Source organism: Rheinheimera sp. A13L (assembly GCF_000217935.1).
Classification (GTDB): Bacteria; Pseudomonadota; Gammaproteobacteria; order Enterobacterales; family Alteromonadaceae; genus Pararheinheimera.
This window is the reverse complement of the sequence record NZ_AFHI01000034.1, coordinates 167,762-221,108: the sequence shown is the minus strand read 5'-3', so window position 1 is coordinate 221,108 and position 53,347 is coordinate 167,762. Positions and strand designations below refer to the sequence as shown.

The 53,347-nt window shown below is 45.1% G+C and carries 46 protein-coding genes and 1 riboswitch (1 of these 47 only partly in view); of the genes, 30 read left to right on the top strand and 16 right to left on the bottom strand.

From position 1 onward, the window contains the following. The 3 genes from RHEIN_RS21070 to RHEIN_RS15940 all read left to right on the top strand — a co-directional run. The coding region (locus RHEIN_RS21070) for a hypothetical protein (protein WP_008900012.1) at positions 1–738 on the top strand (738 nt) is incomplete at its 5' end. Between the two features lie 213 nt (positions 739–951). Further along, a complete protein-coding gene (locus RHEIN_RS15945; RefSeq protein WP_008900011.1) occupies positions 952–1,617 on the top strand; it encodes an inovirus Gp2 family protein in 666 nt (221 codons plus the stop codon). 268 nt (positions 1,618–1,885) lie between these two features. Continuing rightward, a complete protein-coding gene (locus RHEIN_RS15940) occupies positions 1,886–2,962 on the top strand; it encodes a hypothetical protein (RefSeq protein WP_008900010.1) in 1,077 nt (358 codons plus the stop codon). A 57-nt stretch (positions 2,963–3,019) separates the two neighbouring features. On the opposite strand, the gene RHEIN_RS15935 is transcribed toward RHEIN_RS15940, so the two are convergent. Together RHEIN_RS15935 and radC (RHEIN_RS15930) are read right to left on the bottom strand one after the other, a co-directional pair. Next, on the bottom strand, positions 3,020–3,580 hold the full coding sequence (locus RHEIN_RS15935; protein WP_008900009.1) for a tyrosine-type recombinase/integrase: 561 nt from the start codon (positions 3,578–3,580) through the stop codon (positions 3,020–3,022). Between the two features lie 161 nt (positions 3,581–3,741). Next, positions 3,742–4,218 (bottom strand): RadC family protein, encoded by a 477-nt coding sequence (gene radC, locus RHEIN_RS15930; protein WP_008900008.1) that lies wholly within the window; start codon positions 4,216–4,218, stop codon positions 3,742–3,744. A gap of 155 nt (positions 4,219–4,373) precedes the next feature. On the opposite strand from radC (RHEIN_RS15930), the gene RHEIN_RS15925 reads away from it, so the two are divergent. Next, positions 4,374–4,559, top strand: a complete 186-nt coding sequence (locus RHEIN_RS15925; RefSeq protein ID WP_008900007.1) for a helix-turn-helix transcriptional regulator — start codon at positions 4,374–4,376, stop codon at positions 4,557–4,559. An 18-nt stretch (positions 4,560–4,577) separates the two neighbouring features. Here RHEIN_RS15925 and RHEIN_RS15920 read toward each other — a convergent pair whose 3' ends face one another. Beyond that, positions 4,578–6,653, bottom strand: coding sequence for an ATP-dependent helicase (locus RHEIN_RS15920; RefSeq protein ID WP_008900006.1), 2,076 nt, complete (start codon positions 6,651–6,653; stop codon positions 4,578–4,580). Beyond that, positions 6,650–7,624, bottom strand: coding sequence for a competence protein CoiA family protein (locus RHEIN_RS15915; RefSeq protein WP_008900005.1), 975 nt, complete (start codon positions 7,622–7,624; stop codon positions 6,650–6,652). The genes RHEIN_RS15920 and RHEIN_RS15915 overlap by 4 nt, the downstream gene beginning before the upstream one ends. 261 nt (positions 7,625–7,885) lie before the next feature. Between RHEIN_RS15915 and RHEIN_RS15910 the strand changes: the two genes are divergently transcribed. The 8 genes from RHEIN_RS15910 to RHEIN_RS21120 all read left to right on the top strand — a co-directional run bounded on the left by RHEIN_RS15910 (position 7,886) and on the right by RHEIN_RS21120 (position 23,954). Beyond that, positions 7,886–10,651 carry a type I restriction endonuclease subunit R gene (locus tag RHEIN_RS15910; protein WP_008900004.1) on the top strand — a complete coding sequence of 922 codons (2,766 nt, stop codon included), beginning with the start codon at positions 7,886–7,888 and terminating at the stop codon, positions 10,649–10,651. 10 nt (positions 10,652–10,661) lie between these two features. Next, positions 10,662–12,461: a restriction endonuclease subunit S gene (locus RHEIN_RS15905; protein ID WP_008900003.1), complete on the top strand. Its 1,800-nt coding sequence runs from the start codon at positions 10,662–10,664 to the stop codon at positions 12,459–12,461. After that, positions 12,462–14,096: an AAA family ATPase gene (locus tag RHEIN_RS15900; protein WP_008900002.1), complete on the top strand. Its 1,635-nt coding sequence runs from the start codon at positions 12,462–12,464 to the stop codon at positions 14,094–14,096. It abuts the gene before it with no gap. Next, a complete protein-coding gene (locus RHEIN_RS20495; RefSeq protein ID WP_008900001.1) occupies positions 14,096–15,019 on the top strand; it encodes a hypothetical protein in 924 nt (307 codons plus the stop codon). Before RHEIN_RS15900 ends, RHEIN_RS20495 begins: the two co-directional genes overlap by 1 nt. Then, a complete protein-coding gene (locus RHEIN_RS15890; RefSeq protein WP_008900000.1) occupies positions 15,016–16,539 on the top strand; it encodes a class I SAM-dependent DNA methyltransferase in 1,524 nt (507 codons plus the stop codon). Before RHEIN_RS20495 ends, RHEIN_RS15890 begins: the two co-directional genes overlap by 4 nt. Before the next feature lie 102 nt (positions 16,540–16,641). Then, positions 16,642–20,877: a DUF3883 domain-containing protein gene (locus tag RHEIN_RS15885; RefSeq protein ID WP_008899999.1), complete on the top strand. Its 4,236-nt coding sequence runs from the start codon at positions 16,642–16,644 to the stop codon at positions 20,875–20,877. 129 nt (positions 20,878–21,006) lie between these two features. Further along, on the top strand, positions 21,007–23,730 hold the full coding sequence (locus tag RHEIN_RS15880; RefSeq protein WP_008899998.1) for an ankyrin repeat domain-containing protein: 2,724 nt from the start codon (positions 21,007–21,009) through the stop codon (positions 23,728–23,730). An 83-nt stretch (positions 23,731–23,813) separates the two neighbouring features. Further along, positions 23,814–23,954 (top strand): hypothetical protein, encoded by a 141-nt coding sequence (locus tag RHEIN_RS21120; protein WP_008899997.1) that lies wholly within the window; start codon positions 23,814–23,816, stop codon positions 23,952–23,954. Positions 23,955–24,023: 69 nt separating this feature from the next. Here the strand turns inward: RHEIN_RS21120 and RHEIN_RS15875 are convergent, their stop codons facing one another. Next, positions 24,024–25,241: a tyrosine-type recombinase/integrase gene (locus RHEIN_RS15875; RefSeq protein ID WP_008899996.1), complete on the bottom strand. Its 1,218-nt coding sequence runs from the start codon at positions 25,239–25,241 to the stop codon at positions 24,024–24,026. A 199-nt stretch (positions 25,242–25,440) separates the two neighbouring features. After that, positions 25,441–26,301, bottom strand: a complete 861-nt coding sequence (locus RHEIN_RS15870) for a YicC/YloC family endoribonuclease (RefSeq protein WP_008899995.1) — start codon at positions 26,299–26,301, stop codon at positions 25,441–25,443. Positions 26,302–26,486: 185 nt separating this feature from the next. On the opposite strand from RHEIN_RS15870, the gene rph reads away from it, so the two are divergent. From rph to RHEIN_RS15855, 3 genes are read left to right on the top strand one after another with little or no spacing between them, the layout of a single operon-like run. Continuing rightward, positions 26,487–27,200, top strand: coding sequence for a ribonuclease PH (gene rph / locus RHEIN_RS15865; RefSeq protein WP_008899994.1), 714 nt, complete (start codon positions 26,487–26,489; stop codon positions 27,198–27,200). Between the two features lie 9 nt (positions 27,201–27,209). Next, entirely contained in the window at positions 27,210–27,854 is a 645-nt protein-coding gene (gene pyrE / locus RHEIN_RS15860; RefSeq protein ID WP_008899993.1) for an orotate phosphoribosyltransferase, read from the top strand. Positions 27,855–27,893: 39 nt separating this feature from the next. Then, positions 27,894–28,265, top strand: a complete 372-nt coding sequence (locus tag RHEIN_RS15855; protein ID WP_008899992.1) for a diacylglycerol kinase — start codon at positions 27,894–27,896, stop codon at positions 28,263–28,265. Here RHEIN_RS15855 and RHEIN_RS15850 read toward each other — a convergent pair. Both RHEIN_RS15850 and RHEIN_RS15845 read right to left on the bottom strand, forming a co-directional pair. Beyond that, positions 28,262–29,878 carry an ATP-binding protein gene (locus RHEIN_RS15850; protein WP_008899991.1) on the bottom strand — a complete coding sequence of 539 codons (1,617 nt, stop codon included), beginning with the start codon at positions 29,876–29,878 and terminating at the stop codon, positions 28,262–28,264. The genes RHEIN_RS15855 and RHEIN_RS15850 overlap by 4 nt on opposite strands. 3 nt (positions 29,879–29,881) lie before the next feature. Beyond that, positions 29,882–30,475, bottom strand: coding sequence for a YfiR family protein (locus tag RHEIN_RS15845; RefSeq protein ID WP_008899990.1), 594 nt, complete (start codon positions 30,473–30,475; stop codon positions 29,882–29,884). A gap of 148 nt (positions 30,476–30,623) precedes the next feature. On the opposite strand from RHEIN_RS15845, the gene RHEIN_RS15840 reads away from it, so the two are divergent. Continuing rightward, positions 30,624–32,495: a TonB-dependent receptor plug domain-containing protein gene (locus tag RHEIN_RS15840; protein ID WP_158005490.1), complete on the top strand. Its 1,872-nt coding sequence runs from the start codon at positions 30,624–30,626 to the stop codon at positions 32,493–32,495. A gap of 49 nt (positions 32,496–32,544) precedes the next feature. Here the strand turns inward: RHEIN_RS15840 and slmA are convergent, their stop codons facing one another. The 3 genes from slmA to coaBC form a co-directional block, all read right to left on the bottom strand. Continuing rightward, on the bottom strand, positions 32,545–33,135 hold the full coding sequence (slmA, locus tag RHEIN_RS15835; RefSeq protein WP_008899988.1) for a nucleoid occlusion factor SlmA: 591 nt from the start codon (positions 33,133–33,135) through the stop codon (positions 32,545–32,547). Between the two features lie 248 nt (positions 33,136–33,383). Next, positions 33,384–33,842, bottom strand: coding sequence for a dUTP diphosphatase (gene dut / locus RHEIN_RS15830; protein WP_008899987.1), 459 nt, complete (start codon positions 33,840–33,842; stop codon positions 33,384–33,386). After that, the gene (coaBC, locus tag RHEIN_RS15825) at positions 33,826–35,049 is read right to left on the bottom strand and encodes a bifunctional phosphopantothenoylcysteine decarboxylase/phosphopantothenate--cysteine ligase CoaBC (protein ID WP_008899986.1); all 1,224 of its coding nucleotides are present in this window, start codon (positions 35,047–35,049) and stop codon (positions 33,826–33,828) included. The genes dut and coaBC overlap by 17 nt, the downstream gene beginning before the upstream one ends. An 82-nt stretch (positions 35,050–35,131) precedes the next feature. Between coaBC and radC (RHEIN_RS15820) the strand changes: the two genes are divergently transcribed. The 5 genes from radC (RHEIN_RS15820) (at position 35,132) to mutM (ending at position 37,966) form a co-directional block, all read left to right on the top strand. Beyond that, complete coding sequence (gene radC, locus RHEIN_RS15820) at positions 35,132–35,806, top strand: RadC family protein (protein WP_008899985.1); 675 nt, start codon at positions 35,132–35,134, stop codon at positions 35,804–35,806. A 166-nt stretch (positions 35,807–35,972) separates the two neighbouring features. Beyond that, entirely contained in the window at positions 35,973–36,209 is a 237-nt protein-coding gene (rpmB, locus tag RHEIN_RS15815; protein WP_008899984.1) for a 50S ribosomal protein L28, read from the top strand. 11 nt (positions 36,210–36,220) lie between these two features. Beyond that, on the top strand, positions 36,221–36,376 hold the full coding sequence (rpmG, locus tag RHEIN_RS15810) for a 50S ribosomal protein L33 (protein ID WP_008219722.1): 156 nt from the start codon (positions 36,221–36,223) through the stop codon (positions 36,374–36,376). Positions 36,377–36,672: 296 nt separating this feature from the next. After that, a complete protein-coding gene (locus tag RHEIN_RS15805; RefSeq protein ID WP_008899983.1) occupies positions 36,673–37,143 on the top strand; it encodes a hypothetical protein in 471 nt (156 codons plus the stop codon). Between the two features lie 7 nt (positions 37,144–37,150). Continuing rightward, entirely contained in the window at positions 37,151–37,966 is an 816-nt protein-coding gene (gene mutM / locus RHEIN_RS15800) for a bifunctional DNA-formamidopyrimidine glycosylase/DNA-(apurinic or apyrimidinic site) lyase (protein WP_008899982.1), read from the top strand. On the opposite strand, the gene RHEIN_RS15795 is transcribed toward mutM, so the two are convergent. The 4 genes from RHEIN_RS15795 to RHEIN_RS15780 all read right to left on the bottom strand — a co-directional run bounded on the left by RHEIN_RS15795 (position 37,963) and on the right by RHEIN_RS15780 (position 41,791). Next, positions 37,963–39,639, bottom strand: a complete 1,677-nt coding sequence (locus RHEIN_RS15795) for a BamA/TamA family outer membrane protein (protein ID WP_139056485.1) — start codon at positions 39,637–39,639, stop codon at positions 37,963–37,965. The two genes, mutM and RHEIN_RS15795, sit on opposite strands and share 4 nt — an antisense overlap. Before the next feature lie 98 nt (positions 39,640–39,737). Further along, the gene (locus RHEIN_RS15790) at positions 39,738–40,055 is read right to left on the bottom strand and encodes a hypothetical protein (RefSeq protein ID WP_008899980.1); all 318 of its coding nucleotides are present in this window, start codon (positions 40,053–40,055) and stop codon (positions 39,738–39,740) included. A gap of 87 nt (positions 40,056–40,142) precedes the next feature. After that, complete coding sequence (locus tag RHEIN_RS15785; RefSeq protein ID WP_008899979.1) at positions 40,143–40,979, bottom strand: mechanosensitive ion channel family protein; 837 nt, start codon at positions 40,977–40,979, stop codon at positions 40,143–40,145. Then, complete coding sequence (locus tag RHEIN_RS15780; RefSeq protein WP_008899978.1) at positions 40,976–41,791, bottom strand: DUF432 domain-containing protein; 816 nt, start codon at positions 41,789–41,791, stop codon at positions 40,976–40,978. Before RHEIN_RS15780 ends, RHEIN_RS15785 begins: the two co-directional genes overlap by 4 nt. 292 nt (positions 41,792–42,083) lie before the next feature. Between RHEIN_RS15780 and mgtE the strand changes: the two genes are divergently transcribed. The 5 genes from mgtE (at position 42,084) to RHEIN_RS15750 (ending at position 47,484) form a co-directional block, all read left to right on the top strand. Then, the gene (gene mgtE, locus RHEIN_RS15775; protein ID WP_008899977.1) at positions 42,084–43,433 is read left to right on the top strand and encodes a magnesium transporter; all 1,350 of its coding nucleotides are present in this window, start codon (positions 42,084–42,086) and stop codon (positions 43,431–43,433) included. A 71-nt stretch (positions 43,434–43,504) separates the two neighbouring features. Beyond that, positions 43,505–43,604: riboswitch (TPP riboswitch) on the top strand. A gap of 50 nt (positions 43,605–43,654) precedes the next feature. Next, positions 43,655–45,754 carry a TonB-dependent receptor gene (locus RHEIN_RS15765; RefSeq protein WP_008899976.1) on the top strand — a complete coding sequence of 700 codons (2,100 nt, stop codon included), beginning with the start codon at positions 43,655–43,657 and terminating at the stop codon, positions 45,752–45,754. A 10-nt stretch (positions 45,755–45,764) separates the two neighbouring features. Further along, complete coding sequence (locus RHEIN_RS15760) at positions 45,765–46,016, top strand: YkoF family thiamine/hydroxymethylpyrimidine-binding protein (RefSeq protein WP_008899975.1); 252 nt, start codon at positions 45,765–45,767, stop codon at positions 46,014–46,016. Then, positions 46,010–46,636, top strand: a complete 627-nt coding sequence (gene pnuC / locus RHEIN_RS15755) for a nicotinamide riboside transporter PnuC (RefSeq protein WP_008899974.1) — start codon at positions 46,010–46,012, stop codon at positions 46,634–46,636. The genes RHEIN_RS15760 and pnuC overlap by 7 nt, the downstream gene beginning before the upstream one ends. After that, complete coding sequence (locus RHEIN_RS15750; protein ID WP_008899973.1) at positions 46,591–47,484, top strand: phosphotransferase; 894 nt, start codon at positions 46,591–46,593, stop codon at positions 47,482–47,484. Before pnuC ends, RHEIN_RS15750 begins: the two co-directional genes overlap by 46 nt. A gap of 3 nt (positions 47,485–47,487) precedes the next feature. On the opposite strand, the gene RHEIN_RS15745 is transcribed toward RHEIN_RS15750, so the two are convergent. After that, positions 47,488–47,670: a hypothetical protein gene (locus RHEIN_RS15745; protein WP_008899972.1), complete on the bottom strand. Its 183-nt coding sequence runs from the start codon at positions 47,668–47,670 to the stop codon at positions 47,488–47,490. Positions 47,671–48,459: 789 nt separating this feature from the next. On the opposite strand from RHEIN_RS15745, the gene RHEIN_RS15740 reads away from it, so the two are divergent. The 4 genes in view from RHEIN_RS15740 to RHEIN_RS15725 are tightly spaced (each overlapping or abutting the next) and all read left to right on the top strand, a layout consistent with a single transcriptional unit that may run on beyond the window. Further along, positions 48,460–51,258 (top strand): monovalent cation/H+ antiporter subunit A, encoded by a 2,799-nt coding sequence (locus RHEIN_RS15740; protein ID WP_008899971.1) that lies wholly within the window; start codon positions 48,460–48,462, stop codon positions 51,256–51,258. Further along, positions 51,258–51,614, top strand: a complete 357-nt coding sequence (locus tag RHEIN_RS15735; RefSeq protein ID WP_008899970.1) for a Na+/H+ antiporter subunit C — start codon at positions 51,258–51,260, stop codon at positions 51,612–51,614. Before RHEIN_RS15740 ends, RHEIN_RS15735 begins: the two co-directional genes overlap by 1 nt. After that, positions 51,611–53,101, top strand: coding sequence for a monovalent cation/H+ antiporter subunit D (locus RHEIN_RS15730; RefSeq protein WP_008899969.1), 1,491 nt, complete (start codon positions 51,611–51,613; stop codon positions 53,099–53,101). The genes RHEIN_RS15735 and RHEIN_RS15730 overlap by 4 nt, the downstream gene beginning before the upstream one ends. Then, positions 53,101–53,347, top strand: partial view of a Na+/H+ antiporter subunit E gene (locus tag RHEIN_RS15725; protein WP_008899968.1) — the beginning only. 263 nt of this gene lie beyond the right edge of the window; only the first 247 of its 510 coding nucleotides appear in the window; it begins with the start codon at positions 53,101–53,103; its stop codon lies off the right edge, out of view. The genes RHEIN_RS15730 and RHEIN_RS15725 overlap by 1 nt, the downstream gene beginning before the upstream one ends.

Here is a 53,347-nt window from a genome sequence, read left to right as displayed (position 1 = left end):
TTTAGCGGCAACTTTACACCATTTAGGTTTATCAGCTCACTACATAGATTTTATAATTCTGCTCGTGCGTCCAAGAAACACAAGCTTCCTTCAGGTGATATACCTCTGTCAGTAGAGCAATATTACGAGTTATCAAAAATCTTTAGCCACAAGAAACTCGCAGCTGCTGTCCACCATCTTTGCGTATCGACAATTTGTTCTTTGGTTCCGAAATTTGCTTATGTTTGCAGTGATCTCAGAAAAACAAGTGATACAGCACGACTTCCTAGCGCAGTGAAAGCAGACTTAAGAAAATGGGTGCATGAGGCGTTGGTTACACATCTAGTGAGTGAACAGCAAGATATAAAAGATTTTTATAACTTAGACAATTATCATTCTATAGCTTCAAGGAATACCGATTTTGAGTTATTGAAGCGATATACTCTGTTAGCACTTAATAACGAGCTGGCAGAAGTTATAACTACTCTTTCAAAGCGATGGATAACTTGGGCACTTAGATGCGGAGTAACCGACGCTCAACTTATTGGCCATGTGCCCAGCTTTCTAATGATCTCGAATCCAAGCGCCACCGAAGTATCTGATACTTCAGAGAGTGAAGAACAGAACTCTAACAATATTTGGCTAACCGTTTATTGCGTTTTAGAGGTATATGTCCCGAATGATAAAAAAATTGGCGATTGTATGGTGTACAGTGGTGTTTTATATCGCTCTAATATTTCTCTATTTAAGTCATCATAATGTGCAATTAATTCAAAACTTCACTAATTCCAGCTCACCTCTAGTTAGTAATCCTTTAAAGCTAAACGTTAGCAGGAGTGGCTGCTGAATGTCGGTATATGGTTAATATTTATAAGAGTATTAACCCGGTGAGTATTTCGATCTTTTAATGGGATACGTAAATTAATACATAGCTTGCTCATGTGTTGAACAAACAACACAGGAGTAGCACACATGTACGTATCAACTTTTCAAACCCCAGGTTGTCCTGGCAATGGTTATTGGTATGAACCAACCTATAACGGGCTTTCAGTTAACTTAAGTCGTGGTCCACTGATTGAAAACAATCTTGCAGCGATCAGTAGAACAATCGTAAACGCATTGGCTGATACGCCACGAGCATATGCAGTTAGATTCGATCTCAGGCTCCCACCTGAATTTGATGTTACTGACTCTGAAGTGATTACCCGTTTCTTTAATGCTTTGAAGCGACTGCTTGAGGCTGCTGATCAGCAAAAATTAAAGGAAGGTAAGCGTGTGCATCCTCACCGTTTGCGTTACTGCTGGACCAGAGAATGGGGTGTCGAAGGACGACCGCACTATCATGTGTTAATTATTCTGAACCATGATAGATATCGAACTCTGGGTTTGTTTAAAAACTCTGAAGGTAACTTGTCGGCTCGTATTAAGACAGCTTGGGCAATCGCAATAAATCGACACGTTGAATCTGCATCCAGATTGGTGCACTTTCCTGTAAATGCGGAATACAGGCTCAATCGCAACTTGCCTGAATACCAATCTCAAATACAGAGTTTATTCTATCGAGTGAGCTACTTTGCAAAAGCGGAGACCAAGATGTTTGGTATAGGACAAAGATCCTTTGGCACATCGATAGGCTAAAACGATTTTTTACAGGCAATGTAGAATTAAAATTTAGACGGTATTACCGGCTGGAAAATTTACCTTGCAAGCTTCTAAATTGCGGGTTAGCCTTCTAAAAAGGCGCCCGCCTCACTTACATGCGAGTGAAAACAGGCAGCAATCGCTTAAGCGTATCTATGTTATGTGTAAACAAAGCCTATTAATTTAATTCCAGGTTGAGCGACCTGGCCTTAAACGCATGCGGTCATGGTTAATTGCTCACGGCACTCAGCCTCCGGAGTTAATTATGTATAACTTATCCGCTATTTCCCATGCAGTTCTGCAACAACTTAAACAGCACCACACTGTTACGCCAACCCGCTCTCAGATATTGGAGTTAATGGCCGCGTATTTGGGTTATAAGACATACGCATCATTCAAAGCAGATAAAGTCATCGGTAAAGAAAAGCTTAACTCTGCGATTGCAGATCAAGCAGCTGCCTTTGCTCGGTTTGATGCGAGATTGGCCGATTTAAACATCCCTGCATCTTTAGCCAGCCAACTTAAGCAAAGTGTTATACAACATTTTGATGTCGATGAGCTGGAGCCAAAAATCAGTCTTATCAGAATTGCTCAACATTTGGGTATCGCAGCTGGGCAAGCCAAACTCCTGCCTTCAGAGGTCAAAGCTTGTTACGAAAATATACTTACTAGCCATGATGCTGAGATCTCGCTGCTGAGGTATGTTTGGCATTGCCACGAGCAAGAGCAACATTCAGGGGATGAACACTATTCTGATGGCAGTTCCTATTGGTACGAGCAACGTCAAGCCGGCGTAAAATTATCTGCTGTAGCAGAGGAGTGGGCTAATACTTACGAACGACAATTAGCTGCAGATGAGCGTAGACGCACTTTATTTAGTGCGGAATCATGCGCCCAACTAGCAAGTCCTTTTGTCACAGACGTGATCCATGATCAGCGCGCGCCCAACTTGTGCTGGCAGCTTGATGCTTCCTATCTGCTAGAGCTATTCGAAGACAATATGTGTGATGGTATTACCGATGAGTTTTTGGATGATTGGAATCGTTTGGCTGTGCTTCAAAATCCAACACATCAGAATTTAGTGCGATTAGCTGAGGGCCTGATGGACGAAGTTGAACTATGGGCTTGGTATCTGTTCGGCCTCAGCCAGCAAATAGATATAACGACTGACAACTATAGTTTAATAAACTCCGATACAGGCGATGCATGGGATGAATACGGTCCTGCAACACCTGTCGGATACGATGGTATTTCTTTACCAGTTATTTCAGAAAGCCAGAGGTGTGAATCTCAGTTATTAGCTGAACGTATGCAAATCTTAGTGAGTTCAGTGAGGAAATAAGAAAAAAATAAGATAACAGCATAAGGCTACCGCATCCGCGGTAGCCTTATGCTTGAATCAGATTTCCAGTTCAACAAAGTCTTTATCAATATCCTCCTGGGTAATACCGATATAGCGCAAAGTCACACCTTCAGAGCTATGTCGTAGCATTTTCATCACTCTAGCAATGTCCTTGGTACTTTTATACAAGTGGTAACCGCGAGTTTTGCGCATTGAGTGTGTGCCAAGGTCGATCCCTACATCTTCACCTATCAGGGCAAAAGCCCGGCTGACATAGCGGCGTGAAAGTGGTGCAGGTGGAACATTGCCAGCACGTTGATTTCTGTATGACTGAAATAGATAGAAATGAGTGGGATGCTCCGTTCTAATCCGATGGATAATCTCAATAGTTTTCTGGTTTAGTTTGATATTGGCAAGTTTGCCTGTTTTACCCTCCTTTAAAAGCAGCCGCTCAGCCTGAATGTCTGAAAAACGGATTGACAGTAAATCTGTGATCCGCAGAGCCAGGTTTAACCCTACATTCCAAATATCCGCCATTTGTTGGCCGTAGTGCCTGTCCAGTAAGTGACTAATCAGTTTCACCGTATCCAGGCTTTTGACCGCTTGTACCTCAGCCATAGTCAACTTCCTCTTTTCGATTAAAACGCGTTTTTGAGAACTTCAGCACCTTTCAAAAGTAAAAGTGCTGATTTATAAGGCTTTGCAAGTTCCCAAAAGGACAATTTGGGAACTTGGTTTTTATGCCGTTTTGTACATATTCGCTAACCTAGAGTTTGAGCCTAAAGCAGCCCACGTTCAGCAAAAGACACAGCTGTTTCTCCAACAACGATATGGTCCAGCACTTTTACATCAATTAGTGCCAGTGCGTCGGTTAGTCGTTTGGTGATCCGTTTATCTGCCTCGGATGGCTCTGCTACGCCAGATGGATGGTTGTGAGCGAAGATCACAGCACCAGCATTATGCTCCAGCACCAGCTTTACCACTTCACGTGGGTAAATCGGTGCTGCGTCGATAGTGCCGTAGAACAACTCACAGAAGTGTATTAATCGGTGTTGGTTGTCTAGCAGCATTACGCCAAATACCTCTCGCTCATGATGAGCCATGCGGTACTTCAAATAATCCTTCGTTGCTTCTGGATTGGTAAAAGCGTTTTTGCGGGCATATTTTTTGGCGATCAGGGTTGCAGCTTTATCTAGTACTTCTAAGGCGGCGACTGACCATTTTACAACGTCAGCAGTAGAGGGTTTTGGTGCCATAGGTATATCTCCTTAATTAACATTTAGTTGCTTATGCATTGAGGTGATATAGGTCTGAATTTTTTTCGATTCGTTAGCTGTAGGTGCTTGGTGGCCGCTTAAAGTTAAAAAATACACAACGCGCTCATGGTCTGGATAAATAAGAGGACCTAACCATGAAACTGATTAAATTAAAGTCTGTGATGGATTGCACCGGCCTGGCACGCTCTACCGTTTATAAGTTTATTGCAGAAGGACGTTTTCCAAAGCCAGTAAAGCTTGGCGTAAGGATGGTAGCTTGGGTGGAAAGCGAGATACAAGACTGGATCCAAGAGAAGATTGAGCAGCGCCAACTTAGCTAAATAAAGTGACGAGAAATATCATCTAAGCCTGCGAAGCTCATCTAAATACTGCCTAGACAACTTATTAGTAAAGCTGTTGATCTCATCAGCAGTCTCGGTATAGATAGCCTGGCTAACTCTTTTACAATCCGTTAAGCCAAGTTCATAAACAAATCGCGAGGCAATAGGGTTTTGCTTCGGAGTGGTATTCCAGCCTTTATCAATCCATTGTGCTAATCGCTCATCGTGCGGTACCAGTAAATACAATCTTTGCTTAGCTCGGGTGATGCCGACATAAAAAAGCCGTCGCTCTTCTTCCTCTGAGTCTTCACTGGTAATCTCTTCTGCTTCAGAGTGTGAGGTTACTTCCTGCGGTGAACTTGATGGAAATTCTGCATCGTTTAATCCGGTAATAATAACGGTTTCATACTCCAGCCCTTTGGCAGCATGGAAGGTTGCCAATGTAACATGGCTAAAGCCACTGTTTGCTGTCTGCGGATTCAGCACGGCAGATAAAAGTTCTCCAGCGGTTATTCTGCTTGATTGCAAAAACTCTTTGATTCTAAACATACCCCTGCGCTGATCGTTTGATTCTCGCCGTATAGATGATTCAAAGCCAATATTTTCGGTAAGGCCGGCCATCGCGATTTTTTGATACACTTCAGCTGCCAAATCTGTTTCGCGTGCTGAGTCTTTTAAAGAAAGTAAGTCATTTAATCGTAAGCGATGCTTACGGCCATTTTGCAAAGCAGAGGTTAGCAGCTGCCAAATGTCAGCACTCTGGTTAAGTAGCTTTGTTTGCACATCTTTCATTTGGCCTGTTGTCCAACTGATGCCAGCATCCCATAGGAAGCCGGCAAGAATCGCCTTTTTGCCTGGATGTCGGCTTAGCCGCTTAAGGTCACCATCAATACAAAGTAAAAATGCAGCAACTAGCACGCAAATTTCCTTGCGCCTGAATAGAGTGGTTTTTTCTGCGCTGTTACTGCCATCAGCTTTTTCATCGGGGTAAGCATAAGGGATCTGGCATAAGCGCAACGCTAGTTCCGTTTCTGCCAAGTGAGCATTGGTTCTGGCAAGTATGGCTGTTGAATTAGCGCCTGGCGTTAACAGAGATGAAACTCTCGACAGACAAAACCCTGGGTGAATGGATACATCAGTGTGGGGTGTTTGTGTTGGCTGACTGATACACAACTTTGCAGTTTTATGCGTATTTTTACTGATAAGAGAATTGGCAATAAGTGATAATTGATGACCGAAGCGAAAGGTGCAGGATAAATGAAACACCTTTATAGGCTTAAACTGCTGTTCAAAAATGCCGTCGATAAAGTCAGGCCGGCTCCCACGCCATTTATAAATACTCTGATTGATATCCCCGACAGCCATTACACTGGCTTTATCACCTGCTAACAATCGAATCAGTTCATGTTGGACCAAATTAACGTCCTGATATTCGTCTACGATTATATTACTAAGCTGAATGAAAAGTTGTGGTTGCTTTGTAATGACCTGTTTTGCTTCAGCGAGCATGCTATCGAAGGTTCGAAAACGGTATTCCTGCAACAATTCATAAAACCGCTGGTAAGCCTTAATGTGTCCATTCGGATATCTCGCAAATACGGGATCGGAAGCTACTTCTTCAGGCAAAGCACCGTCTGCATGGCAGCGATCAATAAACAGTTCTAACTCTTCTATTTCGTTCTGCTCAATAAAGCTGTCTTCAGCAGCATAACCATACCGATATGCCTCTCTAATGATACTTCTGTACTCGGGCATATCAGTCGTTAGCAGTTTTTTGTGGCCCAATTCACCTCTTCGCACCGCTTGTTGAACAATCTCAAGAGCAAGGCTATGAAAGGTGCGAACATCGGGTGATCGATACTGGTTTTTTAATGTGATGTTCAATTTTTCGGTAAAACTTACCTGAGCCGCTTTGTTGTACATCAGCACCAGTATCTGTTCCGGCATTGCTCCGTTTTGCAGTAAGCGCTGCACATGCTTTACTAAAGTAGTGGTTTTGCCACTGCCAGGTACTGCTTTAACTAATGCATGTGAGCCGTTATGCTCGATAATAAGACGCTGCTCTTGTGTAACGGTCTTACTCTTCCTTGTCATTTCACTGACCTATATTGCGCGCACAACTTTGCTTCTGTGTAAGGTGCTTTTATGTGCTTTTTACTGCAGTGAAGGAATCCATTCTCCCAGTTAGATGCATGAATGCAATTAACGCAGTTGGCATGAACGTTCAGGGCGTCAGCTCTGTGTATCAAGTTTCGTAATCTTGTAAGTTGTTCTTGCGGGGCCAAATTTTTCGGCCATGCGATGCTAGGGCTTGTTGCAGTATGATCAATGTCCTGATATCTGAAAGTTTGTTTTTGTAGTCTCCCATTAGGGCTTAACTTCCACTCATCTATTACAACTTTTGCGTGGTGACATTGCTCCAGACAGTGGTCAGTGACACGGCTTGTAAGTTTGAAGTTGTAATACGTCAATATGGTATCTTCAGCGCTAAAGTCACTGCTGATCAGTGCCGTAATATCCGACTCTGATTTCACATGAAATTCCAGTATTGGCACGCCAGTGTCTATTTTGTCTTTAGAGCATGGGTTAGTGACGTGAATTTCGATATAGCACTTTGCGCTCGAGTTGGCATCAGTTAGCAAGACATCCGGTTTAAACCCAGTTTCTGCGTCGTATTGCTCAAGCGCAACCTGATCAAAAAGCGCCTTTAAGTTATAAATTGCGGGGATAAGCATCTTACAAGGCTGAAACTGGCCGGCTAGTAACTCTGCTTTAGCAGAACGACACTCAGCCTCCCGAAGAAGTTTAAGCGGCACGACATTTTCATTTAGAAGGCGATGATAGATCGCTATTTTTGCTGTCTGGTGCAGGTAACTCTCATAAGAGCAAACAGCTTTATGGTGACGAAAATGCTTGGCATTATTTTCACCTAGCACCGGTATCATTGATTCATGGCAACTCGGGCAAATGTATCGCTCAGCCCGCGAAGCTTTTCGGATGTGTACTAACTCATTTTCATCGGTTTTGGCATATGCAAACTGTACCGACTGCTCATTCCCTTGCATTGAATATCCTGGTGACCTATCTCAATAATTTGATTTAGTGAGGGTATTGTTGACGGCAGAGAGGTTGCTTTTCAAGGAAAATATTTTAAAAATTGGGAACTTGAAGGTATAGTAAATTTAACATCAATCACATGCAGCGTTGGGCATTGTAAGTTTTCGCAAACAGCTGTTTTAACGCGTATAAAGTAAGTCTCTCTATAGATAGGCGGACTGAGCGGTTGCTGATTAGCTTAAATATGATTCTTTAATTTAAGGGCAGGTATGGATGGCCAATTAAGACCTGAAGATCAGGCGCGTGTCATTATAGATAGGAAGCTGGCTGATGCTGGCTGGGTTGTCCAAGACAAAAAGCGTATGAATCTTATCGCCGGTAAAGAGGGGGTGTACGGCGTAGCTATCCGGGAAATGGATACTACAACCGGTCCAGTTGACTACATGTTATTTGTAGCAGGCAAAGCTTGTGGCGTGATCGAAGCTAAGAAAGATGGCGTTTCGCTGGGCGGTGTTGCTGAGCAAAGTGGTCGTTACAGCATCTCTAAATCTGCGTTTACTCAGCGTTGGATGGACGCTCTCCCTTTTACATACGAAGCAACCAGCACAGAAATTCGTTTTTGCGATTATCGCGACCCGAAAGCGCGCAGCCGCAATGTATTTCATTTTCATAAACCCGAAACCTTAAAGAAATGGCTGGAGGAAGAAAAGACGCTTCGCGACCGATTCCTCGACCTACCTGTGCTTGAAACGAATGGCCTGCGCGACTGCCAGATTGAAGCCATTTCCGGTATAGAAAAATCGTTAAAGCGAAATGAACCTCGTGCTTTACTACAAATGGCCACTGGTTCAGGTAAAACCTTTACCGCCGTTACCCAGATCTTCCGCCTTGCTCACTACGCTAAAGCAAAGCGAGTGTTGTTTTTAGTCGACCGGGGTAATTTAGGCCGTCAGGCCAAAAAGGAATTTGAACAGTACGATACCCCTGTTGATGGCCGAAAATTCACATCGCATTACAACGTGAATATTCTTGGTACCACCGGCGTGGCCGACACAACTAAAGTGACTATATCGACTATTCAGCGCTTGTATTCCCAGTTAAGTGGTGTAGAGCTGGATGATGATGCTGATGAACGCTCGGGGTATGAGATCGAAGAAGAAACACTCTCTACAGCACCAAGAGCAGTCAGCTATAACTCTGAAATCCCAATTGAAGCTTTTGATTTAGTCATAATCGACGAGTGCCACCGCTCAATTTACAACTTATGGCGGCAGGTCATCGAGTACTTCGATGCTTTTATCATTGGCCTTACTGCCACACCAACCAAAAAGACCATTGGCTTTTTTAATCAGAATCTGGTGGCTGAATACACTCACGAAAAAGCTGTTATCGATAAAGTAAATGTGGGTTATGACATCTATCGAATTAAAACCAAAAAAACAGAGCAAGGTGATGTAATCGAAGCGGGCACCGCCGTTCAGGTTCGTGACCGCTTGACTAAAAAGCAGCGTCAGGAAGTGCTGGACCAGGATCAGGCTTACAGCAAAACCCAACTAGACCGCAGCGTAATAGCGCCGAATCAAATCCGAACTGTATTAACGGCATTTAAGGAACGCTGCTTGCCGGAGTGTTTTGCCGATCGCAGCTGGGTACCCAAAACACTAATCTTCGCTAAAGATGATGATCATGCTGATCGTATCGTCGATAAAGTACGCGAGGTATTTAACGAGGGAAACAGCTTCTGTAAAAAAATCACCTATCGCGTGGGTAAAAAAGCTGCAGAAGACACTATCGCCGAGTTTCGCACCAGCCCAAGGCTGCGTATAGCCGTTACGGTAGATATGATTGCGACCGGTACTGACATTAAACCGCTAGAGTGTCTGATTTTTATGCGCGATGTGCGCAGCCAGGCCTACTACGAGCAGATGAAAGGCCGTGGTACCCGCGTTATCGATATCGATTCGCTACACCAGGTAACGCCAGACGCCAAAGCTAAAACCCGGTTTGTCCTCGTGGATGCTGTTGGTGTGACCGAGAGTGATAAAACCGAAAGTAAATCGATGGAAAAGAAGCCATCCGTCTCAACTGAAAAGCTGATGGAGCAAATAGCCAGGGGCGATCGCTCGGCTGAAACGCTCCAAACCCTGGGTAACAGGCTGGTGCGTTTAGACCTTACCATGGATGCAAAACAGCGTGCTATGTTAAGTGAGCCAATAGGTAAACCCCTGGCGTTAGTGGCAGGCGAGCTTATCAGGGCGACTAATGAAGAGTACCTAGAGCAGCAGGCAAAAATTCAGTTTGGTACCGATGCACCTACACAAGAGCAACGCGATGAAGTCTACAAACCCATTGCCGAAGCTGCTGTGAAACCGTTTCATAACCCGGATGTACGGGAAACCATTGAAAAAGTAAGACGGCAAACCGACCAAATTATCGACGATACTGCTGACGAGTTGCAGAGTGCCGGCTTTGATGCCGAAAAGGCTCAGCACATTATCAAAAGTTTTAAGCAGTTTATTGCCGATAACAAAGCAGAACTAAGCGCAATTGAGCTAATTTACAGCAAACCCTACCAACAGCGGCATTTAAGTTACGAACAAATCGAAGCATTAGCTGAAAATATTCAGGCACCACCGTACAATATCGCCCCTATCGAAGTGTGGAAGGCGTATCAGCAGTTGGAAACGGCGAAGGTAAAAGGTCTGCCACCGGCAACGCTTTTAACCAATATCGTCAGCTTAGTTTCCTACGCGACAGGGCTAAAAGATGTGTTAGAGCCATTTCCCGAGTTAGTAGAGCGCAGGTTTAATGCCTGGGTGCAGCAGCAACAGTATTCGGGCACTGAATTTACACCAGCGCAGCTGGAGTGGCTTAACTTAATTAAGCAGCAAATTGCGCAAAATGCAGAAATGATGATCGATGACTTTGACTATGCCCCATTTAACCAGAAAGGTGGCGTGCTCAAGGCTAAGCAGTTATTCGGTGAAAAGCTGAATAACGTAGTTGACGAATTAAATGGCTATCTTATAGCTTAGGTATAAATTGATGGCACTTGCTAGAAGCCCTGCAGAGATCGTGCAGGAATCCTCAAAAGAAGTATTAGGTAAACACCCCTCGTGGGAGAGGGTTGAGCTTGACCATATTGCTAATATTCTCAATGGGTACGCATTTAAGTCTGCATTGTTTTCCAGTGACTCAGGCAAAGGTAAAGCTTTAATCCGAATTCGAGATGTTGGAAAAGACAGGACAAATACATATTACTCGGGTGAATTTGACGAGCAATATATCGTAAAGAAGGGTGATTTATTAGTTGGAATGGATGGCGATTTTAATGCCGCAATTTGGCAAGGCGAGGATGCGCTCTTAAATCAGCGAGTATGTAAGATTGATGTAAACACGGAACTTTATAATAAAAAATTTCTATTCTACGTTATCCAACCATATCTTAATGCGATACATGCTGAAACATCTTCAGTAACTGTTAAGCATCTGTCTTCGGGGTCTATTGGGCAGATTCCCCTACCACTGCCCCCTCTTAACGCACAAACAGTCATAGTCGATAAAATAGAAGAGTTATTTTCCCATATCGACGCTGGCGTGGAGGGCTTAAAACAAACAAAAGCAAAGTTACAGCAATATCGACAGTCGGTATTAAAAGATGCCGTAACGGGTAAACTTACCGAAAAATGGCGTGTACAAAATGCTGAAAAGCTTGAGCCTGCGGATAAATTACTGGAGCGAATTCTCACTGAGCGGCGTAAAAACTGGGAGCAGGAACAGCTAAAAATCTATGCTAGAAAAGGTAGTTTGCCAAAAGGCGGCAATTGGAAAGATAAGTATAAAGAGCCGAATAGCTCTTTTGATAGTAATCCCCCCTTCGAATTACCTGAAGGTTGGCAGTGGTGTTATTTTGAATCTATTGGTTTCGTTAGCGGTGGTCTTACCAAGAGCATTAAAAAAAATACTAATCAACGAAAGATCCCGTACTTAAGGGTTGCTAATGTCTACGCAAATGAACTTCGCTTAGACGAAATCCATGAAATTAGCGTTTCTGAGACGGAACTAGATAGAGTACTTCTTCAAGATAAAGATTTGCTTATAGTTGAAGGGAATGGCAGCCCTGAACAAATCGGTCGTATTGCAATTTGGGATAATTCTGTTAGTCCATGTGTTCACCAGAATCATTTAATTAAGGTCAGATTGATTGAAAAAACACTCAGCGAATTTATCGTTTTTTGGTTAATGTCGCTGTACGGTCGAGATCAAATCAAAGCGGTCGCAAGCTCTACATCCGGTCTTTATACCTTAAGCATTTCAAAAATTTCCAGCCTACCTATTCCATTGCCTCCTTTGGAGGAAGCTAGAGAAATATCGTCTTTAGTCACAGAAAAACTTGCTGCAGCATTTAAGACCGAAGAGGAGTTAGACCACAAGATTAAGCTTAGTGCACGATTAAAAGCTGCGATTTTAAGCAAAGCATTCACTGGTAGATTGGTCTGTAATGAACAGACGGAAGAAACGGCTGAAGAGCTATTGGAAAGAATTCTAGATGAAAAACTAAAGTCATTTACGAACGAAAAAGTTACTCAGCGGAAAATGAAAAAAAAGGCAAAGATCATGAACAAGAGGCCTATTTTTGAAGTAATTAAAGAATCTAAAAAAGCGTTAAAGGTTGAAGAAATATTTGAGCTTGCTGGTTTTCAAAGTGATGTTTCGCCTGAAAGTATTGAAGTATTTTATCAAGAGTTAAAGGAAGTATCTTCCCGCGCAGGGATCGAAGTAACTCCGTATTTTTTAGATAAAAAGAAACAAGGCGATAAGTTCGAATACAAGGAAGTAAACTGAATGAAGCTAGATAAGCTGTGGATCAGTGAGTTTAAAAACTTAAAGAACATTGAAATAGACTTTGATGAAGATGAGCTGGTCACCGTTGTCATCGGATGGAACGGGGCAGGTAAGTCTAATGTCATTGAGGCTCTGGTAATTATATTTCGTGAACTCGATCTACACAAATCTCCCACATTCTCATACCGTCTAGAATACCTTTGTCGTGGTAACAGAATTACAGTGGAGGCGCTCGCTACTGAAATCAAAAAAGAGCAGTACAACATTAAAGTTGTATCAAAAGAGGGAAAACTCGTAACAGATAAAGCCGGAGAATTTTTCGATGATGAGCAAAGACGCTTTTTGCCATCGAATGTCTTTGGTTATTACTCTGGACCAAGTGATCGGCTTGCAACTCACTTTTATGATCATCAAAGAATCTTCAGAGACCAGTTGCTTTATCCCAATAAATATGGTTTGGATGAAAAAACTTTACCTTTGAGGCCATTGTTCTATGCACAGAAAGTACATAGTAACTTTGTATTGTTAGCTTTCTTTTTAAGCTCAGATGAGAAGGTAACCAAATTCCTGAAAGAAAAACTCTTTATTGAGGGGATCGAGTCAGTCTTATTTGTCTTGAATAAGCCTGATTGGACGAGTAAAGAGGGGGACTCAAGGTTCTGGAACGCGAATGGAGTGGTTATGCCATTCCTGGATAGGCTGTTTTCAGCCTCTCTAGCTCCAATGCGAAAGACAATTAAAGTCCCGCATCCAATGAAAAAGAGTCCAGAAAATGTTGATGCACTCTTTTTATATCTGAAGGATCTGTCTGCTTTAAAGCAGGTTGGCAAAGATACCTCGGACAAAGACTTCTTCAAGTTGTTAGAAAGTATCTACTTTTCAAATTTGATTTTTGAAGTTCGTATCAGGGTAAAAATTAAGAATAAAAATGGTTCTGACGACTCATTAACGTTCAGAGAGCTTAGCGAGGGTGAGCAACAACTATTAACTGTCCTCGGTTTATTACGATTCACCAGAGATGATGAGTCGTTGTTCTTACTTGACGAGCCTGATACCCATTTAAATCCTGCTTGGAGCATGGAGTACATCAACTTCCTGCAAGAAGTGGCGGGTTTTAATCTCAACACGGAAAAAGGTAACAAAGAGGGGGTTGATAATAGCCATATTGTTTTAGCTACGCATGATCCCATCGTTATTTCTACTCTGAAAAAGGGGCAGATCCAGATCATGAAGCGAGATGAGAATGACTTAAAGGTATTTGCCACACCACCACTGTACGAGCCCAAAGGTATGGGCTTTTCCGGTATTTTGATGAGCGATATGTTTGGGCTTCGCTCTGATCTAGACCCGCAAACGCTCGAAAGCTTAGATGAGCACGCCATTTTGCTTGCTAAAATTGAACGGTCTCCCGCCGAAGAAACTCGGTATAAAGAACTCCAAACCGAACTAGATAAAGCTGGCTTTTTAGAGGCGTATTCGGACCCGTATTTCTCAGCCTTTGTAAAAGCGTGGGGCAGGAAGCATAGTGATAAACTATTCACGCAGACTTTTTTAAGCGATGGCGATCGGCAAGAGCTGAGTGTTATGACGGATGAAATACTTGCTGAATTGGATGCTGAAGAGGCTGGTGAGTAATGCGTTACATCGATATTGATGAGGTTGAACTCGAACTCCCTGATGATTGGGACGATAAAGTAGCTAGCGCTTGGGCATTCGTTAATCGAAAGGTTGCTGAAGCCGAGGTTGCTACGAGTGCAAAAGGAGTTCAGGAAGGTTGGGATGCTCAAAGGCTTGCCACGGAGCTATTAAATGCCGCTGGTACTGCCCTGAAAACTGCTATTGCGAGCAAAAGTGACGTTTGGGGGAGCCTAAGTGAGGTGTTGGCAAAGCAGTCTAATGGAAAATGTTGGTATTGCGAAACCAATGAGTTGAGATCTGACAACCCAATAGATCACTTTAGACCGAAAGGTAGAGTAGCTGAGTGCAGTGATCATCCCGGCTATTGGTGGTTGGCATTTGATTGGCGCAACTTCCGTTTCGCTTGTACTTACTGCAACTCGCGCCGTGTCGAAGTTGATACGGCCGGAGGTAAGCAAGACCACTTCCCTGTGTTTACGCCACCAGATTGGAATAAGACGCCGCAAGATAATAATCAGGAGCGCCCTAAATTATTAGACCCTACGGATCCTGATGATTGTGAACTGTTAGCTTTCAACATAAATGGACTTGCTACGCCTAATTGTAGTGATCAAACATCTGATAATTATAAAAAAGCTATTGAATCTATTGAAAGATTTCATCTTAATCACGGCCCAACAAAGAAAGCAAGGATGGCTATTAGACAAAAGATAAATCAGCTAGTAGCAAACACAAATGATCTATTGCAGCAAGGTGTTGCCGCGCATTCTCAGCAGATTAAATCTAATAAAAAAGAGCTAATGAAGCTTATACGTCCCTCATGCACCCAGACAAAATTTAATACTGCAGCGAGACTTTACTTGAATGAATTTGCTGCCCTTCCATGGGTTAAATCTATGCTTGATCGAGAACCACAATGAATAACGTCAGTACAACAGAAATTGTAAACCGCGTTTGGAACTATGCTCACGTGCTGCGTGATGAAGGCGTCGGCTATGGCGATTATGTAGAACAGCTAACTTACCTGATTTTCCTCAAAATGGCAGCAGAGCGTGCTGCTGGTGGTCAAGAAGCAGAGAACTTAGCAACCGAGCGCTGGAAGCTGCTTATTAAGCTTGATGGCGCAGAGCTTGAAACCGAATATCGCAAAACACTTGAAATGTTAGGTGGCCAGAAAGGCACGCTTGGTACCATTTTCCGCAAGGCTCAAAATAAAATCCAGGATCCAGCCAAGCTTGAACGATTGATTGACATGATCAATAAAGAATCATGGTCAACTCTCAGTATTGATGTCAAAGGTGCCATTTACGAAGGATTGCTGCAAAAGGGCGCTGAAAGTGAGAAAAAGGGCGCTGGCCAGTATTTTACCCCTCGCCCAATCATTGAAGCTATTGTTGATGTGATGCAGCCACAGCCCATGCAGATTATTGCTGACCCTGCCTGCGGAACCGGCGGTTTTTTAACCGTTGCACATGACTACATTGTCAAAAACACAGCGCGCCCGTTATCTAAAAAAGAAGCACGTTTTTTAAAAGAAGAGGCGTTTCGTGGCAACGATATCTCTGACTCGGTTGCCCGCCTTTGTGCCATGAACTTGTACCTGCATGGTATTGGTACTGATGAGTGCCCTATTTCAACTTCTGACGCACTGGCGAAAGAGGTTGGCGATAATAAAGTTGATATGGTGTTGGCTAACCCACCATTTGGCAGGAAAAGCTCTATCACGATAATCAGCGAGAAATCAGGCAAGTTAGAAAAAGAAAAGCTCACTTACGAGCGTTCCGATTTCTGGGCTGATACCTCAAACAAGCAACTTAACTTTGTGCAGCACATCGGCAATATGCTGCGCGTAGGCACCGGCAAAGCGGCAGTTGTGCTGCCAGATAACGTGTTGTTCGAAGGTGGGGCTGGCGAAACCATTCGTAAAGTACTGCTAAACCAGTTTAATTTACACACCATTTTACGTTTACCAACCGGCATTTTTTATGCCCAGGGTGTAAAAGCGAATGTACTGTTTTTTGACGCTATGCCTGCTTCAAAAGAGCCATGGACCAAGAGCGTCTGGGTGTATGACTGCCGCACTAACGTGCACAAAACGTTGAAAGAGAACAAATTAACCCGTTCTGATTTTGATGAATTTGTAGCGTTATTTTGCGCGGAAGATAAGAAAAAGCGCGTATCAAACTGGCAAGATAGCCCGCGCGAAGAGGATGGTGGCCCAAGCCCCGATAGTCGCTGGCGCGAGTTTAGTTACAATGAAATTATCGCCAGAGATAAAACCAATCTGGATATTTCCTGGTTAAAAGATGAGTCGTTAGAAGACAGTGACAACCTGCAACCACCAGCCGTTATCGCCATTGAAATTGTTGAATTGTTGACTGCTGCACTGGAAGAGTTTAAGAGTGTTGAAGAGGCTCTGGTTGAAGAGGATGATGTTTAAGCTGCGCTTAAACCTTTCCTTTTAGTTTGCATAATTAAGCTCTGTAATGGCGGCATTTGCCGCCATTATGCCCTTAAAAAACCAGCAGGAAAAAGTGTGTACATGGACGATTCGATTATCCCAACTACCAGCGAACAGTGGTTTGAGGTCTTAAAGGCAGAAGAGCAAAAAACTAAGAAATCATATTTGGCAAAACCGTCAAATTTGATCAGCAATTATCGTGGAGAACTTGCAACCAGCCGCGATTATGAAGGGCGCGAGATATTAGAACTACTGCAAAATGCTGCTGATCAGGCTAAAGCCGAAAATGTCAGCGGTAAAGTGATTATTGAGCTAACTGAAGTCGGTTTGTTAATAGCAAATAACGGCAAAGCTTTTTCGGTTGGTGGCGTGAAGTCTCTTCAGAATGCTCATTTAAGTCCTAAACGACTAAACCAGCGGCAGTTTATTGGCTGTAAAGGGCTTGGCTTTCGCTCGATTCTGAACTGGACGCGCAACCCGATTATTTTAAGCGGTGAGCTAGCAATCTATTACAGTGATGAGGTTAGCGCGAATAAACTGCAAGAGCTCATGGATGAGTCTTCCGAGCTTGCTGATTTAGTCCAAAGAGAGCGGGACAAAAACAATAACGATATTATCCTGCCGAAGCTTCCGTTTCCGGGTTTTCCTATTCCAACTGCTATGTCAGGCTCTGTTAGCCAGACTACTAGTTTTCTTTTCGAGCGTTGCCAATACTGGAAAAGCCTTGGCTATACCACTGTAATCGGTATCCCCTTCGAAAAAGCTGAGTCATTTAGTAAAGCAATGCAACAAATAGAATCTCTACGCCCTGAGATGCTGTTGTTTGTGCCTTATCTTGACGAGGTCCGGTTTTTACTGCCGGAAAATAAGTTGTCTGTCTGGTCGAAAGAGGGGGACGATGATGCCTCACTGGTTATGCAAGATGGCGAACCAATAGGTATTTGGCAGCTTTTTCGAACTCAAGGGAATGTGGACAAGTTATATCTTGAAGATTCAACGGCTGCAGTGCTTTATGAGATAGTCATCGCGGTGCCAGAAGTTAAGTCTAGAAGTGAGTTAAAACCGTCACCGCTGTTTACTTATTTCCCTACAGAAATCAATTTACCTTTGTCTGTTGTTTGCCATGCAACCTTTGAACTGGACCAAAGCCGTAACCAAATCAGCAAACTGAAAAGCAACGACTATGTGTTTACTCAGCTGGCTAGTTTTCTTGCGGAAGTAGCTGAAAGAAGAGCTGCAAAATATCCGGTTGGAGCCAATGCCGGTTTTCGCGTAGCAATGCCGTTGGGGGAATACCCAGAAAGCCTCAAAAAAATTGGCTTCCCCAAATTACTCAACGAAGCATGTAAAACAAGAACTATAGTGCCAACGATAGCAGGCAATGTGTCCAAAGTTGCAGATGTTTTTTCACTGAAGGGCGCAAACTCAGATTGGTTACCAATTTCGGGCTTTAAAAATATCGTGCCAAACGATGATGCTGAGCTTTATTGGTTTAGAGAATTAGGTATATCAGAACTTTCGCATGAAGCGCTATATGAAGCGCTTGATAGCCTTGTGGGCATAGATTTAGCGCAGAGGGTTAAGTTAATAATTGGGTTAAAGAAGCTTCCTGTTAACAGTAAAAATTACCCTTCATCTCTTTTACTTAGTAGTGACGGAGAAAGAATTTCCGGAACTGCTGATGTTTACATTTCGCCAAAAGGTGGAGTACCTGAATTATTGCCGGGATGGACCAAGCTGTGGTTTCTAGATGTGGAGATGCAACATGTGCTGATGGCTGCGTTGAATTTGAAAGACGTCAGGAGCTTTCGGCAGGAATTAAAGCAATTTGGGTTGCAAGAGTATGCATTTGGGAGCCTTATTCAGGATTTAAGACGGCAAGCGAATGATCGTAAAGAGCTTGAACCAGAGCAAGCCGCTAAGACTGAACAGCAACTGCTGGATGCCATTTATCGGCTATACCGAGCAGAGGGAGATGAAGAAAATAAGCCTGCTTTCCCACAGAAAACCAGCCTAAAGCTACCTAATCAAAATGGTCTTTTGGTCGATGCTGAAAAACTATACATGGGCGAAGGTTATGGACTCGAAGGTACAATTGTTCAACAGTTATATGCGCCAAAAAAAGATCAGTTTGTAGCAAACCCAGAGGCTTTTGGCATTCAACATGAAAAGCTAGCACAATGGAGTCGTTTTCTCGAATGGCTAGGAGTTGCCAAGTGGCCAAGAGAGGTTAATCATACTAATGCGGATAGCCGTTATCTCCAATTTTTAGCTGGCAAGCTGACATACCCTCTGAAGTTTGACGATTACATTTTTACATCGAAACAAGAGCTTTTTTCATCCAATTTGAAGCTGAGTGAATGTGTTTCTATCGATGGTCTTGAGAATATTCTCGTTGCTGATAAGTACGAATCGTTACTCGCATGGCTATCAAAAGATCAGCGCAGCAGCTTATGGCGTAACAATAAAGCGTCAAATGCAACCTTAACTTGTTACCGGAGCGGAGCCCATAAAATACGCCAATATGGGGAAGCATTGCCCAGTTACATATACTGGTTGATTCAAAATACTAACTGGGTGATTAGCACCGACAATGAAGCTATCAGTCCCAATCAAGCGATCCTTGCTGACGCTTTAAGTGATTCAATCTTTCCAAGGCCAGCAATGCCTCAAGATAGAGCAATGGCAGAGTTTGGCATCGATCGTAGTGCAGTTATTGGTGCATGGCGTAATGCCGGTGTAATAACAAACGTTGCTGAGCTAAGCCTTGATGGGATTTATGCAAAGCTTCTGGAACTACCAAATTTCAAGCAACAGTTACCCGCAGCTAAAACCTTGTATCGATGGCTCTTGGGCGCTTTGGATTCTGCATACGGAGAAGGTAGAAGTAATAAAGCTCAGTTTTTCGAGAATGGAAAGATCTGGGGTAAAAAGCTAGGGCAGCATGGCTATTTTACTACTCACGAGCTGCGCTATGTTGATAATGAGGGATTGCCTGAGGAGTTATTGAACCGCTTGGCTATTGCTGAAATACCTCATCGCTCTGGCAGTGATAAGGTAAAACGTCTATTGGGTGTGAATGCAATTGATAGAAATGAAATTCAGCAAAAAATAGTGAGCTTTGTTCCTGCTGCAACTGGAAGCGATCTCGATATTCACTTCCAGCAGGCTAAGCCATTTTTCAAAGCATTACGTGAGAACCAATCCAGCCAGATACAATACAGAAAGGAGCTTGATAAACTCAGACTCGAGCTCTGCGCCAAATTATATCTAGAAATTAGATACCAAGATGTTGAATGTTCATTCGAACTGAAAGATTGGGCATGGTCTATTGATGCTGATGTACTTTACATAAAAACACCCAACGAGGTCATAGATCATCAATCAGATTTATTGGCGGATGTTATTGGTGAGGCTTTAGCATCGATATATCGCTTAGCTAATGGTGGTGATTTTGCTCGTCTATTTCGTTGCAGCTCAAAAGAACGTCTGCAGCTTCTAAGTAAAATGATGGGTGAGAATATTTCTGCTGAGCAGCTAGCGGCTTTAGCCAGTAAAGAAAGTGTTTATTTAATCCACGAAGCTATTTTAGTCAATGTTCCAGTGATACAGGCACCAAAGATAGTCGAGGGTGAGGTACCAGAAAAGCCGTCAGTAGTGCCCACGCCAATAAACCCGATAGCTGTCGACATTGGGGGCGAGCCCAACTCTGAGCCAGAAGGTGAACTCAAGAAAGATGGGAAGTTAGCGATCATTCCAATCCCGGTGCAACCAAAGTCTGCACCAAACAGCCGCAAACTCAGCGTTAAAAAAGTCAGTAGAACTGGTGGCTGTGAATCTATAAGTTATACGCCCTTGAGTGGCGATCTTTGCGAAATGAAAGTCTTAGAAATTGAAGAAAGCTTTGAAACACCGCGTTTTCCTCTCTGGGTTGGGCGATATACCGGAGACCTTGCCTTAGGTTGCGATATCTTGAGCTTTGCGACTGAGGAAGCGCGAGAGCAATTTGCGTTGAATAAAAATAGAGACCTGAATTTGGTTGAAAGATTTATTGAGGTAAAGGGGCGGAAAGATAAGCTGTCTGTTATCGAGTTACGGGGCAACGAAAAGCATGCAGCTAAAAGGTATGCTGATAAATACTATTTGTACAGAATCTCTCAAATATCAGCAGATACCTTCAGTTTAAGTGTTTTAAAAAATCCGCTTCTCGATCCTGAGATAGTCGAACATTCAGTTTATATAGACTTGGATAGGTCTAGTAAAAAGGAAGAATTTGAGATTGTGGTTCAAGAAAACACTTCAACCAAAATTAGTTGAAAGCAATTCTAAAACAATTACATAAAGCAATTGCTCATTTGGTTTATAGGGGGGTACATCAGGTTTCAGTGAGAACAAGGAATTGAATTGCCAGAATGACCAGCAATCGGTCAGCTAAAGGAACTAACGATGAGCAGTTTGCCACTAATTGAGTCTATTTTGCTTGAGATCCGTCAAAGCGCGGGTATTCAAGGCTACCCAACAAACAAGAAAGATAAGTTTGCCAAAGGGCAATTAAGCTTGGATATGCACCAAGTGGTGGTGACAGAAACGCTAGAGGCTATTTTTGATGCCTTTGGCTTGGATCCGCAAATGCAACTCGATGCGATGCACAACCTTGAAGAGTTCGCTAATGCCTACAAGCACATTGAACTCAATACATGGACCTTTGCAGCAGACCAGCGGCAAATTGTCTGGGATATGTTGGGCTATTTTCTCGTACCTAGTTTGGCTCGTCGGATCTCGTTCTGGAACCTACCTCAACCGTTAGATACGGGAATGCCAGGCGGTCGATTTTGGTATATTCCCGAGACTATTGAACAAAACGGGAATGCCACTTTATATATGCCAGTTGCGCAAGTGGTCGACTGGTTACTTGACTTGCTCGGAATGCCGTTAGAAGTCTTCTCTGACCAGCGCAGCGATTTTACTGATGGCCTGCATGAAGGGCTGAGACGCTCTCTTTATAACTGGCGAGCGACCACGCCCATCAGCCCAGAGTCTATTGAAAAGTATTTCGCAGATAATGCACCGCTCAATTTCGCAGGTGCATTTCAACTAGACAACTCTCAAACACCTACCGAGCAGTTCGCGGCCGCATTACAATTTGTCGAAGGTAAAATGCTTACGGCTGAGCAGTTGCGTATGGAAATTCCAATGACTCAAGCCGAGCGGTTGGAAAACATTTTAGTTGGCAGTGCTGGTGAGGATGAGCAAGATACTTTTGTTGCTTGCATTGCGCAACGATATGCTGCGCCTTCAATGAAAACCATTCGCCAGCGATTACTTTTTGCCCGCACAGTACAGGATGGTTATTGCCGGTTGTTGAAGTTTCTTTGCCCTGATGTTGATCGCCTGTGTGTTAATGAGCAGCAAAACAAAGTGTTGCAACTATTCGCTATATATAAGTTTGTTTATAACACCACTATTGCCGCCTGGCGCAATTACTGTGATCAAGGTGAAGTAGCAGAAAACCATTGGTTTGAAGAACAGCTGCCGGAGTGGGATAAGTTTGGTATTTTCCTGTCAATTCTCCCGTCGCGCTATACAACGGCTAACCAAGAGCTAGCACAACTGCTGACGCGTCGTTTTTATGAGATGCAACCTGGCGAGGAACTGGAAGATCATATCGGACTTAATCCGGCTTCGGTCACTAAAATTATCCAGCGAAATGTTGAGAGAGCTGAATCGTTTTGTTCCGAAATAGCAAGATCTGAGCAGCTGCTATCCAGAATGCAAGTCGCCTCTCCCTGGAGAGCACTGCAGCATGAACAAAGCTACTGGGTGATAAGTCAGGTAGCTGCGCATCCCCGGCTTTCCACCGATGCGAGAAACCTTGCTGTAAATCGTTTGCGTGAGTTGGCTGCTTCGCCTGCTGAAACCGTTCAAGCTATTCTTTTTGAACTTGATAGTTATCTAAATGGCGAGCGTAAGCAAAGACCAAAAGACACTTTGGTGAAAGTGGCTGTTCTGCTTGCTGAGGCTGAAGAAAGTCAAGGATATGAACTCTGGAAAGCTCCCATTTTACAATACAAAGCGAAGCATCTGCTGGCTTGTAACCAATTTGAAGATGCATCGAAATGCTTTAGGGAAGCCTTAGAGGCCGCAAATGATCGCAACTATGGCCCGCTGCGTGGCGAGATTGCCAGAGATTCTTTCGCATTATCGGTCGCCAATCAAAAGCTAATTCATAACAACCATGAAAAGTTCTATCGCGAAATGCTTGCTGGTGGAATGATGAATGAGTGCGAGCAGATGCCGTCCATAGAAGAAACGGCGCGCTGGGTATCAGAGTATTTCTGGGACACGCTATATAAACCTTATCCAGGTGTGCAGGCCATTGTTAGAGGTTCCAGCAAGCAATTTGATCGGGCTTTTGAAGAATTACTAAAATTACTTCATGCTGGTTCAGAAAATGAATTTACACAATGGATTAAATCCAACCGGCAACTACTTAATTCAAACCTGCCTGATGTGGATGGTAACTCTGTCTTAATGTTGCTGTTTAAAAAGAGAAGTAGCTTTGTTGAGCGGTTACCAATTATTAAGAAAATGGCACCCTTTGAGTTACGGGGCGAAGTGGACAGGTTTAATTTGTTGCTCAAAAAGTGGCGAAACTTTATTGGTCAACTTGCAAAAGAGCATCCTAAACAACTAAATATCGTTGATATTAAAGGGCAAACACCTTTAATGCTGGCGGCTCAGGCCGGTGATGCTGAATTAGTCAAAATCATGCTTGAGGCGGGTGCCAATCCGGATTTACAAGACATAAAAGGTATGACAGCTCTGCATTCAGCATCTAAATCAAACAGCGTTGATTGTGTGAACTACCTATTAAACCTGCCATGTCGTTTAGATTTGGTCACTGTCGATGGGAGAACACCACTTCATACCGCTGCCTGGATGGGTAACCTGCATGCTGTACGGCAGCTAATTTCGAACGCTCCTAAAATGGCCTGGCTGCGTGATGCCGGTAATAAGACGCCGTTAGAGTTAGCAGAGCATTTGCTTGAAAACCAAGACGAGTTTGAGCGACTGTCAAAGGAGAGAGCAAAATTTGGTACCCGATGTGCGACGCCTGAAGAATTACAGCAAGTCGTAAGGGTATTAGAAAATGTGGCTGCGGTTTGTTAACAGGCAGAATTATTGCGCCTGAACAATAAGTACTTGCATGGCGCTTGTGAGAACAATTGAATTTTAACCCGAGGAAAATCAGTATGAGCAGAACACCAAACGATGATCGTAGTGACAGCATGAATCCGAATAACGACGCTTACTGGGATAGCCTGGACAACCATGCCAACCAGTTAAATCCTAACCACGATGAGTACCAGGGCTCTGACGAGGATGAAAATTAAATAAGTGGCATTACATCACCATCACTCAGTTTTCTTGCTTGTGATGGTGATTTATTTGTATTGAGTTTCCTAATTTTGAATGAGAACGCTTAAATGTTCCGCCAATTTATCCAGCGCTTCTTTCCGCTCTTCAAAATAATCATGCTTGTTATAAATCCCTTCTACACCTTTAAGCTTATGGTTTAAACAGCGCTCGGCTACATGGCCTGGTACGCCTATTTGCGCCAGCATGGTGCGGCAAGTGCGGCGTAAGTCATGTACTGAGAAGTGCTGAATATCGCCCATTTTGTTAGGTGGCTGTATCTTTTTACCCGCTTCATGGCCAAACAGCTTAGTAATCGCTCGGTTAAGGGTGTCTGGCCCCATATGCGGGTTTTTACTACTGCGTCTATTGGGGAATACATAAGGCGAGCCAGCTGCGCGTATTTCCAACTCTTTAAACCAAGTGATGCATAAATCAGGTAGAGGGATAGTGAGCCCTACACCTGATTTACTGCGCTCTTTCGGTAATTCCCAAATTCCTGTCTCTAAGTTGATCTCTTGCCAACTAGCTTCTGTTAACTCGCCCTTGCGCACGCCTAACGTGACTAAGAGGGCGCAAGCTAGGTAGTTCTCTCTGGCAAAACTATCTCTATTTTCCCGAAAAACTTCAAATACGCGTGTCAGCTCTTCAAAGGTGAGTGCCCGATCTTTACTTTGCTCTACGCCACCAGCATCACTGACATTAAAAGCACTGGCAGGGTTTGCGCCCACCACATCCAGCTTTATGCCGTGGTTAAATAACTGTTTTAAATACAGCAGTGCGTCATTGGCGATAGTAGGGCGGCCTGATTCAGTGATGCTTTCTATAATGTACTGAATATCACGAGCCATTACCTTGTTAGGTGGGGCCGAGCCAATATGCGGAGCTATGTCTTTGCGGTATACCCGTTCAGGGATGTTGTGGTGCTTAAGCCGTTTAATATTGCCTTTATGCCAGTCAGCAAATAGATCGTCTACGGTTTGCAGTTTGTGCTGTTTGGCGCGTTGTTTTAGAAAAAGTGGATCTACCTTTTCAACTACTAAATGCTTTTTCTGCATCACGGCTTCGGCGCGTGCTTCTGACAATGACATATTGGCACACTGGCCTAAAGTCATCTCCCGACGTTTACCGTTAGCTGTATAGCGAAGAAACCAAAATGACTTTCCTGACTTGGGAACTGCTAGGTACAGTCCCTCACCATCTGCGTACTTACCAGGTTCGCCCTTTATTAGGGATTCAACTTTCTTTGCGGTGAGGCTGCCCATATTTTCCTCTCAGATCAGTAAGTTATGTAAAAGTAATTTTACTCGCCGCTAGCTGTCTGAGTTAGTCTAACATACCCACCACCTTACTCACCAGTTTTGGTTGGCTTTTGGTGGATGGTGGTGGATTGTTATGGACTTTGTTTTTATATAAGTCGTTGAATTTTATTAATTAATAAATTTAAATGGATGTCTGTGGATTTTATTCAATATTCTGAATTTGTTCCCGCATCTGCTCAATTAAAACTTTAAGTTCCACCGCTGTATTGGTGATTTCTGTGGAAATGGCTTTAGAGGATAAAGTGTTCGCTTCGCGGTTGAATTCCTGCATCATAAAATCGAGGCGGCGGCCTATGGCTCCGCCTTGTTTCAGGCTGTGGCGGGTTTCTTTGATATGAGCGTCTAAACGGTCCAGCTCTTCTGCCACGTCAGATTTCTGCGCTAAAAAGGCCATTTCCTGTTCGAGGCGGTTTTGGTCCAGTTCTGCTTTTACTTCCTGCAGGCGGTTTAACATTTTGTCGCGTTGCCATTGCAGGGCTTGCGGTAAATGGGTGCGTAAGGTGCTGACATGAGTACCAATTTGATCCAGACGGTCGCGGATCATTTGCTCTATGGCTACACCTTCACGGCCACGGCCTGCTACAAAGTCGACTAAGGCGGCGTCAAAAGCTGCCATCAGTTCGGCTTGTAGGCTGTCGATGTCTTCTTCCTGAGTTTCCATCACACCAGGCCAGCGCAGAATATCAACCACGTTCAGTTGGGCTTTTCCGCTTTGCTCGGCTAATACACTGGCGCTTTGCATCAGTTGTTTAGCTAAAGCTTCGTTAATTTTTAACTCACCAGCAGTGTTTGATGCGCTGTATTTCAGGTTGATTTCCAGTTTGCCGCGGTGCAGTTTCTGCCGCAGTTTGTCGCGTAATAAACCTTCTAAGCAACGAAACTGTTCTGGCAGGCGGAAATAGCTTTCCAGATAACGTTGGTTAACGGAGCGGATTTCCCAAACGGCATTGCCCCAGCTGGCACGAATTTCGTGGCGGGCATAAGCGGTCATACTGTGGATCATATTGGTGTCCTGAAAAACAAAATAATGCCGAGTATACCCGTCTTAATTGAAGCTGCAACTTTGTTGGCGAATGATGTCTGGCCTGAGGCAAAACCGCCTTAGCGCAATTACTTAGCGTATAGATGGCACTGCAAGGGTGAAATCCCTATAATGAAGCACTTTTAATATCAGGTTGAGGCTTCACCATGCGTCCTAGCGGCAGAACAGCGAGTCAAATTCGTCCTATTACTTTCACCCGTCAATTTACGGCTCATGCTGAAGGTTCAGTATTGGTTGAGTTTGGTAACACCAAAGTTATTTGTACTGCCAGCGTGATTGAAGGTGTGCCACGTTTTATGAAAGGCCAGGGCAAAGGCTGGATCACAGCTGAATATGGCATGTTGCCACGTGCAACTCATACCCGTAACGACCGTGAAGCGGCTCGTGGTAAGCAGGGTGGCCGTACTATGGAAATTCAGCGTTTGATTGGCCGCGCTTTACGTACTGCTGTGGATTTAAAGCTGTTGGGTGAAAACACTATTACGATCGACTGTGACGTGATCCAGGCCGATGGTGGTACCCGCACTGCCTCTATTACCGGTGCTTGTGTGGCTTTAGTCGATGCGTTGAATTTTATGCGCGCTAAAGGTTTGATTAAAACTAACCCGTTGAATTTTATGGTCGCTGCGGTTTCTGTTGGTGTTTATAAAGGCACAGCTGTGGCCGATTTAGACTACGCCGAAGATTCAAACGCTGAAACTGATATGAACATCGTGATGACTGAAACCGGCAAAATCATCGAAATTCAGGGTACGGCTGAAGAAGCTCCATTTAGCTTTGAAGAAATGCAGCAGATGATGGAATTAGGCAAACACGCTATCCGTGAAATTATCGACGAACAAAAACGAGTGCTGGCGTAAGAGGTTCAGATGAAACAGTTTCAAAAAGACTTTATTGAATTTGCATTGTCGCGTCAGGTACTGAAGTTTGGCAGTTTTACGCTGAAATCCGGCCGTACCAGCCCGTACTTTTTTAACGCAGGTTTATTTAATACGGGTGGTGATTTAGCCCGTTTAGGTCGTTTTTATGCCGCGGCTTTAGAAGACGCCGGTGTAGAGTTTGACCTGTTGTTTGGCCCTGCCTACAAAGGTATTCCTATAGCTACTACTACTGCTGTGGCTTTGTTTGATCAGTACGGTAAAGATGTGCCTTATTGCTTTAACCGCAAAGAAGCCAAAACCCATGGTGAAGGTGGCAACTTAGTGGGCTCACCTTTACAGGGCAAAGTGATGCTGGTTGATGATGTGATCACAGCAGGTACTGCTATTCGTGAGTCAATGCAGCTGATCCAGGCGCAAGGTGCCAGTTTAAGTGGTGTGCTGATTGCGCTGGATCGTCAGGAAAAAGGTCAGGGCGAACTTTCAGCTATTCAGGAAGTCGAACGCGACTTTGGCACTCAAGTGATCTCTATCATTTGTTTAAACGACTTAATCAACTACCTGCAAGGCAAACCAGAGCTGGCCCAGTATTTAGAAGCTGTGTCTGCGTACCGTGCCCAGTATGGTGTGAGCTAAGCTGTTAGCCCGAGTGTGATGCAGTTTTAAGGACAAGCTATGAACAAGCCAAATGGCACAGGTTTTGGGCGTATTATTAAAGCTGCAGATTGTAGCCGTAAAGGCTTTGCCGCAGCCTGGGTGAACGAGGCTGCCTTTCGTCAGGAAGCGGGTTTAACTTTGGCTGCTATACCATTTGCCTGGTATCTGGCTGCTGATTTTGGTCATTTTGCGCTTCTGATGGGCGTCTGGTTACTGGTGATTATTGTTGAGTTACTGAACTCAGCCATTGAAGCCTTAACCGACCGTGTCAGTTTAGAGCGGCACGAATTATCAGGCCGGGCTAAAGATATGGGCTCTGCTGCTGTGACTTCAGCTTTAGTATTTGTTGCACTCGTATGGGCAGCCGCTATCTGGCAAAAATTCAGTTAAAGATCATTCTGCTGGTGAGCGGGTTCGTTCACCAGCGGAATTAACATCGCAAAATGCACTCCTTGTTGCACATCGTCTACTAAATCAATACGGCCATTCAGGCCCTGAGTGATCAGGTTATACAAAATATAAGTGCCTAAACCACTGCCTCCCGCCTGTCTGTTGGTGGTGACAAAGGGATCCCATATTTTTGTTTTAATTTCTTTGGCTATACCTTTGCCATTGTCGTAATAATTCAGCTGCAAAAAACCTTCTTGTTGCTGTGCCTGGATCACCACTTCGCCTGCTTCTATATCTTTAAAACCGTGGATCAGTGAATTCATAATCAGGTTAGTAAAAATCTGCGAATACACTCCGGGAAAACTATAAAGCTGGATTGTTGGGTCTATTTCCAGTTTGATTTGATGTTGGGTATATTTCAGTTTTGGCCTTAAAGACAGGACTATATTTTGTATATATTCCAGCAAGTTAAACTCGCGAGCTTCTTCGCTGGACTGATCAATAGCCACCATTTTAAAACTACGGATTTGCTCTGCAGCCCGTTCCAGATTTTTTAACACAATGGCTGAAGTTTCATTCAATTCAGCTGTCATTTTGCTGAACATAGATTTGCTGATAGAGCCACTTTCAACCGCATGGCTTAACTCGGAGGTTAAAAAACTCAGGTGAGTGACAGCTGTTACAGCAACTCCCACCGGGGTATTAATTTCATGGGCTACACCAGCCACCAGACTGCCTAAAGAAGCCATTTTCTCCCGCTCAACCAGCTTGGTCTGAGTGGTTTTTAAATGCTGCAAGGTCTGATCCAGCTCCTGCACACTATGCTGAAGTTCAGCAGTGCGGCTTTGTACTTTTTGTTCCAGAGTTTTATTCAGTTCCAGAATTTCCTGCTCTTTGTCCTGTTGATCGCTGTTAATTTGCTCAATCACACCCAGCATGGCATTAAATGACTGGATCAAGCCCTGAATATCAGGATCAGAGGAGTTGCTGGCGCGTCTGCTGTAATCTTTGGTATCTGCTATAGAGCTGGTGACCCTTTTCAAATGATCTAAGGGCCTCAAAGCACTTCTGCTGGCTATCAGTGCCAGCCAACTGGCGAGGCCAAGGGTGAGCAGCAGTGTTAAGACTAAACCCCATTTTAACTGAGCTAATTGTTGTTTCAGTGGGGTAAGGCTCACGGTCAGGCGTAAATACCCCAGCAAGTTGTTGTCCACCATCACAGGGGTAACACTATGCAGATAGTCGGCATCAAAAATGTGTTGTTCTTTTAACTGCTCTGAAGAAGGGGAGACAGGCTCTTTACCATAACTGGCAAAAAGCTGATGGCTATCGCTAAATTCATCGTATTTCAGCAAGCTGGCAGAAACTATATCCGGCGACTCTTTTAAAGAGTCCAGCATAGCGCTGGCACTTTCGGGCTGATCAAAGACTATGGCTGCTGAACTCATTGAAGCCAGAATACGAGCCTGAGCGCTGGTATAAGATTGCAACTGAGCTTTGTACTGATCGCTGCTGGTCCAGAATAAGGGCACCAGCACTATGCTCAGGCTCAGCAGGGTGAGCAGCAAAATAGAAAAAAATACCCGGTAGCGGAAAGAGAGCTGGATCATCATGATTTACCTCTGCTTCGCTATGGATAAAAAGGCCGCTTTGGCTTGCAGGCCAGATTCCGTCAAAGCCTGAGCTTTGACATAAAGCACTATTCTGTTGCCTTCCAGCACCATATCAACCTGAGAATATGGGCTTGAACTGACGTAGGGGGCGGAAATGCGTAATACTTGTTGATGATGCAGTTGGGGTAAATCTGTGAAGCCTGAATGTTCCGGTGACTGAGTAAAATACAGTACTTTGCATTGGCTGGCCTCTGTACTGCTATCTGTACTGTCGATCTGCAGTATTCTGACGGGTAATTGCTGGAGCTGACGTTTTTCGGTACCTTTTTGTAACTGGGTTACCAGTACCTCATTTTTTGGCCCAAGCAAACAAATATCAAAAGTACCTTGCCCCTGTTGGGCCGGCCATTCAAAAAACTTGGCAATATTGTAAATATAAGCGGCCTGCATCGCAGAAAATCTTTGCTCGTCCATAGGCGCTGCATCCATAGCGGCTGAGGCCGGCGCCATCCAGCCGAAAGCGAATACCGACCACAGGCCTGTCAGCGTCAGACTAATAAAAGCCGGATATAAATAATTTTTCCGCTTACTTGCCATCTAAGATACTGATTCCTAAACTCCTGTTAAGATCCTATTCTAGTCAGACAAGGCAGTTATGTCGCATTTGCGCTCTGTAATTCCGGCTTTTTTTATACTGACTGCTGTTTTTCCTCTGGCTGCGGAGGAAATACAGGATTTGTTTGAGATGAGTTTGACAGAGCTGATGGACATTCCTGTGGTGACCGCCAGCCGTTATGAAGAAAATTTAAAATCAGCCGCTGCTGTGATGACTATTGTCAGCGCTGATCAAATTCGCAATTCAGGGGCAGATTCTTTATATCAATTACTGGAGCAGGTCAGCAGTTTTTATATGACTGGCTCTCACTTCTTTCCTAATAATGTGTCTTCTGTGCGCGGAGATTTGTTAACTCACGCCGATAACCATGTGCTGATTTTACTCAATGGTAAGCCGCTTAGGGAAAGTTACTCAGGCGGTATTAATTTTGCGATTTACAATGCGTTTCCGGTTCAGGCCATAAGCCGGATTGAAGTGATCCGTGGCCCAGGCTCGGTGCTTTATGGCTCTAATGCCTACAGTGGTGTTATTAATCTGGTGACGACTGAAGCAGGTGGTAAATCCATTCAACTAAGCATGGGCGAACAGGGCTACCAATCAGGTTCTTTACTACTCAGTGGCGGAGAGGAACTGAAGCTGTTATTTGCCGCTAAAGTCAGCAGGTCGGATGGTTGGGATTTCCGTTCTTTTGATAATGCAGGAGTGGAAAACAGCATAGATTACGGGCAGCGTAATCTCGGTTTGTTCAGCAGCCTGACTTATAAGGATTGGCAGCTGGATCTGATGAGTTTATCCGGCACTCAGGATTTTTTTGGTGCCAGCACCAGTTGGTCCGGCACTGTGTTACCAGAGGATCGCAAGGTCGACAGCCAAAGGCATCATGCTGCTTTAAGTCATCAGTGGCAGCAATCTGAGAAGTTATGGCTGGATTCTGCAGTCAGCGTTGCCCGTATGGATTTCAGCCATTACAACTATGATGCCTACTCAACAGAACGTTATCTGGAGTTGAATCAGCACTGGCAACCTTCAAAGGTATGGAGCTGGCAGTTGGGAGGCTCTTTGTGGTGGCAACGTTTTGGCACTGAAGCTGGATTAACCAATGGGCCTGTGCCTTTGACCAAAAATCGCAGAGATACTGCTTTTGTGCAGGCAGACTGGAGTTTCCACAGCGACTGGAAATGGTCTGCTGGTTTGCAATACAACAACAGTCAGTTGGGAAGCAATGAATGGGTGCCCCGCATGGCGCTGGTTTGGCAAGCGAACCAGGATTGGGCAGTGAAGCTTTTACATGCCAATGCTTATCGTGATCCTTATGGGGTAGAAACTAACTTCAATTTAATTTTAAGAAACCCGGCAGGTGAGGTGACAGGTGGTTTGCGTGGCAATCCAGATTTGTTAGCAGAACGGGTGAATACGACCGATCTGCAGTTGTTTTATCAGGCTGATGCTGAGCGCTTTAGTTTGACGCTGTTTCAGAGCAAGGCGGATGAGTTGATCAGCAGGCAAAGGGCTGCTGACCGGGTGATTGATTTTGTCAATCAGGGGGAGATGCAACTGCATGGCGTAGAACTGGAATGGTCAGGGCAAGTGATGGACCGTTTAACGGCGGACCTTGCCATCACATGGCAACAAAATGAGGTGAATGAGATAAAAGACTTTACCACTGTGCCACACTGGCTGATGAAATCTGCAATAACCTATCAGCTGTCGGATCTGTGGGGGTCTTTGCATGCGGCTTTACAATACACTGGCGAGGCGGAAGATGTTCTGGTTCGAAATAGCAACAGACAACTGCTTAATCCAACAGCAGATGCGTATTGGTTGATGAACTTGTCCTGGCGTCTGCCTTTGCCTGATTTTTACGACGCTCAGTTACAAACCACAGTCTATAACCTCTGGGATCAGCAGATTTATCAGGCCGAATTTGTAGGCCAAAGTATCAATACTATTCCGGCCCGATCCGGTCGTCAGTTTGGTCTTAGTTTGAGGGTGCCGTTTTAACTATAAGCTCAGTGGTTCAGACTGAGCTAAGAGTGGAGTTCTGTGAGTTTTAACCAAACAAAGTTTTTTGCAGCAAAGCCCATTGGTTTGGCCATTGAGCTGTAGGTAAGCGGGCAAAACCTGAGCGGACAAATTGCTGCATTTTGCCTTCACAAATGCCCAGCAACAGGTTGGCTAAATCACCTTCATCCACAGCAAAACTTTTGCCTTCACGTAACTTACGTTCGCGTAAACATTGTTTCAGCTGAGTTTCCAGCTTTTCATACAAAGCGCTGATGCGTTCCTGCAAACGTTCCTGTTCACCTTGTAAGGCGTCGCCGGTCAGAATGCGGCAAATACCAGGGTTGCGTTCGGCGAAGATCAGCAGCAATTGCATGATCAGCTCGATACGCTGCTCAGTTTGTTTGTGTTCCTGCACTATCGCATTAATACGAGACAACAAAGTGTCTTCGATAAAGTCGATTAATCCTTCAAACATCCGCGCTTTGCTGGGGAAATGCCGGTACAAAGCCGCTTCGGATACACCAACATGAGCAGCCAAAGCTGCTGTGGTGATCCGCTGACCCGCATGGCTTTGCAGCATAGCGGCCAGAGCCTGCAAAATATCTTCTTTGCGGTTGGGGCGTTTAGTGGTTGCCATGGATATCCTTGTCACTAATTAACCTGAACTTGGGATAATGAGTGTCGAAATTTATTTATTTTTACTTCCTAAATCAATTAGATAGGGAAATGCATTTAAGACAAAAACTCTTTCCTTACTGAATGCGCAGATTTTTGTGGATCTCAAGGCGCTTTGTCGTACGCCATAGTAACCTATGGCTAGACAAAGCAACGCAGAGAGGCGCGAAAAGATGCTCGTTCAGAGGCGCAGCTTATCCCTGGTTCAGGTTAAGCTCGGCCAGAGTGACCAAATCCACCTTCGCCCCGATCTGAAGCGTCAAAATCTGAAACTATGTTAAATTCTGCCTGTACCACCGGCATAAAGACCAACTGCGCGATACGATCGCCCGGGTTAATAGTGAAGTGTTCCTGTGAACGGTTCCACATAGACACCATCAGCTGGCCCTGATAATCCGAGTCGATTAAACCCACTAAGTTACCCAGCACTATGCCGTGTTTATGACCTAAACCAGAGCGTGGCAGTATAGTGGCGCATAAATTCGCATCACCAATATGAATTGCTAAGCCGGTAGGGATCAGCTTGGTTTGGCCCGGAGCCAGTTGTAGTTCTACATCCAGACAAGCCCGTAAATCTAAACCAGCGCTGCCCGGCGTGGCATAAGCCGGTAAAGGGAACTCTGTGCCGATACGTGGGTCGAGAATTTTTAAATCAATGGCTTTTTTCATGCAGATAACGCTCGTTAATCAATAAAAGAAGTTGGTGTGCCAGCTCTGTTTTGGCTTGTAAGCCAAGCTGCTGTTCGCCGTCGGCCCAAAATACAGTGAGAGCATTGTGTTCGCTGTTAAAACCCTGGCCTGAAAGGGATACGTCGTTGGCGCAAATCAGATCCAGTTTTTTCTTCGCCAGTTTCTGGCGGGCATAATTGGCCAGATCCTGAGTTTCAGCAGCAAAACCCACAGTAAAAGGGCGCTGTGACTTTAAAGCTGCCACTGCGGCAATAATATCCGGATTTTTCACTAAGGTCAGGCTGGTGCTATCGTCGCTGGTTTTTTTCAGTTTCTGTGTCGCGACCTGCGCCACTTTATAATCTGCTACCGCAGCGCAGCCAATAAAGATGCTTGCGCTGATCGCCTGCTCTAATGCGGCCTGATACATCTCTTCGGCCGTGACCACATCAATACGCTTTACCTGATCAGGAGTCTTTAGCTGCACTGGTCCTGCAATTAATGTGACTTGCGCGCCTAAGCGCGCTGCGGCGTCAGCCAAGGCAAAACCCATTTTGCCCGAGCTGTGATTAGAGATATAACGCACTGGGTCTATAGGCTCGCGGGTAGGGCCAGCTGTAATCACCAGCGACAAGCCAGCTAAAGGCTGAACTTGTGGCGCAAAATGCTCAAGCACTAAATCCACTAACTGCAAAGGTTCTAACATCCGGCCCATACCTACATCACCGCAGGCTTGTTCGCCTGCGGCAGGGCCCCAAATGTAAAAATTACGTGTCTTTAATATGTCTATATTGTGTTTGGTGGCTATATTTTTATACATCTGCTGATTCATTGCAGGAGCAACTGCCACAGGAGCGTCAGTTGCCAGCACACAAGTGCTCAACAAGTCGTTGGCCAGACCATGGGCTAAGCGGGCAATTAAATCAGCCGAAGCTGGGGCTATAAGTAATAAATCAGCCCATTTGGCGAGCTCAATATGGCCCATAGCGGCTTCAGCAGCAGGGTCGAGCAAGCTGTTGGCCACCGGATGGCCAGACAACGCCTGCAACGTTAAAGGCGTAATAAATTCGCGCGCTGCGTCGGTTTGAATCACCCGTACTTCAGCGCCACGTTCTTTCAGACGGCGAATTAAGTCGGCACTTTTGTAAGCGGCAATACCGCCGCTAATGCCTAATAAAATGCGTTTTCCTGCCAGTAATAGTGCCATGTCTGTCGCAGCAAAAAGTGGTTAAGTTGGCGTTAAGATAACACGGAAAGATGAAGGAAAACAAAAACTCAAGGAGGCGAAGATGAGTATAAAAAGCTGGCCTGAAGGCGAAAGGCCAAGAGAAAAACTACTGGCGCATGGCGCAGAGCATTTATCTGACGGCGAATTGCTGGCTATTTTTTTACGTACTGGTGTGGCCGGTATGGATGCTGTGGAATTGTCCCGCACTTTATTGCATCAGTTTGGCGGGCTTCGACCTTTATTAGCAGCCAGTCAGGCGGATTTTTGCAAAGGTCATGGTTTAGGACAGGCAAAATATGTGCAATTACAAGCGGTTATGGAGCTAAGTAAGCGTTATCTTGTGCAAAGTATGCAGCGTGATACTGTCTTTACCGAACCCGCTATGGTGAAGCGTTATCTGCAACAAAGTCTAGCCTCGCAAAAACGTGAAGTTTTTATGTTGTTGTATTTGGATAGCCAACATCGGCTTATTTGCGCCGAACCGTTATTTTTCGGCACTATTGATGCGTCTCCTGTGTATCCGCGTATTGTAGTTCAGAGTGCTTTAGCGCATAATGCCGCCGCCGTTATTTTGGCTCACAATCATCCATCCGGAGTTGCAGAGCCGAGCCGTGCCGATCGGGTTATAACGGAACGCCTGACTCAAGCCATGTCTCTGGTCGACATTAAGTTGCTGGATCATTTTGTAGTGGGTGATGCAGAGGTTATTTCCTTTGCGGAACGCGGCTGGCTATAAAGGTCTGAAGTTTGGATGTGCAAACGATCGCCTGAACCGTACAGATTTGCTTGAATTTGATCAGGCTTTCGTGTATAAATTGCGCCCTTTCAGAAATCCGGGGCATTCTTCTTGGCCAGAAGGATGAACGAAGCTCGAGCTGAAGTAATTTTGGAGAAACATTGACATGTCTAGAGTGTGCCAAATCACTGGTAAGGGTCCGATGGTAGGTAACCGTCGTTCACACGCCAACAACGCAACTAAGCGCCGTTTCCTGCCTAACCTGCAAACTCACCGTTTCTGGGTTGAAAGCGAAAACCGTTTTGTGACTTTACGTATCTCCACTCGTGGTATGCGTATTATCGACAAAAATGGCATCGATACTGTTTTAGCCGATCTGCGTGCTAAAGGTCAGAAGGTTTAAGGAAGTAAATTATGCGCGATAAAATTCGTTTAGTTTCTTCTGCTGGTACTGGCTTCTTCTATACAACTACGAAGAACAAACGCACCATGCCAGAAAAAATGGAAATCAAAAAGTTCGATCCTAAAGTGCGTAAGCACGTGATTTTCAAAGAAGCGAAAATCAAGTAATTGAACTTAAAAAACCCGACGCAAGTCGGGTTTTTATTCGCCGCCATCCATGGCGCTCACCCTGTCGGGCCATCGTCGCTTCGCTCCAATGTTCACAAAATAGCAGGACAGCTATTTTGCACAGCGCAAGCTGCCGAAGGCGAACATCATGGACGATGTGAGTGAAAATCGTTCCAGACCTTTTTGTCTTTCCGTAATCGTATTCTGCATTTTTATATCTTCTTCGCTTTCTTCTGGTTGTTCCTCCTGACTCTGGTTTACACTGCTGTTTTTCTTCTGTATTGGTTTTTATCTTTATGATCCGTTTAAGTCAAAAAGGCTGGAATAACGTCATGATTTATACAGTGGTGATTTTAATCGCACTGTTTATTGGTCTGCCTGAGTACTTTAAGCAAGGAAGCAACGAACCACAGCCGCAACTTGTTTCTGCAAACCAGACGCTGTTGGCTTTGCATTTTCCAGCTCATCAAATTGAGCGGGCAGGGCCAAACTGGCGTGTGCAACCTGCGGTGCTGACAGACGAAGAATTAACGGCTTTATTGCAGCAGTGGCAACAAGCGGTGTTGCCGGAGAAATCGCCGCTAAACCCAGTCAACCCTGTGCTGATCACCGAAGTATCTGTCTGGCTGACCGGTAAACCGGCGCAGCAGCACTGGCAGTTGTATCAGGCAGGTGATAATCATTGGCTGAAAGCTGTTGATATGGATCTGTGGTATCGCTTGCCACCAGGCCAGGCCGACTTATTATTTCCAGCCGTTTTACGTTGAGGGTGTTATGCCAGAATTACCAGAAGTAGAAGTTTCCCGTTTAGGCATTAGCCCCCATTTGCAGCAGCAGCGTATTGAGAAGGTTGTAGTGCGACAGCGCCAGCTGCGCTGGTTAATACCGGATGAAGTGCTGGAAATTCACCAACAACCAGTGCTTGATGTGACAAGAAGAGCTAAATACCTGTTAATCCATTTGCCTGAAGGTGAATTGATTATTCACCTTGGCATGTCAGGTCATCTGAAAGTAGTACCGCAACATACTCCGGCTGGGAAACATGACCATGTCGATATTTATTTAAGTAATGGCTTAGTGCTGAGATTAAACGACACCAGACGCTTCGGTGCTGTGCTGTGGCAAGCGAAAGACACAATGCATACGCTGATGGCGAACTTAGGCCCTGAGCCTCTGCTGGGTGATTTCCACGGTGCTATGTTGCTGTCTGCCTGCCAAAAGCGCAGCAGTGCGATTAAGCTGGTGCTGATGGACAATCATGTGGTAGTGGGGGTGGGGAATATTTATGCTAATGAAGCTTTATTTCAGGCTGGTATTCACCCAAAAATGCCTGCAAATCAACTAACGGAAGAAAAAGCAGAACTGCTGGTGCAAGTGGTGAAACAGATACTGGCGAAGGCTATTACTCAAGGTGGCACAACGCTGAAAGACTTTAGCCAGACCGATGGTAAGCCGGGCTATTTTGCCCAGCAATTGTTGGTGTATGGCCGGGGTGGTGAAGAGTGTTTCAGTTGCCAGACTGAACTGAAAGAAATACGTTTAGGTCAGCGCAGCACAGTCTATTGCCCACAATGCCAAAATGAGCACTAGAAACTGCGTTTAGCCAATATCCGCCATTCGACTCCGGATAAATCGTCATCACCGCCATAAGCTTTGGTGAGGTCTATATGGATCATGGTGCCACGGCTGCTGTGACTGGACAGTAGTCGTATACCTGCACCTATACCATATAAGGTTTGATCGCCTGAGCTGCCTGGTAAATCCGGATTATCACCCCAGGTGCGGCCCACATCAGCAAAAGTGGCGTAGCCTACGTCAAAAATCTGTGCAATGGATAAACTGCTGTAATAACGGTATTCCATAGTCGCAAGGGCTAAGCGTTCACCTGTTTGATAATACAGGGGGAAAGCCCGCAGTCCTGTGTCACCACCCAAACTTAAACGCTCATCGCGGAATAAGTCATTGCCGTATTGATAGGTGAGCTGACCTACCAGACTATGTTGTGGATCCAGCTTGTGAACCCACATTAAATGACTCTTCAGTAAGGTTTGGCTGAGTTCTGCCTGTTCCAGCTGACTGGCAGATGCTGAAGTCAGCAGATAGTTATCTACTGTCAATTCAGTGGCTTTGTAGGCTGATGCTGTCACTTGCCAGCCATGGTCATCTGCACCGAGCATAGGCGCCAGATAAGCCAGTTTTACATCAGCCTGCCAGCCCAGGTTAATGTCCTCTACTCTGTTAAACTGGTAAATGTTAAACATCTGGCGGTAGTTGGCTTGCAGATACTGCCACGCCAGCCAAAACTGCGATAAATCGCGTTTTTCTGGTGTACCAAACAAGGTGTCCGCTGTTTCTTTAAATTGCACTTCGTTATGGGTGGCACCGACAAAAAAACGCTGTACCCAGTTCTCATCGGACAGCAGTTTCAGGCCACCCTGAATTTCAAAGTAGTTTTTCTGTTTTTGATACTCGTTGGCTTCTTCACCCAACAGATATTCGTTAATATCCTGACTGTCCTGATCCAGAGTTAAAGCAAAAGACCAGGGCGCATGCAAGCGATAAAAGGGCTTTTCGATGGCGATTAAATAAGATTCACCATCTGACTTTTCGGCGTAACGGGTATTTAAGCCCCAGTGGCTGCCAAACATATTTGGTGAGCGGAAATTGAGCAGGTAACTGGTGCGTTCACTGTCGTGCTCGTAATCCAGATTGACCTGATTACCAGTACCAAACAGGTTGTCTTCGGCTAAACCAAAGGTAGAACGACTTTCTCCACCTTCGCGGCTCAGGGATATTTTTGGCAAAAGCGACCAGTTGTCCCAGGTATGGACTGTCACTATTACTTGTTGATCCGGACACTGATGGCTTACCCGAACTTCGACTTTACGTAAATAACCCCTGGTTCTTAATAAGCGCTCGGTTTCGGCAAGACTTTCGGCATCGAGCTGATCGCCGGCTTTAAACAATACATCTTCCTGCAGGGTCGTTTCGGTCGTGATTATATGAGTGCGATTGGCGAAGCGGTGAAACCAGTAGGTGTTTGGTTGTTCCAAATCAAAGACGTCGTTACGGACAAAAAGCACTTGCCCAATGGTTTGCCCTTTATAGGCACTAAAATCTGTGGTTGGAGTGACTTCGGTACACAAGTCAGATGCCAGAGCATGACTGCTGAACAGCAGCGAAAAAAGAGCAAAAGTTGCTGTTTTTGGCGGGAGTAAATTACGGCTATACATCATCAGCATCGACAACACTACAACATCCATTTCTGTTGATTGAGTTTTATCATGACACAATTTACAGCAAGAGCGAGCAGAAAAGACTGAGAACAGTGTTGTTCTCAGTCTGAACAAGGAAAACAGGCTTATTTTGAAGCAGCTTTAATAGCTTCAATCTGTTTTTCAGACAAACGGATGGCACTACCTGGATAAGGTTTTCCCATAGGATAATCCCAGGCTTTTGGTCGTGTTTCAGCTACTACTTCTTTAAATGCATTGCAGACTTTTTTAGAGGGAGCATCTCCAAGCTTTTTGGCGTAAGCGTCTAACATTCTGCTATCAACACCTTCATTGGCCAGTACACAATAGCCTTCTGTTGAATAGACGACTTCTTCTGCAGCTACCGTGGCAGAAGCTGTTCCCAAGCAAAATAATGCAACACAAATTTTATTTATATTTTTCATATGAGTCCTTGATTTAACTACACTTACCAAATTAGTGGGTAAGCCAGATTAACTCTAGGATAGTTTCAGCGCTTTGCCAGTTTATCCTTAGGTTTTGTCATATCTGTTTTGCTGCAACAGCTCTACAGTGTCTTTACTCAGGTTAAGATCCCGTTGTGGAAAGGGAAGTTCTATTCCTTGCTGCTCAAAAGCTATTTTGATTTCTCCCAGTAAAGAAGTACGAAGCTCCCGGTAATTTTCTTTTCTGGTCCAGACAGAAAACTGTAAATCCAGTGAGGATTCGGCAAAACTTAAAAACTGAAATACAGGAACTGGCTCATCCAGGCTTAATGGGTTTTGCTCTGCGACCTGAAACAGCACTTGCCGTACCTGACTGATGTCTTCTTTGTACGCCACGCCAATTTTTAAGTCGATCCGACGAATAGGGAAGCGGGTTAAGTTCGTTACTTCAGTTTTAATCAGGCTTTCGTTTGGAATACGGACAAAAAGGTTATCGAAAGTACGCAATTTAATAGAAAGCAGGTCGATCGATAAAATTTCGCCTGTGGTGTTGCCCACCTGAATGGTATCGCCAATCTGAAAAGGTCGCTCACCAATTAAAAATAAACCACTGATCAGGTTTGACACTGAAGTTTGGGACGCAAAACCTATAGCAACAGATAAAACACCAGCGGCACCCAACAATACCCCTAAGTTAAACCCCAACTGCTTTAAAGCGCTGGCAATAAACAAAGCTAATACCAACCAATACACCAAACGACGGTTTAAAGTGGCATGGTGTTGACTGAATCGCTTCAGGCAAAGTTTATAAGTAGCTCTGGCTGCTATTCCTGCGACAAAAAAGCCAACAATAATCAGCACTGCGGCCTGGATCAGAGAAAAAAACTTTTCAGACCCCAGATAATTCATCAATTGTTCTATCATGAGCCGCTCCTGCTCGCCGAATGGCTAAATAAGTCACTGAAAGCCCGGAACAGGCCATGTTTTTCCATATACAAACGAGGTTTGGCTAAACGTTCAGCACCATCTGCACCTGCTGGCATTTGTTTACTGATGTGTAGTCGACTCATCTCCGCATCGTCCTGATGGTCCAATATCACCTGATCTGTCCACAAGCTGCCATCCACAAGGCCGTATAAGGATAAATAAGGTACAGGTAAGCTGAGTTTTTCAATACTCATCATCTGGCTTGAATTATTTTTGACTGTGACTGGGGTTACGGCTCTGTGCACTCGTTTTGGCAGCTCTTCTTTACTTTGTCTGGCCTGAGTTTTGTCGGCATAACATAACTCACCAACCTGAGTATTAGGACCAAACCAGGTATCTGACAAACGTAGTGTTTGTACTTCCTTCAATAACAAAGTGGGTTGTTGCAATTCAATACGAATACTGACAGGACTGCTGATATAAAAAGTGACTTGTTCACCAGGCGGAACATAAACAGGCTGGTGAGTTTTTACCACCACAGGCCGGTCTGCCAGCAGGGGTTTCAAACAAAATTGCAGTGGCTCATTTTCAAATACAAAGCGGCTTGCCTGGCGATGTTGAGGCCACTGAGCAAGTAGTTGTGATTCCACATGCTGATGTTCTGCTTGTGTCAGCAGCTCTGTCGCAAGACGCCATTCTCCGGCCTTGCGCTGCAAAAATATCTGTAAAGGCCCAAGTAAAATTTTACAGCTTTGTTCATTCAGCAAGGTTTGGGGTTGCCACCAGAGCGCCTGATTTTCAGCAAACATGCACAGTCCTTTAGGTGATCAGCTGTGGGCAGAATTTAATCGCGCACTTATGATCGCTAATAAGTTGAGGTTAAGTGGTTACAGGAGTAAAATGATGCTCGTTTTTTACTGTATCAGCAATGAGTTAAGCTGATATTCCTTCCCGCGTAACTAAGTATAAAGGAGAGTTCCGTTTTTATGGACCTTCCCAGTCACAGGCCTGGCCTGACACATAACTTAACACTGTAGTTTTGCTGTAGACCGCTGGTTTGTCCTGACCTTGCGACTACGGCCCGTAGTTCGAGGTGAAAACATGGAACCTTTAGTTCTGATCCATACATTACGTGCCGCTCTTGAAAGTGGCGATTTATCTGTATTGCACATTCGTTTGGCTGATACTCATGCCGCTGATTTAGCCGGTGCTTTGGCTGAGTTTTCCACAGAGCATTTGTGGCAACTGTTAAGCTGTTTTCCGTTAAGCACACAAGCCGATGTATTCAGCTATTTACCTGAAGATCAGCAAGTTGAGCTGGCCCATAATGTCAGCCGACAGGATTTTATGCCCGTGATCCGGCAGATGTCGTCGGATGAAAGAGCCGACTTATTTAACCAGCTGTCTGATGCGCAAAAACAAGCCTTGTTACCCGCCTTAGCTCAGGCTGAGCGTGATGATGTATTAAGTTTATCGGCGTATTCTGAAGGCACGGCTGGTGCCATTATGAGCTCAGATTACGCCATGTTGTCACCAGACTTAACTGCGGCTCAAGCCATTGAAGTGCTTCGCAATGAAGCGCCGGATAAAGAAACCATTTACCTGTCTTATGTGGTGGATCAGGACCGCACTTTAATAGGGGCTTTGTCGTTACGTGAATTAATTCTGGCGCCTACTTATGCTCTGGTTGATGACGTGATGAAACATGATCCTATTCATGTCAAAGTGGATACGGCGCAGGAAGAAGTAGCCACGCTCGTTGCTAAGTATGACTTAATAGCTATTCCGGTGGTGAATGCGCAAGGCCAGTTGGTAGGTATTGTCACTCACGATGACGCAATGGACGTAGCAGCAGCCGAAGCCACTGAGGATTTTCACAAAACTGCCACTATAGGTAAGCTGGAAGGCAGTGTAAAAGACGCCAAAATCAGTTTGTTATACCGTAAACGTGTGGTCTGGCTGGTGGTGCTGGTGTTTGGCAATATTTTCTCCGGTGCTGGTTTAGCTGCTTTTGAGCAGATTATTTCTGAACACATCGCTTTGCTGTTTTTCCTGCCGTTATTAATAGCCAGCAGTGGTAATGCAGGTGCTCAGGCCGGTACTTTGATGGTGCGGGCTTTAGCCACTGGTGATATTAAATTAAGGCACTGGGGCAAGATGCTGGGTAAAGAAGTACTGGTGGCTGGTTTATTAGGTATTACTATGGCTATTGCTGTCTACGCGCTGGGCTACTGGCGTGGCGGGCTGGACATAGCGCTGGTGGTGGCTGCCACTATGCTGATTGTGGTGCTGGTGGGCAGTTTAGTTGGCTTGTCTTTACCTTTTTTACTCAGCCGTTTTGGTATGGACCCTGCAACTGCCAGTGGACCTTTGATCACTTCTATTGCTGATGTGGCCGGTGTGGTGATTTATTTCTCCATTGCCAGCTGGTATTTACCTGCTTTGGTTTAATTCGTAAGCCAGATCTGTATAAAGTTACAGATCTGGCAATTGCCTGTCTGAAAAAAAGCCGTTACACTCCGCCGCGAACCAAGGGGTGCTTTTAGCTGAGACGCCGTCAAACGCGAACCCTTCGAACCTGATCCGGATCATACCGGCGGAGGGATGGTACTTCTGTATTCCTTTTGCTTTCGTGATCCTACGTCTATTGATTAAACGGAGTAGTATCACATATGCGTAGAATTTCCCCTTTATCCCTGGCTGTTATGGCCTGCTTATCCGCAGCTGTGATCGCCGAAGAAAATCCTCAAAATGAACAGGCTGTCGAACGTATTCTGGTGCAGGGCGATTTCCGTCAGGAGCAACTGCAAAAGCTGCCAGGCAGTATTCTGGTATTGAGTCAGCAGGATATCAGCCGTCAGAATGCCCAGCATTTAGATGATTTGTTGCAGCAAGCCGCCAATGTGAACTTTTCAGCTGGTGCTTCCCGTGGCCGTTTTTTACAAATTCGGGGTATAGGCGAGCGCAGTGAGTTTGTCGACAGCATCAACCCTTCAGTAGGTGTATTGATTGACGGCATTGATTATTCAGCTTTAGGTGTCAGTTCTTTAGCTGATGTGCAGCAAGTTGAAATTTTCCGTGGCCCGGAAGCAACCCGTTTTGGTGCCAATGCGATGGCCGGTATGCTGAATTTAACCTCCAATGCCCCCAGCTTCAATAGCGAAGGTCAGTTAAGCGCTACCCTGGCAAATTACGATAGTTATCAATTAGCTGGCGCCTACAGCACTGCGATAAACCAGCAGTGGGCTTATCGGCTGGCTGTGGATCATCAAAGCTCAGATGGTTTTATCGAAAACATCTTTTTAAACCGTGACGATACCAACCATATTGACGAAACCTCGGCCCGCGCTGCGCTGCGTTATCTGGCCACCAAAGATCTGACGCTGGATTTTATTGCTCACTACCGCGATATCCACAATGGCTATGATGCTTTTTCATTAGACCTTAACCGCACCACTTTATCGGATAAGCCTGGCCAGGACTTACAACAAAGCCGGGCTTTAGCCATCAAAGCCGATTATCAGGGCTTAAGTTGGGCTAATGTCTATACCCAATTAAGTGGCCTGACAGCGGACACTGACTATGGTTTTGATGAAGACTGGAGTTATGAAGGTATTCATCCTGATGGCTATGCCACTGAAGACCGTTATTTGCGGGAGCGCGACCAGTGGAGTCTGGAGCAACGCTTTTTAGGCAAAGATCAAAGAGATTGGGTACTCGGCTGGTATGCCAGTGGTCAGAAAACTGAGCTGGAGCGTCAATTCTGGAACTGGGATTTATGGCAGGCAGCGCAGTTTTTCAGTGATTTTGAACGCCAGAATATGGCGGCATTTGGGCAGTGGTCTACAGATTTAGGCGATGGTTGGAGTTTAACTTCAGGTGCCCGTGCTGAACGTTATGATGATGAGTACAGTGACAGCAATGGCATCACCCAGCAAAACGATGAACTGATGTGGGGCGGAAAACTAAGTTTAAGCTTAGCGCTGACGGATTCAACCAGTTTGTATCTGTTGGGCTCACGGGGTTACAAAGCAGGTGGTGTGAATGGTGAAGCATTAGGCAAAGCTTTGGGCAGTGGCTCTGAAGAAATGTCAGATTACTTAAACAGCAAAGCTAATTTTTCGCCTGAAACCTTATGGAATGCTGAATTTGGCGTCAAGGGCAGCTCTGCTGATCAGACTATTGTCAGTCGAGTGGCGGTATTTGCCATGTGGCGTGATGATATGCAGGTGAACAGTTGGGTAACACGAGATCAGTCTTTTGTCGGTTTTATTGATAATGCAGCTTCAGGCCGCAATCATGGACTTGAGCTGGAAAGCCGTGTTCAACTGACAGAAAGCTGGACTTTATTCGCCAATGCCGCCTGGCTTGAAAGTGAAATCCGTGGTTTTATCACTGAAGAGGGTGTAGATAAAACTGGTCGCGATCAGGCCCATGCTCCGAACTACCAATATAGTGTCAACAGTGAGTGGTTACTGACGACTGATTTGAGTTTAAATCTGGGTTTGCAAAGCAAAGCTGCTTTTTATTATTCCGACAGTCATGACGCGCGTTCAGAGCAAATGCATTTAGTGAATCTACGTTTGCAGTACCAGTGGGATCAGGTGCAGCTGGCTGTATGGAGCCGCAATGCCTTGGATGAAGAATACGGAGTGCGGGGTTTTTACTTTGACAACGATCCACGGGACGGTTGGGGTAATGGCACAGAAAAGGTCTATGAACAATTGGGTGAACCACGCCGTATAGGTGTCACCGCCAGCTATCAGTTTTAAAGGGTGAATCATGAAATTATCTATTGAAATCAGTAAGTACCCACTAACCAGTGACTATATAGAACCTATTAAAGGTTTTATCGAATTACTGAACAGCAATCCAAATGTACTGGTGATCACCAATACATTAAGCACTCAGGTGTTTGGCGATTACGACGAAGTGATGGCGTTGTTACAACAAGGTATTCGTTGGTCTTTTGAGACCTATGGCAAAGTGGTGTTTGTGGTGAAATTTTTGCACGGTGATTTACGGCCATGTTAGACGCATGGCTGCAGGTTTTTAGCGGCTGGAAAACGCTGACTCAGCTCGAGCTTGCTGCTACCTTGCTGGCGCTGGCTTATGTGCTGCTGGCGATGAAACAGAGCTTATGGTGTTGGCCAGCCGCTTTGCTCAGCACTTTGTTGTACACCCATATTATGTGGCATTCGGCCTTGTTATCTGATGCCTTACTGCAGGTGTATTACGCTGGTATGGCGCTTTACGGCTGGTACAGCTGGCGGCAACAACAGGTACAGCTGCCCGCCGGACAGTCGGGTATGACTGAATGGTCAGCAGGCACCCATCTGAATTTAATTGGCGGTACAGCGCTCTGTGGTTTGCTGTTGGGTTATTTGATGGACCAGTACACTGATGCAGATTTTGCGTACATAGATGCACAAACTACGGCCTTTAGCGTCATGACGACCTATCTGGTGGCGCGTAAAGTGGTGTCTAACTGGTTGTACTGGGTGGTGATCGATGCCATCTGTATTTATGTGTATATACAAAAACATCTGTATTTTACGACTGCACTTTTTGTACTCTATACCATTATCGCTTTGATCGGATTTTTTGTATGGCGCAACAGCTACCAGCAACAACAGCAGATGAACCCCGCCTGATCTGGCATTTATGCCAGCAACTGGAGTTTTTTGCTGATCACGAGCCGCTGTTGCTAAAGCAGCTGACGCAAGGCAAAAGAACCAGCTCTTATCAGGTGCAAACCAACAGAGGCCATTATGTGCTGCGACATTATGGTCCTTCGGTATTGGGCGTTTGCCGGCAGCAGGAGTTACGTTGTCAGCATGCTGCCGCTGCCGCTGGTTTAGCGCCGGCACCTTTGTGCCTGAATAACCATCAGCGTATGTTGATCACCGAGTTTTTGCCTGAAGCTCAAAGCCCTTCAGTGGCTTATATCCGGCAGAATATTTCGGCTTTAGCCCAAAAACTGGCTACTTTACATCAGTTACCAGTACAAACTGCGGTGCTGGATCCCTGGCTGTATTTACAGCAATTAAAAACTCAGCTGGAACCCTATTGGACGGCCGAAGCGCAAAATATCTGGTTGCCATTGATCACCGCGGCCCGCGATTTACAGTATTTTCAGGCAGACATAGGTTTATGCCATATGGACTTGCATGGGCAAAATTTGTTGCTCTGGCAACAGAAACTATGGCTGATTGATTTTGAATACTGCCAGTTGGCGGATGTAGTCTTTGATTTAGTGGCTTTGACAGTGCAGTTCGACTTATCTGAGGCAGAACAACAGCTATTACTGGACAGTTACAGAGCGGTCAGAGGTTCGGCTTGCAGTGTGCAGTTATTGGAAAAAGTGGCACTGGCGAAAATAGTGTATTCAGGCTTTTGTTGGTTGTGGTACTGGCAAGAAGAGCTGGACAACCAGGACCCCAGACACAAACAAGCCGCAGCAGACTGTTACCAGCATTTACTGCGGCTTGTTCAGGGCTAGGTTTTACAGTCCGCCTAAACGCTCGGCCAGAATTTTGTAACGTTTTACATCTTCTTCATCAAACAGAGGTTTACCTTCATCATCCTTGCCGTTGGCGACTAACAGATTTTCGCGTGCCAGACGTTCAACACGGATCTCCTGGATACCTAAAAAGGCGGCGACTTCTGCAACGTTAAGTATTGCCATAATGAGTTCCTGCAGTAATTATTTTAATTAATTTAAGCTGATATTTTTATTTTAGTGAATAAAGTTTCACAAGCACTGATGTTTTACTTAGTTTTTTCCAGCGTGACAACTGATGTCGCCGTTAATTTTGTTTTTTTTTCGAATTTTTTATATTTTACACCCACCAGATTGTATTTCGTTTACAACTGTCAGTTTATAGTCAGATTTAATGATCAGGCCTATGCTGGCTTGTGACTTATTGTTTTCATCTTATTGTGTCACTCGCCTCTCTTGAGAGAAACAACAGGCTCTTGGTATAACAAACTGAACTAACTGATAATTTTTGTGTGCTTGTCATCACTTTTACATAGATTTGAACTATGGTAAATAACAAAACCCAGATCCGATGAACAACACTCTGCTCCTGAGTCGTTAGTATGAAAGCTTCTGCCATAGCTTTGGTTTGATACATTAATTTTCTGGTCAGGCGCCCCTCTGGAATAAACTTAACCAGTGTGGCAACACTTCCTGATCAGATCACATTTTTATTAGTGCAGAGCAAGCATTAAATTGTTATGGATCAGCGATATAATGCCTCTGATCTTTGTTTTTATCCACTTCAGCTTGTCAGAGACCAGAACGTCTGGACAGCTTGTATGCGGACAGGTATAAAGTACGGCATGTAAAATTTTCAGGGCATTTAACCCTCTGTCAGGCGCAAGGAATCTTTGTTGCTTGCCAAATTGCTCAGGGTGTTTTCTTTGCTACTACAAGTGAACACAACTCAGCCCGCTAAGAGGATGTAAGTACATGATTGAGCTTCTGTTGATAGTCTTATTTCCTTTGATCGGCTCTTTAGTGCCAGTAGTGACGGCGCGATGGTCACGTAGTTACAGTGCTCTTGCTACCGCTTTATTACCCCTGGCTGCTTTAACTTTAGTATTACAGCTGGCGCCAGCTGTGTTTGCTGGTGAAACCTTATTCTATAAGTTGTCCTGGGTCGAAGCTTTGGGCTTGTCTGTAAGCTTCCGGCTGGATGGCCTGTCACTTTTATTTCTGTTTTTGATCCTTGGCATTGGTTTACTGATCATTTTATACGCCCGTTATTACTTGTCTGAAAAAGATTCGATGGCGCGGTTTTATGGCTTCTTAATGCTGTTTATGACAGCCATGCTGGGCATAGTGTTGTCGAATAACCTGCTGCAGTTATGGGTGTTCTGGGAGCTGACCAGTATCAGTTCCTTTTTGTTAATCAGTTTCTGGTGGCACAGAGCGGACGCACGCCTGGGGGCCCGTATGGCGCTGATGATCACAGGTTTTGGTGGTTTAGCCTTGCTTGCCGGTATCTTATTAATTGGCAATGTATTGGGTAGTTTTGAGCTGGATGTGGTGCTGTCTCAGGCCGCAGTGTTGCAGCAGCATTCGTTGTATCCTGTGATTTTAATTCTGGTCTTGCTGGGTGCTTTCACCAAATCAGCACAGTTTCCGTTTCATTTCTGGCTGCCAAACGCGATGTCGGCACCAACCCCTGTCAGCGCTTACCTGCACTCGGCCACTATGGTGAAAGCGGGCATTTTTTTATTGGCCCGGATGTATCCTTTATTGGCTGGCAGTGACTTATGGTTTTTGATGGTCACTATCACCGGCATGACCACATTGTTGGTGGGTGCTTATCTGGCGTTGTTTCAGCATGACTTAAAAGGCTTGCTGGCGTATTCCACCATCAGTCACTTAGGTTTAATCACGTTGTTGTTTGGCTTAGGCACTGATCTGGCTGCGGTCGCAGCTATTTTCCATATTATCAATCACGCTATTTTTAAAGCCTCTTTGTTTATGGCCGCTGGTATTATTGACCATGAGTCAGGTTCGCGTGATATGCGAAAACTCAATGGCCTCTGGCAATTTATGCCTGTGACAGCGACGCTTGCCATGGTGGCTTCTGCATCTATGGCCGGTGTGCCTTTACTGAACGGCTTTTTGTCCAAAGAAATGTTTTTTGCCGAAACTCTGCATCAGGAAGTACTAGGAGCTTTGTCCTGGCTGATCCCTGTGCTTGCTACTGTAGCTGCAACTTTGTCTGTGGCTTATTCAGCCCGTTTTATTCACGATGTGTTTTTTAACGGTCAACCCAAGGGGTTGCCCCGTACCCCTCACGAACCGCCCCGTTATATGAGAGTACCGGTTGAAGTGCTGGTTGCTCTTTGTATTCTGGTGGGACTGGCGCCTGCCTATGTCGTAGGGGATCTATTAGCTATTGCCTCTACAGCAGTGTTAGCTGGCCCTTTGCCTGTCTACAGTCTGTCGATTTGGCATGGCATTAATTTACCCTTAATGATGAGTGTATTGGCTTTGACCCTGGGTATTTTGTTGTATTTCAACCGCAAACATCTGTTTCGTTTTCAGGCTGAGTTGCCAGAGCTGAACCCGCTGCAGTTTTTTGAAGTAAAAATTAATGCTTTATTAGGCTTTGCGAAAAAATGGCATCATCGGTTTGAGTCGGCGACGCTGCAACGTTATTTAGTCTGGATGTTTGTGATAGTGGCGATGCTGTTGATTTGGCCTTTGCAGCAAATGGGACAATTTACGCAACACAATGCTATGCAAAAGCCTGATACGCTGATGTTTGCTGCCAGTTTTGTTGCCGCTATAGCGGCCATAGCTACTGTATTGTGTCAGCGTCAGCGCTTGTTATCTTTAGTGATGATTTCTATTGTAGGTTTAGTGGTAACGCTCATTTTTGTGCGGTTTTCAGCACCGGATCTGGCTTTAACTCAGTTGGCGGTGGAAGTAGTGACTATAGTGCTGTTGATGTTGGCGTTATTTTTCCTGCCTCACAAAATCAGCAGGGCATCCAATGCTGGCCGGTTGATCCGCGATGGAGCAATAGCGTCCATCTGTGGTGTGGTGATTGGCAGTTTAAGTTATGCCTTGATGCTGGAACCGCAACAACGTATTTCGGACTTTTTCCTCGCCAATTCTAAAATTGGCGGTGGCGGCTACAACGTCGTCAACGTGATTCTGGTCGACTTCCGTGGTTTTGATACCTTAGGCGAAATTACAGTTTTGGGTATTGCCGCTTTGGGTATATTTAAACTCTTGACCCGTTTACCTTTATTCAGGTCGAGCTCAGATGCGGAAGGGCGGCAATGGGCTTTGGATAAACACCCTATGTTGTTGGCAGTCGTATCGCAAGCTTTGTTGCCTTTAGCCTTGTTAGTGTCGGTTTATATTTTCTTCCGTGGTCACAACTTACCAGGTGGCGGATTTGTGGCGGGCTTAATCACGGCTATCGCCATTATTTTGCAGTACGTGGCACAAGGGGTGGATTGGGTACGTGAACGTTTAACGCTGGACTATCATCGTCTGGTTGCGGCTGGCGTGCTGATATCCACTTTGACTGGTGTCGCCAGTTGGGCTTTTGGACGGCCCTTTTTAACCTCCTGGTTTGATTATTTCCAACTGCCACTTTTTGGCGAAATAGAACTGGCAAGTGCAATTGCCTTTGATTTAGGGGTTTATCTGACAGTAGTAGGGGCGACTCTGATGATTTTAGCCAACTTAGGTAAAATGACCACTGAACACAGGCCTGTAAACAGGGGACAAAGCTAATGGAATTATTGGTCGCTATTATTATAGGTGTGCTTACCTGCTGCGCTGTGTTTCTGATTTTACGGGCCAGAACCTTTGCTGTGATGCTGGGGTTGACCATGTTGTCTTATGCAGTGAATTTATTCATTTTTTCCAGTGGCGGATTAAAAATAGGGGCTGGTGCTGTGCTCAATGCCACTGAAGAATATGCCGATCCGCTGCCTCAGGCTCTGGTGCTGACTGCTATTGTGATTGGTTTTGCGATGACAGCTTTTCTGGTGGTGTTGTCCATCCGCGCTCGTGCTGATTTAGGTAATGATCATGTGGATGGTAAATTACCCGTAGCGAAAAACACCCGGCAGGGAGCTTCGTCATGAACCATCTGATTATTTTGCCGATCATTTGGCCTTTGCTGGTGGCTTTGCTGACCTTGTTGCCCCCTTTTGACCGCAGCTTGTTATTGCGCCGTTATTTGAGTGTCGGCGGCTCTATTGTGTTGTTGTTATGCAGTATTGTGCTGCTGATACAAAGCACCAATAACCCGGCCCAACTCTATCAACTGGGGAACTGGGCTGCACCTTTTGGTATCAGTTTATTATTGGATCAGGTCAGTAGCCTGATGTTGTGTCTGACAGCTGTACTGGCAGTTGCATCCAGTTTATATGCCAGCAGTGGTGAAGATGAGGGGGGATTTTTCTTTCATTCTTTGCTGCATTTCCAACTGATGGGTATTAACGGCGCCTTTTTAACTGCAGATTTATTTAACCTCTTTGTATTTTTTGAAGTGCTGCTGATTGCGTCCTACTCCTTATTGATCCATGGTGGTGGCAAAGCAAAAACCAAAGCTGCAGTGCATTATGTTGTTCTGAATCTGGTGGGGTCGGCCTTATTTTTGTTTGCACTGGCATTGATTTATGGTGCTTCAGGCACACTGAATATGCTGGATTTGGGCGCTAAAGTCGCAACTTTGTCAGACACTCAACTGCAGTTATTGCAGGCTGCTGTGGCGCTGCTGTTGGTGGTGTTTGGCTTAAAAGCCGCAGTGATGCCTCTGCATTTCTGGTTAGGTAGCGCTTATTCTTCGGTCACGCCAGCTGTGGCTGCATTGTTTGCCATTATGACCAAGGTTGGTATTTACAGCCTGCTGCGGGTCTTTGCTATGGTGCTGCAGGACGCTGGTTTTGTCGCAAGTTGGGTCTTCCCTGTGCTCTGGTGGGCTGGTCTTCTGACTATTGTGATGGGTGTACTGGGCGTTTTAGCCAGTGAAGATTTACGTAAAATGGCCAGTTATCTGGTGGTGGTGTCTGTTGGCTCTTTGGTCGCTATTCTGTCATTAGGTACACCTGAGTCCGTGCAAGCCCTGCTGTATTATCTGGTGCATTCAACTCTGGCTACAGCAGCCTTATTTTTACTGGCCGATTTGATTGCTCATCAGCGTGGAAAAGCCGGAGACCGTTTAGTGAATGGCCGGAAAGTCGCCCAACCAGTGTTGCTTGGTTCAGCCTTTATTGTGGTTGCACTGAGCATAGTAGGCATGCCGCCATTTTCTGGCTTCATTGGTAAGTTATTGCTGTTGCAAGCAGTGCCACAAGGCAATGCTATGTTGTGGTACTGGTCGGCCTTATTAGGCAGCAGTTTGTTGTTGCTGATTGCATTAAGCAGAGCGGGCAGCATTTTATTCTGGCAAGTCGCCGGAACTGATACAGAAGCCCGCATGGCGGGTGGGCGTCGCGGTACTGCACTGGTACTGTTGGTGTTGGCCAGTCCTTTGTTAAGTCTGTTTGCAGGGCCTTTAACCGAATGGTGTCAGGCTGCAGCGGCTCAGTTGCAGGCTATTGCTCATCTCACTCCGGGAGCCTTCTGATGAAATCGCTAAAGAAGTGGTGGCCAACCCCCATTCGTAGTCTGTTTTTATTTTTGGTCTGGCTTTTACTGAATAACAGCGTGGAGTTTTTCCATTTGTTTTTTGGTGTGGTATTGGCCTGGTTAATTCCACAGCTTATTCATAAGTTCCGTCTGGTTCAGCCTGGCATGAAAAGTCCTGGCACCGCCATACGTTATGGCCTGATGGTGTTATGGGATATTGTAGTGGCTAATATGCAGGTTGTGC

Excerpts from the sequence above, each read along its gene's own strand:
- RHEIN_RS15735 (WP_008899970.1), top strand. The coding sequence starts at position 51,258 with ATGGAATTATTGGTCGCTATTATTATAGGTGTGCTTACCTGCTGCGCT.
- RHEIN_RS15935 (WP_008900009.1), bottom strand. The coding sequence starts at position 3,580 with ATGGCTGAGGTACAAGCGGTCAAAAGCCTGGATACGGTGAAACTGATT.
- mutM (WP_008899982.1), top strand. The coding sequence starts at position 37,151 with ATGCCAGAATTACCAGAAGTAGAAGTTTCCCGTTTAGGCATTAGCCCC.
- radC (WP_008899985.1), top strand. The coding sequence starts at position 35,132 with ATGAGTATAAAAAGCTGGCCTGAAGGCGAAAGGCCAAGAGAAAAACTA.
- RHEIN_RS15785 (WP_008899979.1), bottom strand. The coding sequence starts at position 40,979 with ATGATAGAACAATTGATGAATTATCTGGGGTCTGAAAAGTTTTTTTCT.
- dut (WP_008899987.1), bottom strand. The coding sequence starts at position 33,842 with ATGAAAAAAGCCATTGATTTAAAAATTCTCGACCCACGTATCGGCACA.
- RHEIN_RS21120 (WP_008899997.1), top strand. The coding sequence starts at position 23,814 with ATGAGCAGAACACCAAACGATGATCGTAGTGACAGCATGAATCCGAAT.
- RHEIN_RS15745 (WP_008899972.1), bottom strand. The coding sequence starts at position 47,670 with ATGGCAATACTTAACGTTGCAGAAGTCGCCGCCTTTTTAGGTATCCAG.
- RHEIN_RS15780 (WP_008899978.1), bottom strand. The coding sequence starts at position 41,791 with ATGTTTGCTGAAAATCAGGCGCTCTGGTGGCAACCCCAAACCTTGCTG.
- radC (WP_008900008.1), bottom strand. The coding sequence starts at position 4,218 with ATGGCACCAAAACCCTCTACTGCTGACGTTGTAAAATGGTCAGTCGCC.
- RHEIN_RS15905 (WP_008900003.1), top strand. The coding sequence starts at position 10,662 with ATGGCACTTGCTAGAAGCCCTGCAGAGATCGTGCAGGAATCCTCAAAA.
- mgtE (WP_008899977.1), top strand. The coding sequence starts at position 42,084 with ATGGAACCTTTAGTTCTGATCCATACATTACGTGCCGCTCTTGAAAGT.
- RHEIN_RS15910 (WP_008900004.1), top strand. The coding sequence starts at position 7,886 with ATGGATGGCCAATTAAGACCTGAAGATCAGGCGCGTGTCATTATAGAT.
- coaBC (WP_008899986.1), bottom strand. The coding sequence starts at position 35,049 with ATGGCACTATTACTGGCAGGAAAACGCATTTTATTAGGCATTAGCGGC.
- pyrE (WP_008899993.1), top strand. The coding sequence starts at position 27,210 with ATGAAACAGTTTCAAAAAGACTTTATTGAATTTGCATTGTCGCGTCAG.
- rph (WP_008899994.1), top strand. The coding sequence starts at position 26,487 with ATGCGTCCTAGCGGCAGAACAGCGAGTCAAATTCGTCCTATTACTTTC.
- RHEIN_RS15915 (WP_008900005.1), bottom strand. The coding sequence starts at position 7,624 with ATGCAAGGGAATGAGCAGTCGGTACAGTTTGCATATGCCAAAACCGAT.
- RHEIN_RS15880 (WP_008899998.1), top strand. The coding sequence starts at position 21,007 with ATGAGCAGTTTGCCACTAATTGAGTCTATTTTGCTTGAGATCCGTCAA.
- RHEIN_RS15805 (WP_008899983.1), top strand. The coding sequence starts at position 36,673 with ATGATCCGTTTAAGTCAAAAAGGCTGGAATAACGTCATGATTTATACA.
- RHEIN_RS15925 (WP_008900007.1), top strand. The coding sequence starts at position 4,374 with ATGAAACTGATTAAATTAAAGTCTGTGATGGATTGCACCGGCCTGGCA.
- RHEIN_RS15890 (WP_008900000.1), top strand. The coding sequence starts at position 15,016 with ATGAATAACGTCAGTACAACAGAAATTGTAAACCGCGTTTGGAACTAT.
- RHEIN_RS15765 (WP_008899976.1), top strand. The coding sequence starts at position 43,655 with ATGCGTAGAATTTCCCCTTTATCCCTGGCTGTTATGGCCTGCTTATCC.
- RHEIN_RS15875 (WP_008899996.1), bottom strand. The coding sequence starts at position 25,241 with ATGGGCAGCCTCACCGCAAAGAAAGTTGAATCCCTAATAAAGGGCGAA.
- RHEIN_RS20495 (WP_008900001.1), top strand. The coding sequence starts at position 14,096 with ATGCGTTACATCGATATTGATGAGGTTGAACTCGAACTCCCTGATGAT.
- RHEIN_RS15730 (WP_008899969.1), top strand. The coding sequence starts at position 51,611 with ATGAACCATCTGATTATTTTGCCGATCATTTGGCCTTTGCTGGTGGCT.
- RHEIN_RS15740 (WP_008899971.1), top strand. The coding sequence starts at position 48,460 with ATGATTGAGCTTCTGTTGATAGTCTTATTTCCTTTGATCGGCTCTTTA.
- RHEIN_RS15750 (WP_008899973.1), top strand. The coding sequence starts at position 46,591 with ATGGCGCAACAGCTACCAGCAACAACAGCAGATGAACCCCGCCTGATC.
- RHEIN_RS15940 (WP_008900010.1), top strand. The coding sequence starts at position 1,886 with ATGTATAACTTATCCGCTATTTCCCATGCAGTTCTGCAACAACTTAAA.
- RHEIN_RS15850 (WP_008899991.1), bottom strand. The coding sequence starts at position 29,878 with ATGATGATCCAGCTCTCTTTCCGCTACCGGGTATTTTTTTCTATTTTG.
- RHEIN_RS15760 (WP_008899975.1), top strand. The coding sequence starts at position 45,765 with ATGAAATTATCTATTGAAATCAGTAAGTACCCACTAACCAGTGACTAT.
- RHEIN_RS15845 (WP_008899990.1), bottom strand. The coding sequence starts at position 30,475 with ATGGCAAGTAAGCGGAAAAATTATTTATATCCGGCTTTTATTAGTCTG.
- RHEIN_RS15900 (WP_008900002.1), top strand. The coding sequence starts at position 12,462 with ATGAAGCTAGATAAGCTGTGGATCAGTGAGTTTAAAAACTTAAAGAAC.
- RHEIN_RS15885 (WP_008899999.1), top strand. The coding sequence starts at position 16,642 with ATGGACGATTCGATTATCCCAACTACCAGCGAACAGTGGTTTGAGGTC.
- RHEIN_RS15840 (WP_158005490.1), top strand. The coding sequence starts at position 30,624 with ATGAGTTTGACAGAGCTGATGGACATTCCTGTGGTGACCGCCAGCCGT.
- RHEIN_RS15855 (WP_008899992.1), top strand. The coding sequence starts at position 27,894 with ATGAACAAGCCAAATGGCACAGGTTTTGGGCGTATTATTAAAGCTGCA.
- rpmB (WP_008899984.1), top strand. The coding sequence starts at position 35,973 with ATGTCTAGAGTGTGCCAAATCACTGGTAAGGGTCCGATGGTAGGTAAC.
- RHEIN_RS15790 (WP_008899980.1), bottom strand. The coding sequence starts at position 40,055 with ATGAAAAATATAAATAAAATTTGTGTTGCATTATTTTGCTTGGGAACA.
- RHEIN_RS15870 (WP_008899995.1), bottom strand. The coding sequence starts at position 26,301 with ATGATCCACAGTATGACCGCTTATGCCCGCCACGAAATTCGTGCCAGC.
- RHEIN_RS15795 (WP_139056485.1), bottom strand. The coding sequence starts at position 39,639 with ATGGATGTTGTAGTGTTGTCGATGCTGATGATGTATAGCCGTAATTTA.
- slmA (WP_008899988.1), bottom strand. The coding sequence starts at position 33,135 with ATGGCAACCACTAAACGCCCCAACCGCAAAGAAGATATTTTGCAGGCT.
- RHEIN_RS15945 (WP_008900011.1), top strand. The coding sequence starts at position 952 with ATGTACGTATCAACTTTTCAAACCCCAGGTTGTCCTGGCAATGGTTAT.
- pnuC (WP_008899974.1), top strand. The coding sequence starts at position 46,010 with ATGTTAGACGCATGGCTGCAGGTTTTTAGCGGCTGGAAAACGCTGACT.
- RHEIN_RS15920 (WP_008900006.1), bottom strand. The coding sequence starts at position 6,653 with ATGACAAGGAAGAGTAAGACCGTTACACAAGAGCAGCGTCTTATTATC.
- rpmG (WP_008219722.1), top strand. The coding sequence starts at position 36,221 with ATGCGCGATAAAATTCGTTTAGTTTCTTCTGCTGGTACTGGCTTCTTC.